The following is a 56,813-nucleotide window of genomic DNA, read 5'->3' on the forward strand; positions in this document are numbered from 1 at the left end:
TTCAGCGGTGTATTTGGCGATACGGGCCAGCGCGTCATCCAGGTCCACGGCTTGCTCGTCGACATAGCGAGTGGCCAGGCGGAAATCGATACGGCTTTGCTGGCATTCGATGTTCAGCGAGCAGGCACCGGCCAGGGTGGCGGCCAGAGGCTGTGCGCCGCCCATGCCGCCCAGACCTGCGGTCAGTACCCACTTGCCGACCAGGCTGCCGTTGTAGTGCTGGCGACCGGCTTCGACGAAGGTTTCGTAGGTGCCCTGGACGATGCCCTGGCTGCCGATGTAGATCCAGCTGCCGGCGGTCATCTGGCCGTACATGGCCAGGCCTTTGGCGTCGAGTTCGTTGAAGTGCTCCCACGTGGCCCAGTGCGGTACCAGGTTGGAGTTGGCGATCAGTACCCGTGGTGCATTGTTGTGGGTTTTGAACACGCCGACCGGCTTGCCCGACTGCACCAGCAGGGTTTCGTCATCGTTGAGGTTGGTCAGGCTTTCGACGATTTTGTCGTAGCACTCCCAGTTACGCGCTGCCCGGCCAATACCGCCATACACCACCAGCTCGGTCGGGTTCTCGGCCACTTGCGGGTCGAGGTTGTTCATCAACATCCGCAGCGGCGCTTCGGTCATCCAGCTTTTAGCAGTGAGCTGGGTGCCACGGGCGGCGCGGATTTCACCTTCACGGTGACGGGTGAACTCGGCAGGCGATTTTGGGGTAGTTGAAGTCACGGGTAACTCCTCAGCGATAGTCGGATGCGTCGGGTGTGAGAAGAGGATCGACGCACACTTATGTACTTGTACATACAAGCATATGCAAGTTAGCGGCCAATGTGTGAAATTCGCAAATGAAAAAGTTAGAGAGCCCGAAAACACAGGCTAAAAACCGTGCGCCAGGTTTTTGAGAAGAGGATGAATGATTCGCAGGAGTGTTACTGGAGGAGGTCTGTGCGCTGAGTTGGGGCGTTCGGTAACAGAGTGTGTAGCGTGTGTAGTCGCTGCTGCAGGCTGCGAAGCGGGACGTGGGACGTGGGACGTGGGACGCGGGACGTGGGACGCGGGAGCTCCAGGAAAACGGGTTGCTCCGCAACCCTTCGCAGCCTGCGGCAGCGACTACATGGTCAGTTAGACCGCGCTCAACTCAATCACACAGCACAGGCCTGTCACCGTCACTTCAAGCAACTCGCGATTGCCGCTCAGTTGCAAACAGTCGTAACGGCCCAGGTGTTCGTGGCAGGTGTTACCCAGGCCCACATGAACCTGTTCGCCTGCGCTGAAAACCACCAGGGTGTGCGCCGAAGTGAACACGCGCTGAGGGGTGGTCGCCTCCAGCCATTGCAACCGCGCGGTGTAGCGCTGCGGGGCATAGATCAGATTGAAGTCGCGAATCGGACCATCGATCAGGGTGCAGGCAACGGCGCTTTCACCCTTGAATGCAAAAGCATCGAACGGTAACAGTGCCCGCGTGCTCACCCCGTCGACCTGCAGGTTCATGCCCGCACCCTGCAGCACGCTGATGATTCGCTGGTAGCCGTCAAAACGTGAAAAGCCGCCCGACTCGCCGATATCGGCAATCGACAGGCGCCAGCCAAAGCCATCAAGGCCCTCGCCTGCGTCTCGGGTGATTTCTTCAGTGCTGCCGCCGCCGTTCTTCCACGGCATGCGCGGATAGTCGACGGCACGTAAAACTTCAGGCTGGATCATTTATTGAAACGTCCTTCAAGACGATGACGGGAACCGGGGTGGATCAGTCGGGCGGCGGTAACAGGCTGACGACCCGACCAGGTGCGGCGACGAATCAGCAGGCACGGCTCGCCAGGCTCGATTTGCAGTAATTTGCACTCTTTGGGGTCAGCCAAAATCGCTTCGACCACGTGCTCGCCCTCAGTCAGCGGGGCGACTTGAGACAAATAGGCGTAAGGCGTTTGCAGGGTGAAATCCTGCTTGAGGTAGTCCGGTGCCACCAGGGCATTGACGAAACGGTCCTCGATTTGCACGGCAATCCCGTTCTCGTAGTGCACGATCAGTGAGTGAAAGACCTTCTGCCCTTCACGCATGTCGAGCACGGCGGCACGTTCCGAGCCGGCCATTTCTTCACCCAGACTGATGACCTTGCAGGTGTGCTTGTGCCCGCGAGCAGCGATTTCATCGGCGATATTGTTGACTTCGAACAGCGCGGACTGGGTCTTGGGCTCGGCCACAAAGGTGCCAACGCCCTGCATGCGCACCAGCAAGCCGTCGGCGGTCATTTCACGCAGCGCACGGTTGATGGTCATGCGGCTGAACCCCAACTGGGTCACAAGCTCGCTCTCGGAAGGCACACGATAATGCGGCGGCCAGTTTCCGCTCTGGATCTGCGCAGTGATCATTTGCTTTACTCGAGCGTAAAGCGGGGCCGGGCTATCGCCCATGTGGGCGGCCAGCGGGGACACGACAGGCGGAGTCGACACAGGCAATCCTTGGTAATGAGTTAAGAGTCGTAGCTTGCCGGAGTTTACCGAGCAGGCAAACGTCTGTATATGTATATACAAATTACAAGCAATGGGGTACCGAACCGATGTCCGTCTTCTTTGCCGAGCGCGCGCTACTGCCTACAGGCTGGGCTACCAATGTCCGCATCGAGGTCGGTGCCGATGGCTACTTGACCCGAATCCAGGCCAATGCCGACGCGCACGGCGCCGAACGGCTGAACGGCCCACTGCTACCGGGCATGCCGAATCTGCACTCCCACGCATTCCAGCGGGCCATGGCCGGTTTGGCCGAAGTGGCGGGCAACCCCAACGACAGTTTCTGGACGTGGCGCGATTTAATGTATCGGCTCGTCGGAAAAATAAGCCCTGAACAGCTCGGCGTCATTGCCCGTCAGTTGTACATCGAAATGCTCAAGGCCGGTTACACCTCGGTGGCTGAATTCCATTACGTGCACCACGATCTTTCGGGCCAGCCCTATGCCAATCCAGCAGAACTGGCGCTGCGCATCAGCGAAGCGGCGCGCTCCACCGGCATTGGCCTGACCTTGCTGCCAGTGCTCTACAGCCACTCCGGCTTTGGCGGGCAGGCACCCAACGACGGTCAACGGCGTTTTATCAACAGCACCGAGCACTACCTGAAGCTGCAGCAACAGCTAAAGCCGCTGCTGGCTCAACAGCCTGCACAAACCCTGGGCTTGTGCTTTCACTCGCTGCGCGCCGTCACTCCCGAGCAAATCCACGAAGTTCTGCAGGCCGGCGACACGACCTGCCCGGTGCATATCCATATCGCAGAGCAACAAAAGGAAGTCGACGATTGCCTGAGCTGGAGCGGCAAACGTCCAATCCAGTGGCTGTATGACAACGTTGAGGTCGATCAACGCTGGTGCCTGGTGCATGCAACCCACGCCAACGCTGCCGAAGTCCAGCTGATGGCGCAGAGCCAGGCCGTGGCCGGGTTGTGCCTGACCACCGAAGCCAACCTGGGTGACGGCATTTTTCCGGCCGTGGATTTCCTTGCTCAAGGCGGGCGAATGGGCATTGGCTCGGACAGCCATGTGTCCCTGAGCGTGGTTGAAGAGCTGCGCTGGCTGGAATACGGCCAGCGCTTGCGCGATCAGCGCCGCAACCGGATGTATCGCAGCGACCAGCCGATGGTCGGCCGCACTCTGTATGACGCCGCACTGGTGGGCGGCGCCCAGGCGATGGGCCAGGCGGTTGCCGGATTAGCCGTTGGTCAGCGCGCCGACTGGCTGGTACTGGACGGTAATGACCCGTACCTGGCCACGGCACAGGACGACGCCATTCTTAACCGCTGGCTGTTTGCGGGCGGCGATCGTCAGGTACGAGACGTATTGGTCAACGGTCAGTGGGTGGTGCGCGACGGCCGTCATGCCGATGAAGAAGCCAGCTGCCGCGACTTCACCCGGGTGCTGCGCGAGTTGTTGGGGTAACAAAACTGCGGTCGCCCTCGCCGCCTGCGGCAGCGACTACCCGTTAACTCAGCCCTTTCACCGCCCAATCGCGGACCGCGGCATAGGGGTAGTTCTCCAATGCCGCAAAACCTGGAATGGCACGCGCTTTCATCTTGGTGAACATCGGCACGCTGATCCCGCATAAAAACCGGGTCAGGCGTTCTGCCGGGGGATAACTTCCCGTGAACTCCTGATGCCTGTGGATAAAAGCACCACACAGAGCTTCGAAGTTTTTATCCACAAGCGGCATCAGTGCGGGCGGCTCCGGCAAGTGAGCGACCTGCCCAGCACACACTGAACAATGGCCGCACTGCTGCGGCGCCTGCTCATCCCCAAAATACTGCGCCAGCCGGTAGCTCAAGCAGGTTTCACTGGCGAACAGCGCCAACATTGCGTGAATCCGCGTAATCTCGCCACGCTCGTGAGCCTTGAAGTAGGCATGCAGTTCCAGGCTCAGAGCCTGAGCATCAAAATCTTGAACCAACAGGCTGTAGACCTCGGTCATCTGCTTGCTTTCAAGTTCGATCCAGCCCTTCTCCTGAAAGTAATCCAGCGCTTTGACCACCCGGTTCCGATCAGCCTGATGCTGGCTGTACAGCCCGTCGAAATTCACCGTGGCCCAGGTTCTGGCTCGGCTGGAAGTCTGGATGATGGCCGAGACAAATTGCTGACGCTCGCCCTCAAACTTGGCCAGCAACACATCAGGTTCTATCAGGAATTTGAAACGATACTCGGCGAAATAGGCATAGCGAGGGGCAATCAGGCCACGCAGTTCCAACTGGACCAACAAAGTCTTGAGCGGTAACTGACGAATGTTGCTCTGATCGGACAGAGGCAGCAGCATGAACTCCCACTGCCCTTGCACAATTGCCTCACGCAACTCATCGAGTACATAGCGAATGCCCTGCAACTCCGGCGTGTCGCCGTACACAAAGTTTTCCAGCACATTGAGGCTGTCACGATTGGCCAGCACCAGGCACTCCGAGGGTGCACCATCACGCCCTGCGCGGCCGATTTCCTGGCTGTAGTTTTCGATCGACTTGGGCAAGTCGAAATGCACCACGTTACGGATGTCGCTCTTGTCGATGCCCATGCCAAAGGCAATGGTGGCAACGATGCAATTCAACTGCCCGCCCATGAACTGGCGCTGAATGCCCTCGCGCTGATCATGGGGCAAACCGGCGTGATAGGCGTTGGCGCTAATCCCGTTCTGGTTCAAGTGCTGGGCAATGTGCTCGGCGGTCTTTTGCAGCGTGACATACACAATGCTCGGCTGACCGAGACGCTCGCCCATCCACTGCACCAGGCGCTGACGCTTGGCGGCACCAGTGACTGGCTCGACCCACAGATTGAGATTGGCGCGATAGAAACCGGTGGTGATGACGTCCGACTCGGCAATCGCGAACTTGACCTGCATGTCTGCGATCACGTTAGGGGTCGCCGTCGCGGTCAGCAGCAGCGCTTGCGGGATATTGAACTGGCGCTGGTAGTCCGGAAGCTTCAGGTAGTCCGGACGGAAATTATGCCCCCACTCGGAAATACAGTGCGCTTCGTCCACCACCAGCAGGGAAATCGGCACTTGCTGCAAAAAGTTACGAAAGCGCTCGTTTTTCAGTCGCTCGACCGAAATCATCAGGATCTTCAACTCGCCCGCTTTCGCCCGGGCCATGACGGCGCTTGCCTCGTCGCGGCTTTGCGCCGAATCGATGCTGGCCGCTGCAATCCCGTGGCGCTGCAAAAAAGCCAATTGGTCCTGCATCAAGGCCAACAGCGGCGAAACCACTAGCGTCAGGTGAGGCAACAGCAGCGCCGGCAGTTGGTAGCACAGGGATTTGCCCGATCCCGTAGGGAAAATCGCCGCCGCTGAACGTCCAGCCAACACGGCACTGATCGCCGCTTCTTGCCCGGCACGAAACTGTGGATAACCAAAGACCTGTTCCAGGGTGTTGTGCATGACTGTCACTCCTTTGACCGTTGCAAAGCGCAAAACTCTACGCCAGGTTTGCAGCCGATCGAGAAAAGGCCGGGGGCAAATTGAGAGAGGATGATACAGGGTCGAGCCAGGATGCCTTGAATAACCCTTTGTCAGGAGAAAACGCAAAATTTGGCAACAACAGAATTTTGCCAGTAGTATTTATTGTGCATACGATAAATTGATGCAAATAACCTACGACATCACCAAACGCAACAAGACGCTAATCGAGCGAGGCCTTGATTTCGCTGACGCAAAAACCCTATTTGCAGGTCATCACTTCACATCTGAAGACTCACACCAGGATTACGGCGAAGTCCGACTAATCAGCATCGGCCTGTTACAGGAACGCATGATTGTTTTGGTCTGGACACCGCGCGGCGCGGACCGCCGTATTATTTCCATGAGGAAAGCCAATGAGCGCGAACAAGCACTCTACGCCCATCGACTGGGTTGACCCGGATGACGCGCCCGAACTGACAGAAGCCTTTTTTGAAGCTGCCGACGAGTTCAAAGGTCCGCTGCTGATTAAACGCGGCAGACCCAAAGCGAACAAAGTGCTCACACGAATCACCATCCGTCTTGCTCCCGAAGTCGTAGAGCAATTCAAGGCCTCCGGCCCCGGCTGGCAAACACGCATGAACGCAGCACTGGCTGACTGGTTGAAGAGTCATTCGCCAGGAGAGATACCTTGAAACTCTTTTCGGACTTTTGATAATGAAACTCGCCACCGACCTCCCGGACACCCCCATCCTGCGCGAGCTGATGCAGTTGCTGCATGAAGAAATCGGCCTGCCGGAACACAAAACCATCAGTCTCAAGACCGCGATCAACGCGGATCTTGGCTGCAATGGCAGCGATGCCCAGCATTTGATGGAAGCCCTCGAGGAACGTTTCGGGCTCGAGTTGGCGGACTATGATGCCTACCGCTACTTCCAGCCTGCGGGCAACGACCCGCACCTCAAGCGCAAGGCCAAGGGCCGCGAAGGCAAAGTACCCCTGACCATCGGCATGCTGTACGCGGCGATCAGCCGCGGCCATTGGGATACGCAAAACCTGGAAGCTTAGGTAAAAAGTTATGTGGTAGCAGTCTTGCTCGCGATTCGGGCAACGCGGTTTGCCAGAGTCACCCCGGCGATGCCATCGCGAGCAAGCCCGCTCCCACAGGATGCATCTGCTCAGGCACAAAAAAGCCGCCCTCTCAGGCGGCTTCTTTGTGGTTCAACACACTGACCGAATGCTTACGCCTTCGGACCCGCTGCCTTGATCGCGTCGCTGACGTCGAACTTCTTGAAGTTCTCTACGAACAGGCCAGCCAATGCCTTGGCAGCTTCGTCGTAGGCAGCTTTGTCTGCCCAGGTGTTGCGTGGATTGAGCAGAACAGTGTCAACGCCCGGTACGGCCAATGGCACGTCGAGGTTGATGGTGTCCAGGTGTTCGGTTTCTGCGCCGACCAGAGCACCGCTCTGGATCGCAGCAATCACGCCACGGGTGGTCGGGATGTTGAAGCGCTTGCCAACACCGTAGCCACCACCGGTCCAGCCGGTGTTGACCAGGTACACCTTGGAGCCGAAGCCGCGGATGCGTTTGATCAGCAGCTCTGCGTATTCGCCAGCCGGACGCGGGAAGAACGGTGCGCCGAAGCAGGTGGAGAAGGTGGACTTGATGCCGCTGCCCGAACCCATTTCAGTCGAGCCCACCAGTGCGGTGTAGCCGGACAGGAAGTGGTAGGCCGCTTGTTCTTCGCTGAGGATCGACACGGGCGGCAATACGCCGGTCAGGTCGCAGGTCAGGAAGATCACAGCGTTTGGCTCGCCGCCCAGGTTCTTCTCGGAACGCTTGGCAACGTGCTCCAGCGGGTAAGCTGCGCGGCTGTTCTGGGTCAGGCTGACATCGGCATAGTCAGGGTGCTTGGCATCGTCGAGAACAACGTTCTCCAACACGGCGCCGTGCTTGATGGCTTTCCAGATGACCGGCTCGTTCTTCTCGGAAAGGTCGATGCACTTGGCATAGCAACCGCCTTCGATGTTGAACACCACACCTTCGCCCCAACCGTGTTCGTCATCACCGATCAGGTAACGGCTTTCATCGGCGGACAGGGTGGTTTTACCGGTGCCGGACAGGCCGAAGAACAGGGTCACATCGCCTTCTTCGCCAATGTTGGCAGCGCAGTGCATCGGCAGCACGTCAGCAGCAGGCAACAGGAAGTTCTGTACCGAGAACATGGCTTTTTTCATTTCACCGGCGTAACGCATACCGGCGATCAGCACTTTTTTCTGGGCGAAGTTGAGGATCACGCAACCGTCAGAGTTGGTGCCATCACGCTCAGGTACGCACTCGAAGTTGGCCACGTTGAGCACTTGCCACTCTTCACGACCGGCCGGGTTGTACTGAGCCGGGTTGATGAACAGGCAACGGCCGAACAGGTTCTGCCAGGCAGTCTGGGTAGTCATTTTCACGGCCAGGTAGTGGTCTTCGGAAGCACCTACATGCACGTGGGAAACGAAATGCTCTTGCGCGTTGTTGAACGCCTCGACGCGGTCCCACAAGGCATCGAACTTGTCGGCCGGGAACTTGCGGTTGATCGGGCCCCAGGCAATGGATGCCTGAGTGGACGGTTCTTCAACAATGAAGCGGTCAGCCGGTGAACGGCCTGTACGGTGACCAGTTTCGACAACCAGTGCGCCATTGTCGGCAAGCACGCCTTCACCACGGCTCAGGGCTTCTTTGACCAGATCGTCGATGCTCAGATCGGTGTACACGGCGTTATTAGCTTGCGTCATGAGGTTCCCCGTCGGCCATTGGCCGAGTGCGCCAAACGTTTTGTAGTAGAAAAATTTGCACTACTACCGCGAAAAAAGTGGGCCGGATTATGCCAGAAAACCCCAAAAAGAGTAGGGCCCACCTGTCAGAACCGCGCAAGAACGGGGTTTGACAGGTGTTTTACCTAGGCTGAAACGTTTTAGTGATGAGTGCCAGAAGGGGATTCAACACCCGCGCCTGCGAACAATTGATCGACATCAGCCGCGTCAAACAGGTAGCGCTCGTTGCAAAACTGGCAGTCGATTTCGATATGACCGCCATGCTCGGTCACCAGAGTCAGCGCATCTTCGTGGCCGAGGCTGGTCAGGGCATTGCCCGAACGCTCACGGGAACAGCTGCACTTGAATTCGATGGCCTCGTTGTCAAACAGACGCACGGTTTCTTCGTGATAAAGGCGGTGCAGGATAGTCTCGTTGTCCAGCCCCAGCAGCTCTTCAGCCTTGAGGGTATCGCCCAGCATCAGCAGCCGGTCCCAGCTGTCCACACGCTCGTCTTCATCCTTGACCACGTCGGCAGGCAACTGCTGCAAGAACATGCCACGGGCGCGCTGGCCATCGGCAACCAGCCAGAAGCGGGTTGGCACTTGCTCGGACATCACGAAGTAGTTGGTGAAACAGTCGGCCAGGGTTTCGCCGTTCAGGTCCACAATCCCCTGGTAGCGTTTGCCAACCGTAGGATCAATGGTAATGGCCAGTACGCCATTGGGCAGCAGGTCGGCCAGAGTGGCATCAGGAGCAATGCGATCGGCGTCGAAACGTGCCAGGCCGCGTATCTCACGGTCGCTGGTGCATTCGATCATCAGCAGCGGCACCGGGCCTTCCGAACGGGCTTGCAAGCTCAGCAAACCATCAATTTTCTGGTTGCCCACCAGCAACGCAGCAGCAGCCATCAGCTCGCCCAGCAACTGCTGGACCGGCTGTGGATAAGCGTGCTTGGCCAACACGTCAGCGTAGCTATGCTCCAGCGATGCCAGTTCGCCACGGGCGTCGCTGGTATCGAACATAAAGCGTTGTGTGGCATCGTTTTTGAGTAAGTCGGACATAAGAATAGAGTTCTGAATTGGTGACAAAATGTGTACGGATCGTTGGATGTCGTGCAGGTCTAATGACCCTATATGGCGCCATACATGGATGATTACAAGTTATGCGCACACAGACTCGACGTACGGTTTGCGAGCTTCGGCCAGCTCACTCGGCCCCACTGGCATCATGGAACTGATGCAGTTGGCGTCGTTGTTTCTTGGTTGGTTTTCCTTCGGTGCTGATACCCATTGCACCGGATTTGCGCATGGCCGCTGCGTTTTCCCGCTTGGCAATGCTTTGCCCGGTTTCGGCGTACAGCAATTGAGCCTCGGGAGCGCCTCGACGCACCACTGACAGTGCTTTGACTTCCACAGTACGTTCTTCAAGGCCTACACGTATTTGCAGTTCATCGCCCACCCGTGGCTCTTTGCTCGGTTTGCAGCGCTCACCACGGCAATGCACCTTGCCGCTTTCGATCGCGGCTTTGGCCAATGCACGGGTTTTGTAAAAACGCGCTGCCCAGAGCCACTTGTCCAGGCGAACCTTGTCGTCCACTTCCTGTTTTTGTGCCACTGGAATCCCTCTTCATTTGAATAGTCAGAACTGTACTACTACTTGCGATGAACAACTGAAGCAATCAGCCCGATAGAATGCCTGCCTGCGGAATAGCGTACACGTAGATAACTGTCGCCATTTGCCGGATATTCTGCGTGAATACCCTTTCTACACAGCCAAATCGGGATCGCCGATTGTTTTACCTGCAGGGTTTCTCCTGCAGCCTGAATACGTTAATCGCTGGTTACTTATATTGAAGACTTTTGATCACTTGACCGTTGTCGGTCTGCGCGAATGGGTGGCGCTTCCCGATTTGGGAGTTGCCGGCCTGCGGGCGAAAATCGACACCGGTGCCAGTACCTCCAGCTTGCACGCCACCGAGATCGAGCCATTTGAGCGCGAGGGTGAAAAGTGGGTACGTTTCAATGCCCATTTGGGCACGTTGGTACAGCTGCGCCACCGCCGCTGTGAAGCCCCGTTAGTCGCCATAAAAACCATAAAAAGCTCCAATGGTCACACCCAGGTTCGCTATGTGATCCGTACCGGCCTGGCGCTGGGCGATCGGGTCTGGCAGGTCGAGTTCACCCTCGCCTGCCGCAAATCGATGCGTTACCGCTTATTACTGGGCTCGAAAGCCCTGATTGACGGCCAGCTGGTCGTCAATCCAGAACATAAATACGTTCAAGACAAGCCGGTGTTTCCGGTCACTACTACCTCTGCCACAGGTGTTGCATGAAGATCGCTGTGCTGTCGCGTAACCCGCGTCTGTATTCCACTCGTCGTCTGGTTGAAGCCGGTACCGAACGAGGCCATGAAATGGTAGTGATCGATACCCTGCGCGCCTATATGAACATTGCCAGTCATAAGCCGCAGATTCACTATCGCGGCAAGCCACTGGAAGGCTTCGACGCCGTAATCCCGCGTATTGGCGCCTCGGTCACGTTCTATGGCTGTGCAGTGTTGCGTCAGTTCGAAATGATGGGGGTGTTCCCGCTCAATGAGTCGGTAGCGATTGCCCGTTCACGGGACAAACTGCGCTCGTTGCAACTGCTGTCGCGTCGAGGCCTGGGTTTGCCTGTGACCGGTTTTGCCCACTCCCCTGACGACATTCCCGACCTGATCGAGATGGTCAATGGCGCGCCGCTGGTGATCAAGGTACTGGAAGGCACCCAGGGCATCGGCGTAGTGCTGTGCGAAACCGCCACTGCCGCTGAATCGGTGATTGAGGCCTTTATGGGGCTCAAGCAAAACATCATGGTGCAGGAATACATCAAGGAAGCGGGAGGCGCCGATATTCGCTGCTTCGTGGTCGGGGACAAGGTCATCGCGGCCATGAAGCGTCAGGCCAAACCTGGCGAGTTCCGCTCCAACCTGCACCGGGGCGGTAGCGCCAGCCTGATCAAGATCACCCCTGAGGAGCGCATGACCGCCATTCGTGCGGCCAAGGTCATGGGGTTGAGCGTGGCGGGGGTCGATATTTTGCGCTCCAACCACGGCCCATTGGTGCTGGAGGTCAATTCATCGCCGGGCCTGGAAGGTATTGAAACCACCACAGGCAAGGACGTGGCCGGGATCATCATTCAACATCTTGAAAAAAACAGCAGCCCGCACATGACACGGACCAAGGGCAAAGGCTAAACGCCCGTCAAACCCTGTGGGAGCGGGCTTGCCCGCGATGGCAGCACCGCAGTTTAACTGGCTGATCGCGCCGCCTGCATCGCGAGCAAGCCCGCTCCCACAGGGCCAGAGAAATCTACACCGCCCCTCTTGGCAACATAAGCCCCAGCGGCAGGCGTACACGGGCTTCCAGCCCACCGCCGCTACGGTTACGCAATTCAACATTGCCGCCATGCATGGAGGCAATCCGCTTCACGATAGCCAGGCCCAACCCTGTGCCTTTGCCACCACGGGCACGGTCACCGCGAATAAACGGATTGAAGATGTCTTCAAGTTCCGAAGGATCAATCCCCGCGCCCCGGTCCATTACGCTGAGCACCACGTACGGTGCACTGACGTCTCCGGACACATATGCAGCAACCTCAACGTCTTCGCCCGCATGGTGCAGGGCATTGCCGATCAGGTTGTTGAGCAGACGCTTCATCGACACCCGACGCAACGCAAACGGCTGGATCGGCTGCAAGCGCAAGCGCACCTGTTCACCGTTCTGGTTGTAGGGCGCCACCACTTCGCGGATCAGATCACACAGATCAACTTCTTCGACCGGCTCGTCACGCCCATCACGGATAAAGGCCAGGAACTGATCGAGAATCGCATCCATGTCCTCAATGTCACGCACCATATCGTCTGAAAGGTCGCTGTGGTTGCCCATCAGCTCCAGAGAAAGGCGCAAACGGGTCAGCGGTGTTCTCAGGTCATGGGACACACCGGCAAGCATCAGCTCACGCTCACGGCCTGCCTGCTCAACATCTTCAGCCATTTGATTGAAGGCGCTGTACACCTCGGTCATCTCGCTGGGGGTGTCGCTGATCGGCAAGCGCACGCTGCGCCCCTGCCCCAGTTGACGAGCCGCATACACCAGTCGCTTGAGCGGCTGATTGAGCTGGCTGACGAAAATCCACGCCGACGCAGTGGATAACAAGCCAATGGCCAGGAACCAGCCCAGGACATTCCAGATTTTCTGCCCACGAAGCGGATGCGGATACAGCGGCACTTTCAACCAGCCTTCACCCAGGCTAGGCGCACGCACCCACAGGGCGGGAGACGTGTGCATGCGCAAGCGAACTTCGGTGTCAGGGCCTAGCTCGTCCTGCATCTGACGTTGGTAGATTTCGCTGTAAGGCCAGTGCTGCTCACCCTCGGGCACACCACCACCCACGACGCGCACCAAATCAACGGCATCGATAATCTTGTTGCGGTTTTCCTCATCGGCCGCCCAATAGGCGCGCAAGGTCAGTGCCACACCGTGACTGTATTGGCGGTCGACCAACACGTCCTCGTTCATGAGCAGGTAAACCAGCGTCAGTGCCTTGGAAAACAGAACGACTATCAGGACGAGCCAGAGAGTGCGCGAGAAAAAACTTTGGGGAAACCAGAGAGGGGTTTTCATAGACAGCCGTTTTTACACTTTGCAGGAGCGAGCCCAAAAGCCCGCAAAAAAATGAATCGCGAGCCACTCAGGTACCTGAATGACTCGCTCCTACAAATGATCGGTCACTTGGTTGCGTTACCATCCGGCACGAACACATAACCTACGCCCCAGACAGTCTGGATATAGCGCGGTTTGGACGGATCAGGCTCGATCATGCGACGCAAACGGGAGATCTGGACGTCGATTGAACGCTCCAGTGCATCCCATTCGCGACCACGGGCCAGGTTCATCAGCTTGTCACGGGTCAATGGCTCGCGAGCATGCATGACCAAGGCCTTGAGGACCGCAAACTCACCCGTAGTGAGCATGTGAACTTCATCACCGCGCTTGAGTTCGCGGGTGGCCAGGGACAACTCGTAATCACCGAACGTCACGCTTTCGTCTTCGCTGCCCGGCGCACCCGGCACCGGTGCCGACTGGCGGCGCAATACAGCCCGCACCCGCGCCATCAGTTCATCGGGGTTGAACGGTTTGGCCAGGTAATCGTCGGCGCCCAGTTCCAGACCCTTGATGCGGCTCAGCTCGTCGCCCTTGGCAGTCAGCATGATGATCGGCACCCGATTGCCCGCTGCACGCAGGCGGCGGCAGGCAGACAAGCCGTCTTCACCGGGCAGCATCAAATCCAGTACCACCAGGTTAAATACCTCACGAGCCAGCAAACGATCCATTTGCTCGACGTTCGGCACAGCCCGGGCACGATAGCCCTTGCTGACGAAGAAACGTTCCAGCAGGCTGCTCAGTCCAGGATCGTCATCAACGATGAGAATTTTTTCGCCTTCAGCCGGTTGTGCAATGCTGCTCATTAGATGCTCCTGTGATCTCGGCGCGCATTATGGCTTAGCTGCTGTCATACGCATGGTGTGCATTGTTAGCAGATTTTTCCTCTACAAACAGCAGACCAATCAATGTGGCCACAGCCTGCAGTCCCCTGAATCCGGGAACGCTGGTTATAATGCGCCGCCTTTTGTGTCAGGCAACCTCGAATTTTCAATGGTTGTGGCAGGATTTATTTTTTCAACACCTGCCGTAATTTGCTGATTTCACGGGTCAACAGGCTGCCCTTTTGGCCCAGGTAGCGGCGCCCTCCGGGCCGCTCAACCAGCCTCGCAGGCCTTCAAGCCCGGGCCTGCGAGCCTGCATCACAATTTGTCAGGTGGTTTTATGGACAGCATCAACAGCCGCATCGCCGAAGAACTTGGCGTGCGCCCGCAGCAGGTCGAAGCGGCCGTCGCTCTTCTGGATGAAGGCTCCACCGTACCCTTCATTTCTCGCTACCGTAAGGAAGTGACCGGCAGCCTGGATGACACCCAGTTACGTCATCTGGAAGAACGCCTGCGCTATCTGCGTGAACTCGACGAACGGCGCGTGAGCATCCTCGCCAGCATCGAAGAACAAGGCAAATTGACACCCGAACTCGCCCGCGACATCAAACTCGCCGAGACCAAAACCCGCCTCGAAGACTTGTACCTGCCTTACAAGCAAAAACGCCGCACCAAGGGCCAGATCGCCCTGGAAGCAGGCCTTGGCGAGTTGGCAGATGGCCTGTTCAACGACCCGACACGCAACCCTGAAACCGAAGCTGCCCGTTTTATCGACGCAGAAAAAGGGGTGGCTGATACCAAGGCGGCCCTCGACGGCGCCAAGTACATCCTCATGGAGCGCTTCGCCGAAGACGCCAGCCTGCTGGATAAACTGCGCAGCTTCCTCAAGAACGAAGCCATTCTCAGTGCCCGCGTGATCGCTGGCAAAGAAGAAGAAGGCGCCAAGTTCCGCGACTACTTCGAACACGATGAGCCGCTCAAAAGCATGCCTTCTCACCGTGCGCTGGCGATTTTCCGTGGTCGCAACGAAGGTATTCTCAGCTCTTCACTCAAAGTGGGCGAAGAACTGCCTGGGTCGATGCATCCCGGCGAGATGATGATTGCCGAACGTTTCGGCCTGCAAAACCAGAACCGCCCGGCGGACAAGTGGCTTGGCGAAGTAGTGCGCTGGACCTGGAAGGTCAAGCTCTACACCCACCTTGAAACCGACTTGCTGGGTGAGTTGCGCGACGGTGCTGAAACCGAAGCGATCAACGTATTCGCCCACAACCTGCACGACCTGCTGCTGGCCGCACCTGCTGGCCCGCGCGCCACCCTGGGCCTGGACCCGGGCCTGCGCACCGGCTGCAAGATTGCCGTGGTCGATGCCACCGGCAAGCTGCTCGAATACGCCACCGTGTACCCCCACGTACCGCACAACAAATGGGATCAGACGATCTCGGTCATGGCCGCCCTGTGCGCCAAGCACTCGGTGGAGCTGATCGCCATCGGCAACGGCACTGCCAGCCGCGAAAGCGACAAGCTGGTCATCGACCTGATGAAAAAATACCCGGCCCTGAAAGTCACCAAGGTGATGGTCTCTGAAGCCGGTGCTTCGGTGTACTCGGCCTCGGAACTGGCGGCCAAGGAATTCCCGGACCTGGACGTATCAATCCGTGGTGCCGTGTCCATTGCCCGCCGCCTGCAAGACCCGCTGGCCGAACTGGTGAAGATCGATCCCAAGTCCATTGGTGTGGGTCAGTACCAGCACGACGTGTCCCAACTCAAACTGGCACGTGGCCTGGACGCTGTGGTTGAAGATTGCGTAAACGCCGTGGGCGTGGACGTGAACACCGCATCCGTGGCGCTCCTGGCACGCATCTCGGGCCTCAACGCCACGCTGGCACAAAACATCGTCAGTCATCGCGACGAAAACGGCGCGTTCAAAACCCGTGCGGCGCTGAAAAAAGTCAGCCGCCTGGGCGAAAAAACCTTCGAGCAAGCGGCAGGTTTCTTGCGCGTGATGAATGGCGACAACCCATTGGACAGCTCGGCGGTTCACCCCGAGGCCTACCCGCTGGTCAAGCGCATTGCTTCGGACACCGAGCGCGACATCCGCTCGCTGATCGGCGACGCGAGCTTCTTGAAGCGTCTGGACCCGAAGAAGTTCACCGACGAAACCTTCGGCCTGCCGACCGTGACCGACATTCTGCAAGAGCTGGAAAAACCGGGCCGCGACCCGCGTCCCGAGTTCAAGACGGCTGAGTTCCAGGAAGGCGTCGAAGACCTCAAGGACCTGCAACTGGGCATGATCCTGGAAGGCGTGGTGACCAACGTGACCAACTTCGGGGCTTTCGTCGATATCGGCGTGCATCAGGACGGCCTTGTGCACATCTCGGCATTGTCCGAGAAGTTCATCAAGGACCCGCGTGAAGCCGTGAAAGCCGGTGACGTGGTCAAGGTCAAGGTCATGGAAGTCGACATCCCGCGCAAACGCGTTGGCCTGTCGATGCGCATGAGCGACACCCCGGGCGAGAAGATCGACGGCGCCCGTGGTGCACGCCCGGGTTCCGCCCCGCGCCAGCAAAACACCGCACCCCGTAAAGAAACCGTTGCCGCCGCGCCAAGCAACAACGCGATGGCTTCGCTGTTTGCCAACGCCAAACAGTTGAAGAAACGCTAATGGCGCTCCCGGACGGCCTGACCCAAAGCGCTTTCAGCGAGTTGATCGGTTGCCGCGTGCAGTCGGTGGAAGACGGCGTGGCGCACGTAGCGCTAAGCCTGGAGCCGCAACTGCGCAACCGGGGTGGCAAGCTGCACGGTGGCGCGCTGTTCAGCCTGGTCGATATCAGCATGGGGCTGGCGTGTTCCAGCGCCCATGGATTCGATCAGCAGAGCGCGACCATCGAGTGCAAGATCAACTACATCCGCGCGGTGTCTGAAGGCGACGTGCTGTGCATCGCCAAAGTCATCCACCCCGGACGACGCACGCTGGTGGTCGAAGCCGATGTATTCCAGAGCGACAAACTGGTCGCAAAAGCACAAGGCACGTTCGCTGTCCTGTAGCCGCCACGGGGTCATTTGAGTTAATTTCGGTACTGCTGACGCGGTGCCGGAAGGCGCTTGGAGCGCTCAGGGGCCGAAACAGGGACGGGGCCAAAGCAGTATCAACAAAAGCCAGGCGACCACGCCGGTTTCAACTTCACCCTTGTAGACCGTCCTGACCACCCCCATATTGGGGCGACTGACGCGTGAAGGAATCCAACTTGAGCCAACTTCTCAACCGCCGCCTGGCTCTGCTCAGCGAGCGCGCTAACCTCACTCTGCTTGAGCAATGCCTGCACGGCATCGAGCGCGAATGCCTGCGCGTCACGCCTGACGCACGCCTGGCTCAGACCCCGCACCCTGAAGAATTGGGCTCGGCGCTGACCAACGATCAAATCACCACCGACTATTCCGAATCGCTGCTGGAGTTCATCACCCCGGCCCTGCCCGATCCGGCGCAGACGCTGGCCAGCCTCGACAAGATCCACCGCTTTGCCTACAGCAAGCTCGGCAACGAGTTCCTGTGGAGCCCTTCGATGCCGTGCCCGTTGCCGGCCGAAGAAGATATCCCGATTGCCTACTACGGCACGTCCAACATCGGGCAGCTCAAGTACGTGTACCGCAAGGGCCTGGCCCTGCGATACGGCAAGACCATGCAGTGCATCGCCGGTATCCATTACAACTTCTCCCTGCCCGAGGCTCTGTGGCCCGTGCTGATGCAGGCCGAAGGCTTTGTGGGTACCGAGCGCGACTATCAGTCGAACGCCTACATCGCCCTGATTCGCAACTTCCGTCGTTACAGCTGGCTGCTGATGTACCTGTTCGGTGCCTCCCCAGCGCTGGACGCCGGCTTTTTGCGCGGTCGTTCACACCAGCTGGAACAACTGGACCCCGACACGCTCTACCTGCCGTACGCCACCAGCCTGCGCATGAGCGACCTGGGTTACCAGAGCAACGCCCAGGCTGGCCTGACGCCGTGCTACAACAATCTGGACAGCTACACCGACAGCCTGCGCAAAGCAGTGGCCACACCTTACGCGCCTTATGTTGAAATCGGCACGCACAAGGATGGTGAATGGGTGCAGTTGAACACCAACATCCTGCAAATCGAAAACGAGTACTACTCCAACATCCGTCCCAAGCGTGTGACCTACACCGGCGAGCGGCCGATTCAGGCCCTGGTGTCCCGTGGCGTGCAGTACGTTGAAGTGCGTTTGCTGGATATCAACCCGTTCCTGCCGGTGGGCATTGACCTGCCAGAGGCACGTTTTCTGGACGCCTTCCTGCTGTATTGCGCGCTGCAAGACAGCCCGCAGTTCGACAGCACAGGGTGCGGCAGCTGCTCTTCGAACTTCCTGAGCGTAGTCATGGAGGGTCGCCGTCCGGGCCTGCAACTGCAGCGTGATGGTGCAGCCGTCGACATGAAGGAATGGGCGGCAGAACTGCTGGAAAAAATCGCGCCGCTGGCCGCCCTGCTCGACCAGAGCCACGGTGGCGATCACCACAGCAAAGCCGTCGACGAACAGTTGGCCAAGATCAAGGACGTGTCACTGACGCCGTCTGCCAGAGTGCTGGCCAGCATGAGTGAGCACAACGAAAGCTTCGCCCAGTTCTCGATGCGCCAAAGCCTGGCCCATGCCGAGTTCTTCCGTAGCGAACCGTTGAGCGCAGAAGATCAGGCCGCGTTTGAAGAGAAAGCACGCAAGTCATTGCTCGAACAGATCCAGACCGAACAAACAGAAGAAGGCGACTTCGACCTGTTTGTGGCCTCGTATCAGGCGAGTATTTTGGCGATCAGTAACTAGGCAGATCAAAAGCCCCTCAAAGCCTTTGCTGTAGTCGCTGACGAGGCACGAGGCTGCGATCGGCTGCGCAGCGGCCGTAAATCCATTCGCTGCGGTGTGTCAGATACACCACGCTCACCGGGTTTACGACCGCTTCGCGCTCGATCGCAGCCTCGCTCCGCTCCTCAGCGACTACAAAGTTTTGGAGGCTGCATAAGGTGAGGGAGCCACAGGCGCTTTACAGCGTTTTCTCGAAGATCTTGGAGTTACGCTGATAGTTGTACAGCGACGCTCGCGCCGCCGGCAGGCGCTCGACACCGCTAGGTTCAAACCCGCGTTCACGGAACCAGTGCGCAGTACGCGTGGTTAATACGAACAGGGTTTTCAACCCTTGTGCCCGGGCGCGGTTTTCGATGCGTTCCAGCAGCTCATCCCCACGGCGACCATGACGGTACTCCGGATTCACCGCCAGGCACGCCAGCTCCCCCGCATCCGAATCAGCAATCTGATACAGCGCCGCACAGGCGATAATCATCCCTTCGCGCTCAACCACGCTGAACTGTTCGATCTCACGCTCCAGCACTTCTCGCGAGCGACGCACCAGAATGCCCTGTTCTTCCAGCGGGCTGATCAGGTCCAGCAAACCGCCGACGTCTTCAATCGCTGCTTCACGGATCAGTTCGAATTGCTCCTGGGCCACCAACGTACCGCCACCATGACGGGTGAACAGCTCCGTCAGCAAGGCGCCATCTTCGGCATAGCTGACGATATGGCTACGAGCCACACCACCGCTGCAGGCCTCGGCCGCCGCTTCCAGCAGCTCGGCCTGGTAGTCGCTGCCCAAACGCTTCATGTGGGCAGGCACTTGCTGTGGGCGCAGCTCGCGCACCAAGCGCCCTTCTGCATCGAGCAAGCCGGACTCGGCGCCGAACAACAGCAGCTTGTCAGCCGCCAGGTCGATAGCGGCACGGGTGGCGACGTCTTCACACGCCAGGTTGAAAATCTCGCCGGTCGGCGAGTAGCCCAAGGGCGATAGCAACACAATCGAGCGCTCATCGAGCAGACGGTTGATGCCCTTGCGGTCGACACGACGGACTTCACCGGTGTGGTGGAAGTCCACGCCATCGAGCACCCCGATCGGCCGTGCCGTCACCAGGTTGCCGCTCGCGACCCGCAGGCGCGAGCCCTGCATCGGCGAAGATGCCATGTCCATCGACAAGCGCGCCTCAATCGCGATGCGCAACTGCCCCACGGCGTCGATCACGCATTCCAGGGTGGAGGCGTCGGTGACGCGCATGCCGTTGTGGTAGTACGGCACCAGACCACGGGCTTCAAGGCGGCTGTCGATTTGCGGACGCGAGCCGTGAACCAGCACCAGGCGCACGCCCAGGCTGTGCAACAGCACCAGGTCGTGGACGATATTGCCAAAATTGGGATGCGCCACACCGTCGCCGGGGAGCATGACGACAAAGGTGCAATCGCGGTGGGCATTGATGTAAGGAGACGCGTGACGCAACCAGTTAACGTAATCGTGCATAACCAAAGCCTGTAAAAAATAAATCGCCTAAAAAAGGGCTAAAACAGCAAACGCACATCGGGCTGATGGTTATCGTCGAAACAGGGTCGGCAACACGCGTGTTCTCCTTGTGTGAAAAGCAAAGGGGATCGCCACTATTTCAGGCAATAGTGTTCGACCAGTTGAGTCAGTAGACGCACGGTCGGCTGCAAACGTGACATTTCCAGGTATTCCCCCGGCTGATGCGCACAGGCGATGTCGCCCGGGCCCAGTACCAGCGTTTCGCAGCCAAGCTGCTGAAGATAAGGCGCTTCGGTGCCAAACGCCACTGCTTGCGCGCGATGGCCGGTGAGTCGTTCGGCCACCCGTACCAGCTCTGCATCGGCGTCCTGTTCGAATGGCGGCACTCCGGCTGCGATGGACGCGAAATCAATTTTCACCTGATGGCGCTCGGCCAAAGGTTGCAGCTTGCTGCGAATGATGGCCCGCAGCTCGTTGGGGTCCATGCCCGGTAACGGTCTCAGGTCAAATTCCAGCGAGCACTGCCCGCAAATCCGGTTCGGGTTATCGCCACCATGAATACAGCCAAAGTTCAGGGTCGGCTGCGGCACGCTGAACTGCGGGTTGCGGTATTCGTTGAGCCACTGCTGACGCAGGCCTTTGAGTTCGCTGATCGCATCGTGCATGGCTTCAAGGGCGCTGTGCCCCAGGCTTGGGTCGGATGAGTGGCCACTGCGCCCGAGAATCTCGATGCGCTCCATCATCACCCCCTTGTGCATGCGGATCGGCTTGAGTCCGGTCGGCTCGCCAATCACCGCGGCACGGCCCAGCGGCCTGCCGGCTTCGACCAGCGCCCTGGCGCCAGCCATCGATGTCTCTTCGTCGCACGTGGCCAGAATCAGCAGCGGCTGCTTGAACGGTTGATCGAGCAACGGGCGCACCGCTTCGATCACCAGCGCGAAAAAACCCTTCATGTCGCAACTGCCTAGGCCGACCCAGCGGTTATCCACTTCTGTCAGCTTGAGTGGATCGGTCTGCCACAGCGCTTCATCGTAGGGCACGGTGTCGCTGTGACCGGCCAACACCAGTCCTCCGGGACCGCTGCCGAAGGTGGCGAGCAAGTTGAACTTGCCGGGGCTGACCTGCTGGATATCGCAGCTAAAGCCCAGCTCGCTCAGCCAGGTGGCCAGCAAATCGATCACCCCGCGATTGGACTGATCCAGATAAGGCTGGGTGCAACTGACCGACGGTGTGGCGATCAAGGCAGCGAACTGCTCTTTCATGGAAGGTAAAGGCATGCGCTGACTTCCTGTTGGCGGGGCGAGGCCCATCATAGAGCCATCTGCTGCGCAGAATAAACCCGTTCGGCGCGCCGGGGCGGCTTGTCCTGTACACTGCACGGCCTTGGCAGCCACACTTTTCCCGGCTGCGCACCGATCCTGGATTTTCCGGCCATGCAGAAAGAAACCGAAATCAAACTCCGCGTCAGCCGCGAAACCCTCGCCGCCCTGCGCGAGCACCCCTTACTGAAAAAGCGCAACAAAAGTGGCTGGGAAAGCCGTGAGTTGTTGAACCAGTACTTCGACACGCCTGAGCGCGATCTGGCCAAGGCCAAGGTTGCCCTGCGCCTGCGCCGCGATGGCGAAGACGTGATTCAGACCCTCAAGACCCGCGGCCAAAGCATCGCCGGTTTGTCCGAGCGTAATGAGTACGACTGGAACCTGCCGAAAGCCAAGCTCGACATCAAGAAGCTCGACGGCGAATGCTGGCCAGAAGAGTTGGCCGAGCTGGACAAAAAAACCCTGAAGCCAATCTTCACCACTGATTTCGTACGTGAACGCGCTGAAATCTCCTGGGGCCGCGGCAAGGCCAAAGTGGTCATCGAAGCGGCCCTGGACCTGGGCCACGTGATTGCCGGCAAGCAGAAAGAAGAAATCTGCGAACTGGAACTCGAACTGCGCGAAGGCGAGCCATCTGCCCTGCTGGAACTGGCAGCAGAACTGGCCGAGAAGCTGGCCCTGATGCCTTGTGACATCAGCAAGGCCGAACGTGGCTATCGCCTGTTCGACGCCAACAGCTACAGCGTCAACCTGCCCGCCCCAGAGCTGACACCCGAGACGCCACTGGACGATGCCTTCGCCGCCCTGGCCTGGCACTTGCTGGGCAACAGCCAGCGTCTGGCCGAGCAGTACCGTTTCAATGGCCACTGGCGTTTGCTGCAGGACTGGGTTCAGCAATTGATTGACCTGCGCGCGCTGGTCAGCAGCCTGGGTCAAGCCGCTCCACGCCAGTCCACCAGCACCTTGCGTGCTGAGCTGGACGCCCTGCTTGAAGACTGGCGCCCGCTGGTTCAGATCGGCCAGGACGACGAAGACGTTCGTAAAGCCGCCCCTGAGCAGTTCCTTGAAGAGCTGGAAGACCCGCGCTGGGGCCAGTTCTCACTGAACACTTCGCGCTGGTTGATGGCGCGCAGCTGGACCGTTGATCGCGGCACCACCCGTGGCAACCGTCAAGGCGCCGCACAACTGCACAGCTGGCTGCCGCGCTTGTTGTCGGATGAGGCGATTGCCTTGCGCTTGAACCGCTACCAGCAGCAACCCGAAGATCTGGCCGAGCAACTGCCGCGCATCGAGCGCATTCAGGCCTGGTTGCGTCTGGCGCGTAACGTGCTGGAAATTCCGGAACTGGACCGTTTGTACGGCGAGATGAACAAGCTGCAGGAATTGGCCAACCTGCCAATCACTGACGACGCAGAGCACAACGACGAGTTGCTCAATGCCCGTAAGCAGCAAGCCATCGCCGTGTACCAGAACCGCGCATGGAAGACCCTGCTGCGCGCCTAAGCGCCCAGCCAACGCCCCTTGGTGCCAACTGAGGGGCGTTTTTGTTTATTGGGTGTCTTTGGGCATCTGTGCATCCGGCGTACGCCAGATCAAACGTGACGTGTCGTAGCCCTGCTGCTGAGCCTTGCTGAGCAATTCATCACGGGTTTGCTGATCAACCTGCGGTTTGCGCGACAACAACCACAAATAGCGGTGGTCGGGGTTGCCCACCAGCGCCGTGCTGTAGTCGTCCCCCAGGTACAACACCCAGTAGTCGCCCTTGGTGACACCCGGCAGAACTGTTGATACCCAATTGTCGAACTCGACCCACAGCTTGTCGGTTTTACCCTCCACCTGCGGCGTTGCCGTGCCCTTTGCCTCTTCCCACTTGCCCTCTGCTGTGCGGCAGCGGTTCAACACGGCTACGTTACCGTCAGGCTTCAAGCTGTAATGGGCTTCGGACTGCGCACAGTTGCGCTGGAAGAACATCGGCAAGCGCGCCAACTCATACCAAGTGCCCTGATAGCGTTTGAGATCGACGCTTGCAACGGTGTTGGGCGCCAGCGAATCGCTGCTGGAACCCGCGCACCCGGCCAGCAACAGCGCGGCCCCCAGGCTGACTAAAAGACGTTTCATCGCGAACGCTCCTGAGCGGTATTACTTCAGACCCTGCCCCGAAAAAATCAGCACTTTATCGCCCGCGTATTGCACGCTGATAAAGCTCTTCTGATCGCCCCAGGTGCAGCTCGACACCCCCAATGCACCCGAACAATCGGTCGGGCTGCCCAGCAGCTGTTCAACCTCAGCCTTGGTCATGCCTGCCGACAGTTTTGAGTAGTTTTGTTGATTGATCTTGCTGCACGCCGCCAGCAATACGCAGAACGACAACACCGCCAAAGTACGCAACTTCATGGAAAGCTCCTGCATGGAAAGGTCGGCATAGATGCCTGATGCAAGCTTAGAAGAGAAAAGTGCAGGGTGGTTCCCGCAGGTTGCAGGGATTTGTTTGGCGAGGGGCGTCAGTCAGGCAAAGACAATGATCTGAAACACCTGTGGGAGCGAGCTTGCTCGCGATGCATGCAACCCGGTTCAACTGATTGACCGTATCGATGCTATCGCGAGCAAGCCCGCTCCCACAGGAGGGGGCAGTGAGGCGTGCTTAGGCTTTGTGGTAATCGGTAATGCGCGCCACTTCTTCTTTCGAGCCCAGGTACACCGCTACACGCTGGTGCAGGCCTTCAGGCTGGATATCGAGGATGCGCTGATGGCCGTCAGTGGACGCACCGCCAGCCTGTTCAACCAGGAACGACATCGGATTGGCTTCGTACATCAAGCGCAGCTTGCCCGGCTTGGACGGCTCACGGCTGTCGCGCGGGTACATGAACAGGCCTCCGCGGGTCAGGATACGGTGTACGTCGGCAACCATCGCGGCCACCCAACGCATGTTGAAGTTCTTGTTCAACGGACCTTCTTCACCCGCCAGCAACTCGTCTACATAGCGTTGGACCGGAGCTTCCCAGTGACGCTGGTTGGACATGTTGATGGCAAATTCCTGGGTGGTTTCAGGAATGGTGATGTCTTCGTGGGTCAGAACGAAGCTGCCCATTTCGCGGTCCAGGGTGAAGCCTTTAACGCCGTCGCCCAGGGTCAATACCAGCATGGTCTGAGGACCGTAGATGGCATAGCCGGCAGCTACCTGCTGGGTGCCTGGCTGCAGGAAGGCCTTTTCGTTCAACGGCTCATTCTGGGTCAGGTATTCGTTCGGGCAACGCAGCACAGAGAAGATAGTGCCGACCGGAGCGTTGATATCAATGTTCGACGAACCGTCCAGTGGGTCGAATACCAGCAGGTAGGCGCCTTTCGGGTACTTGCCCGGGATCTGGTAGGCATTGTCCATTTCTTCGGACGCCATGCCGGCCAGGTGACCGCCCCATTCGTTGGCTTCGAGCAGGATCTCGTTGGAAATCACGTCGAGTTTCTTCTGCACTTCACCTTGTACGTTTTCGGTGCCCATGCTGCCCAGAACACCACCCAGGGCGCCTTTGGACACGGCGTGGCTGATCTCTTTGCAAGCACGCGCCACCACTTCGATGAGGAAACGCAAATCAGCAGGCGTGTTGTTGCTGCGGGTCTGCTCGATCAAATAGCGACTCAGGGTAACGCGGGACATGTAAGGCTCCGAACAATGGGGAGGGGGCGAAAAACCCGCGCAGTTTAGCGCGTGTTGCCGTGCAAATCTTCTAATCAGACTCAGAACCGACAGAGCGGGTTCTGCTGAACCCTTAAATCACCTGCAAAAAACCCTGTGGTCGCTGCCGCAGGCTGCGAAGGGTTGCAGAGCAACCCGTGCTCTCAAGGGCTAAATGCCCCCTTCGCAGCCTGCGGCAGCGACTACAGGTGCGTTACAGCGCTTTCCAGATGTCGGTGGCATACTCACGAATGGTGCGGTCCGATGAGAACCAGCCCATGCGCGCAGTGTTCAGCACCGCCTTGCGCCACCACTCGTCCTTGTCCTGCCACAGGTGTTCCACACGCATCTGCGCATCCCAATAAGCATCGAAATCCGCACACACCAGAAACCGGTCGTACTCAATAAGTGAGTCCACCAGCCCGGTGTAGCGCGCCGGGTCATCGTGTGAAAACACCCCGCCGCGAATCGCCTGCAGCACATCATTGAGCCGATGGGATGCGGCCACATCCGGCGCCGCGTGGAACTCGCCATTGCGTTTGCGCGCTTCAACCTGCTGCGAACTGAGCCCGAAGATAAACATGTTGTCCGCCCCGACCCGCTCGCACATCTCCACGTTGGCCCCATCCATCGTGCCGATGGTCAGTGCGCCGTTAAGGCCGAATTTCATGTTGCTGGTGCCCGATGCTTCGTAGCCTGCAGTGGATATCTGCTCGGACAGATCCGCCGCCGGAATGATGCTTTCGGCCAGGCTGACGTTGTAGTTGGGGATAAACACCACCTTGAGCAAACCACGCACGGTGGGGTCATTGTTGACGGTGCGGGCGATGTCGTTGGCCAGTTTGATGATGAGTTTGGCCTGTTCATAACTGGCCGCCGACTTGCCGGCAAAAATCTTCACCCGTGGCACCCAATGATTACCCGGCTCGGCACGAATGGCCTGGTACAGCGCCACGGTGTGCATCAGGTTGAGCAGCTGACGCTTGTACTCGTGAATCCGTTTGACCTGCACATCGAACATCGCTTCAGGGTTGACCACGATACCCAAACGCTCATAAATCAGCGCCGCCAGGGTGCATTTGCTTTGCAGGCGCTGATCGGCGAAACGTTTGCGAAAATCGGCACGCTCGGCAAAAGGCTCCAGCTTGATCAGCTTGTACTCGGTTTCATCAAGGACATCGGGCCCCAGTGCATCCACCAGCATCGAGGTCAACGGTGGGTTGGCCTGGAACAGCCAGCGGCGAAAGGTGACACCGTTGGTTTTGTTGTTGATCCGATCAGGGTAGAGCTTGTGCAGTTCGGCAAACACGGTGCTGCGCATCAACTGCGTGTGCAGCCCGGATACCCCGTTCACGCTGTGGGAGCCCAGGAAGGCCAGGTTGCCCATGCGCACTCGCCGCCCGTGGTCCTCTTCAATCAGCGAAACCGCACGCAGCACGTCAAAGTCGTGAATACCCTTGGCCCGCAACGCATCGATATGGTACGCGTTGATCAGATAAATAATCTGCATATGGCGCGGCAACAGGCGCTCCATCAAGCCAACGGGCCAGGTTTCGAGCGCCTCCGGAAGCAGCGTGTGGTTGGTGTACGACAGGGTATCGACCGTGACCTGCCACGCCGCGTGCCACTCGATGCCGTGTTCATCGACCAGAATGCGCATCAACTCGGCAACGGCAATCGAGGGATGGGTGTCATTGAGCTGGATCGAGACATGCTCGGCCAGGTTCAACAGCGTGTCATGCACATGCAGATGACGACGCAGCAGGTCCTGCAGCGAGGCCGAGACAAAGAAGAACTCCTGGCGCAGGCGCAGCTCTTGCCCCGCTTCGTTGCTGTCAGCCGGGTACAGCACGCGAGAGATGCTTTCAGCCCGCACCACTTCGGCCACTGCACCCAAATGGTCGCCCGCGTTGAACCGGCCCAGGTTCAAATCGTGCAGCGCCCTCGCCCGCCACAGGCGCAAGGTGTTGACGCTGGCCCCGCGCCAACCCACTACGGGGGTGTCATACGCAATGGCCCGTACGGTCTCGCCCGGCCACCAGATCTGGCGTAGCTGGCCCTGCTCATCCTGTTTGGTCTCGACCGAACCGCCAAAGCCGACCGAGTACAACACCTCGGCACGCTCGAACTCCCAGGGGTTGCCAAAGTCCAGCCAGTTCTCGGTCTGCTCCTGTTGCCAGCCGTCGACAATGCTCTGGCGAAACAGACCGTGCTCGTAGCGGATGCCGTAGCCGTGAGCCGCAATGCCCAGGGTCGACATGCTTTCCATAAAGCAGGCGGCCAACCGGCCCAGACCGCCGTTGCCCAGCGCCGCATCCGGCTCCAGCAGGCGGATACGCTCCAGGTCGACCCCAAGCTCGGTCAGTGCTTCGCGGGCCACCTCCAGCAACCCCAGATTGCTCAGGCTGTCATACAGCAAGCGGCCGATCAGAAATTCCAGCGACAGGTAGTACACCCGTTTCTGGTCCTTGCGATAAATCTGGCGCGTGTGGTCCATCCAGTGCTCGACCATATGGTCGCGGGCGGCCAGAGCAATAGCTTCAAACCAGTCATGGTCAAACGCGTGTTCCGGGTCCTTACCCACCGCGTAAGTCAGTTTGGCTACTACAGCGGCACGGAAAGCCGCCACCTGTGCGTCACGAACAAGCGGTTCCTGGGACATCGATACAACCTCAATCGAGATGGGCGATTTGAAGAACGAATGGTGTCAGCCTAGACGCTTGGACAGAAACAAAGTGACTTGGTTAAAGATTTTTTTGGGTGATTGTTTAAATAAAACTGACGACATGTGCGATGCCCCAAAACGAGGCAAATACGCCGTTGAATGCTTTAAAACATGGCCCTGATCGAAAAACCGGCAAATGGTTGTTCACACATTCATCAACACCGGTATGATCGCGCGCCCTGATGCACGCTGGAATACAAGCCTGATGAAGTCCAACCTGATCGCCGCCGCGGAAATCGACCGTCTCGATACCTGGGCCAAATACTCCGCGCCCATGTGCGGCTCCTGCATTTCCAGCTGCTGCACGTTGCCGGTCGAGGTCAAGATCAAAGACCTGATCCGCATCGGCATCGTCGATGAATTCGAGATGGGCGACCCACCGAAGAACATCGCCAAGCGCCTGCAAAAAGAAGGGATCGTGGAGCGCTTCAACCAGAAGTCCGGGATTTTCACGTTGCAGCGCATGAGCAACAACGACTGCCTGTATCTGGATCGCAAGTCACGGATGTGCACCATCTATGAAATCCGCCCGGACACCTGCCGCAACCACCCGCGAGTGGGCCCCCGCCCTGGTTATTGCGCCTACGTGCCTAAAGCCGTTGAGCGCAAGAACAGCAGCGAGAAGTTGATGGTTTTCTAAGGCATCACCTGTAGCCACTGCCGCCGGCTGCGGCTACAGGTAAACATCTAAAACCCGGACATAAAAAAACGCCCCCGACCGCAAGGTCGGGGGCGTTTTTTTACGGCTAACTAAATAACTTAGTTGTTACCGGATTTCTTCGCAGCGCGGGTACGCTCGCTTTCGCCCAGGATCTTCTTACGAAGACGGATGGACTTAGGCGTTACTTCGCACAGTTCATCTTCCTGTACGAATTCCAGAGCTTGCTCCAGAGTGAAGCGGATAGGCGGAACCAAAGCGATGGTTTCGTCTTTACCCGAAGCACGCATGTTGTCGAGCTTCTTGCCTTTGGTTGGGTTAACGCCCAGGTCGTTGTCGCGGCTGTTGATGCCGACGATTTGACCTTCGTACACGTCTTCACCGTGACCCAGGAACAGTTTGCCGCGAGCTTGCAGGGTTTCCAGCGAGTAAGTCAGAGCCTTACCGGTAGCAACCGAAACCAGAACGCCGTTCTGACGGCCGGACATGTCGCCCGACTTCATCACGTCGTAACGGTCGAAGATCGAGGTCAGGATGCCAGCGCCCGAAGTCAGAGTCAGGAACTCGTTACGGAAACCGATCAGGCCACGTGCAGGGATGTTGTATTCAAGACGAACACGACCCTTGCCATCCGGAACCATGTTGGTCAGATCGCCTTTACGGATACCGATCTGTTCCATGATTGAACCCTGGGATTCTTCTGGCAGGTCGATGGTTACGTTTTCGTACGGTTCGTGCTTAACGCCGTCAACCATGCGGATGATCACTTCCGGACGACCAACACCCATTTCGAAGCCTTCGCGACGCATGGTTTCGATCAGTACGGACAAGTGCAGCTCACCACGGCCAGACACTTTGAACTTGTCAGCGGTGTCGCCTTCTTCAACGCGCAGAGCAACGTTGTACAGCAGTTCTTTGTCCAGACGCTCTTTGATGTTACGGCTGGTTACGAACTTGCCTTCACGGCCGCAGAACGGCGAGTCGTTAACCTGGAAGGTCATCGAAACGGTAGGTTCGTCAACGGTCAGCGGCTTCATCGCTTCAACATTCAGTGGGTCGCACAGAGTGTCGGAGATGAACAGCTGGTCGAAGCCGCTGATGCAGACGATGTCGCCGGCAGCTGCTTCGTCAACGTCGATACGGTGCAGACCGTGGTGACCCATCAGCTTCAGGATACGACCGTTACGGCGCTTGCCGTCGGCATCGATAGCCACAACCTGGGTGTTTGGCTTGACGCGACCACGAGCGATACGGCCAACGCCGATAATGCCCAGGAAGCTGTTGTAGTCCAGTGCCGAGATTTGCATCTGGAATGGACCGTCACGGTCAACTTTTGGAGCCGGTACGTTGTCGACGATCGACTGGTACAGCGGGGTCATGTCTTCAGCCATGTCGGTGTGGTCAAGACCAGCAATACCGTTCAGGGCCGAGGCGTAAACTACTTTGAAGTCCAGCTGTTCTTCGGTAGCACCCAGGTTGTCGAACAGGTCGAAGATCTGATCCAGAACCCAGTCCGGACGCGCGCCTGGACGGTCAACCTTGTTGATCACCACGATTGGACGCAGGCCGGCTTCGAAAGCCTTCTTGGTCACGAAACGGGTTTGCGGCATAGGGCCGTCTTGAGCGTCAACCAGCAGCAGAACGGAGTCAACCATCGACATTACGCGTTCAACTTCGCCGCCGAAGTCGGCGTGGCCCGGGGTGTCCACGATGTTGATGTGGTAGCCGTTCCAGTTAATAGCGGTGTTCTTGGCAAGAATGGTAATGCCGCGCTCTTTTTCCTGGTCGTTGGAGTCCATCACGCGCTCGTCGTTGAGCTCGTTGCGCTCCAGAGTGCCGGATTGACGCAAGAGTTTGTCTACCAGGGTAGTTTTACCGTGGTCAACGTGAGCAATGATGGCGATGTTACGTAGATTTTCGATCACTTGTGTATCTCGATCAGAGGATTCGGTGTGCTGACTGAGTCCAGGCAGCGATTAACAGTAGAGTCCGTGCAAGCCGTTACAGCTTGACGGTGGCGTCGGGGGGCCGGTGACGCAGGCCACAGGCATACAGCCCCGGGCTCTTAGCTCGGTCGATAAACGCGCACATTGGCATGTCCCTCACTGAGCAAATGGTGAGCATGCAGGCGACTCATCACGCCTTTGTCGCAATACAACAGGTACTGACGAGTGTCATCCAGTTCCTTGAAGCGGCTGTTCAGTGCATAGAACGGCAACGCTTGTACTTCGATGCCAGCCAGTTCCAGCGGTTGATCTTCCTGAGCATCCGGGTGACGGATGTCGATCACGATCTGGCCCGCCAGCACTTCGCTGACTTCTTCGACTTGCAAGTCCTGGCCCAATTCCTCGATCACTCGATCAATCGGCACCATTTTGGCCCGCTCAAGCGCTCGCTCGAGCACGGCCATATCGAACTGTTGTTCTTCGTACTCCACGCGGTTGCGTTTGGCGTGGGTCTTGGGGTTGACCGAAATCACCCCGCAATATTCAGGCATGTGCTTGGCAAAATCGGCCGTACCGATTTCAACCGCCTGATCAATGATGTCCTGCTTGTGGCTCGCAATCAGCGGACGCAACACCAGTTTGTCGGTAGCCGAGTCAATCAGCGACAAGTTGGGCAGCGTCTGGCTCGACACCTGGGAAATCGCTTCACCCGTCACCAGCACTTCAATTTCGAGACGTTCGGCAATACGGGTCGCAGCGCGCAACATCATACGCTTCAAAATGACGCCCATATGACTGTTATCGACTTTGCCGAGAATTTCGCCCAAAACTTCTTCGAACGGAACGCTGACAAACAGCACACGCTGGGAGCTGCCGTACTTCTTCCATATAAAGTGCGCGACTTCCATCACGCCCAGTTCATGGGCACGTCCGCCCAGATTGAAGAAGCAGAAGTGGCTCATCAGGCCGCGACGCATGATCTGGTAGGCCGCGACGGTGGAATCGAAACCGCCGGACATCAACACCAGGGTCTGTTCCAGAGAGCCCAGCGGGAAGCCGCCTATGCTGTCGTGCTGGCTGTGAATCACAAACAACCGTTGGTCGCGAATTTCGAAGCGCACTTCAATTTCCGGCTTTTTCAGATCAATTCCGGCGGCACCGCACTCACGACGCAGCTTGCTGCCGACGTATTTCTCGATTTCCATCGAGGTAAATGGGTGCTTGCCACCGCGCTTGCAACGCACGGAAAAGATCTTGCCGGCCAGCGCATCGCCAAAGTGCAATTTGCACTTCTCAACGACGTCGTCGAAGTCGCCCAGCGGGTACTCGTCAACTTGCAGGAAATGCGCGATGCCCGGCATGCAGCTCAGGCGTTCGGTCATTTCTTTCAAGGCTTTAGGATCACTGACGCGCGTTTGCAGTTCGATGTTGTCCCACACGCCCGTCACCACCACAGCCGGGTCCAGATCGCGGAGCACAGCACGGATGTTTTTAGCCAATTGACGGACGAAACGCATCCGAACCGGACGGCTCTTGATAGTGATTTCGGGGAAGACTTTAACGATTAGTTTCATGAAAACAGCGCGCGAGCAGCCTGCCAAAAAAGGGGGGCGCGGATTATAGCGGAAATTGTTCAAGGTTTAACCAGTTATCGTACAAACGGTTTTCGGCGCACCAAAATGGGACGTAAATGCCTTTAATCGCTTCATTTGAGTGCGATAAGTGCGCCTAATCGGTAGTCTTCGTCTCTAACCTGCTTGAGATTGGGGCATTAAACCCAAGTCGGGGCACTGGCATGCAATTTGCTCCCTTGTGAGGCAGGTTGCCTTGGCAGAGTATTCGCGCCGGCATCAACCACTTATTAAGGGCATTCCACTACCCGCCCTAAGCCACCCCGGAGGACACTATGTCGAAGTCGGTTCAACTCATCAAAGATCATGACGTCAAGTGGATTGATCTGCGCTTCACTGATACCAAAGGCACTCAGCACCACGTGACCATGCCGGCCCGTGATGCGCTGGATGAAAACTTCTTCACCGACGGCAAAATGTTCGACGGCTCCTCCATTGCTGGCTGGAAAGGCATCGAAGCGTCCGACATGATCCTGCTGCCAGACGACAGCACTGCCGTTCTGGACCCGTTCACCGAACAGCCTACGCTGATCCTGGTGTGCGACATCATCGAACCTTCGACCATGCAAGGCTATGACCGCGACCCACGCGCCATCGCTACCCGTGCCGAGGAATACCTGAAGTCCACCGGTATCGGCGACACCGTTTTCGTCGGCCCGGAGCCAGAGTTCTTCATTTTCGACCAAGTGAAGTTCAAGTCCGATATCTCCGGTTCCATGTTCAAGATCTACTCCGAACAAGGTTCGTGGATGTCCGACCAGGACGTGGAAGGCGGCAACAAAGGCCACCGTCCAGGCGTCAAAGGTGGCTACTTCCCAGTTCCGCCGTTCGACCATGACCACGAAATCCGTACCTCCATGTGCAACGCCATGGAAGAAATGGGCCTGGTTATCGAAGTACACCACCACGAAGTGGCAACTGCCGGCCAGAACGAAATCGGCGTGCAGTTCAACACCCTGGTGAAAAAGGCTGACGAAGTTCAGACCCTGAAATACTGCGTACACAACGTGGCAGACGCCTACGGCCGTACCGCTACTTTCATGCCTAAGCCTCTGTACGGCGACAACGGCTCGGGTATGCACGTTCACATGTCCATCTCCAAAGATGGCAAGAACACCTTCGCAGGCGAAGGCTATGCCGGCCTGTCCGACACCGCTCTGTACTTCATCGGCGGCATCATCAAGCACGGTAAGGCACTGAACGGCTTCACCAACCCGGCTACCAACTCCTACAAGCGTCTGGTACCAGGTTTCGAAGCTCCGGTAATGCTGGCCTACTCGGCTCGCAACCGTTCCGCATCGATCCGTATTCCTTACGTGTCCAGCCCTAAAGCTCGCCGTATCGAAGCACGTTTCCCGGATCCAGCGGCCAACCCGTACCTGTGCTTCGCTGCACTGATGATGGCTGGCCTGGACGGTATCCAGAACAAGACTCACCCTGGCGACGCAGCTGACAAAAACCTGTATGACCTGCCGCCTGAAGAGGCCAAAGAGATTCCACAAGTTTGCGGCAGCCTGAAAGAAGCCCTGGAAGAGCTGGACAAAGGTCGTGCGTTCCTGACCAAAGGCGGCGTTTTCAGCGACGACTTCATCGACGCTTACATCGCCCTGAAAAGCGAAGAAGAAATCCAGGTTCGTACCTTCGTACACCCACTGGAATACGAGCTGTACTACAGCTGCTAATCCCGTGACGCCCGCGCAAGCGGCGTGATTCGAAAAAGCCTCCTACGGGAGGCTTTTTTGTGGGCGACGTCTTACGCGAGCACAGGATCAGGGCCTCTGGATTCATGCCAGCACCTGACAGCCACCTTGATGAGTGATCGGTAGCTTTAGGCCACTCAAACCAACGGAGACTGACATGCACCCTTTCATGGCCCTCAAACCCCTGTTCCTGACTTGCGCCTGCCTGGTACTGCTGGGTTGTAAAAACACCCCCACAGAGGTCAAGGTCGAGCAGTTGCTCAAGGCTGACAAGTCCTGGGATGGGGCGGCTTATAGCTATCCGGACGCCAAGCCGGAATTCACCGTGGTCAAGATCACGCTCCCGGCCAACACCACGCTGAAATGGCACAGCCACCCCATGCCTAACCTCGCCTATCTGGTGTCCGGCGAGCTGATGGTCGAAACCGAAGACGGCATCCACAAAACCACGCTCAAGCCTGGCCAGGTTCTGCCCGAGGTGGTCAACACCTCCCATCGAGGTATCAGCGGCAAGGCCCCCGTTGAACTGATCGTGTTCTATGCCGGTGCGCCTGGCATGGCACTGTCTCACTGACAACACCAAACCTGTAGCCGCTGGCCGCAGGACCTTGCGACGAACGCAGCCTTCGCCAGCGACGACACAATGACTGCCACAGACTCACCACCCTCAACGCGCCAATCAAGCATCCCCGGCTCATTTCAGAGCAACTGAATCCATTCATCAAAAATGCACTATATTGGTGCGACGATAGTTTGATTGTGCATTAGCCAGCCCAATTTGGTTCAAAAACACCTGCGCACCGCCCGGCTGCATTGCCTGAACGGGTTTCAGGCGCCTATTTCAGGCGTTTAATGCTTCTTTTCAGAGCCTTGGTTTGGTTTTTGCATTTTCATTGCACCAGCGCCTCACCCGCGCACGCAATCCGGGATCGGCCCATGACCATCAGTGACGCCCTGCACCGACTGTTACTCGACAACCTGACCACCGCCACGCTGTTACTGAATGCCGATCTGCGCCTTGAGTACATGAACCCGGCGGCAGAGATGCTGTTGGCAATCAGCGGTCAACGCAGTCACGGGCAATTCATCAGTGAGCTTTTTACAGAGTCCACCGAGGCCCTGCATTCGCTGCGCCAGGCAGTTGAGCAAGCGCATCCGTTTACCAAGCGCGAAGCCATGCTGACCTCGCTGACGGGCCAGACCCTCACGGTGGATTACGCCGTAACCCCCATCTTGAGCAATGGCGGCACGATGCTGCTGCTCGAAGTCCACCCCCGTGACCGCTTGCTGCGCATCACCAAAGAAGAAGCCCAGCTGTCCAAGCAGGAAACCAGCAAGATGCTGGTACGCGGCATGGCCCACGAGATCAAGAATCCCCTGGGCGGCATTCGTGGGGCTGCTCAGTTGCTGGCCCGTCAGTTACCGGACGAAAACCTGCGTGACTACACCAACGTGATCATCGAAGAAGCCGACCGCCTGCGTAACCTGGTCGACCGCATGCTGGGCTCCAACAAGCTGCCTTCGCTGTCCATGACCAATGTCCACGAAGTGCTGGAGCGGGTGTGCAGCCTGGTTGAGGCCGAAACACAGGGCAGCATCACATTGGTGCGCGACTATGACCCGAGCCTGCCCGACCTGCTGATCGACCGTGAACAAATGATCCAGGCCGTCCTCAACATCGTGCGCAACGCGATGCAAGCCATCGGCAGCCAAAACGAGCTGCGGCTGGGGCGTATCAGCCTGCGTACCCGCGCCATGCGCCAGTTCACCATTGGCCACGTGCGCCACCGACTGGTCACCAAAATCGAAATTATCGACAACGGGCCGGGCATTCCGGCCGAGCTGCAAGACACCCTGTTCTTCCCGATGGTCAGCGGGCGCCCAGACGGCACCGGGCTAGGCCTTTCCATCACGCAGAACATCATCAGTCAGCACCAGGGGTTGATCGAGTGTGAAAGCCACCCCGGCCACACACTCTTCTCGATCTTTCTACCACTGGAACAAGGAGCCGCATCGACATGAGCCGAAGTGAAACCGTGTGGATCGTCGACGACGACCGTTCTATCCGCTGGGTCCTGGAAAAAGCCTTGCAACAGGAAGGCATGACCACACAAAGTTTCGACAGCGCCGATGGGGTGATGAGCCGTCTGGCTCGCCAGCAGCCCGACGTCATTATTTCGGACATCCGCATGCCCGGCTCAAGCGGCCTGGACTTGCTGGCCAAGATTCGCGAACAGCACCCTCGCCTGCCCGTCATCATCATGACCGCTCATTCCGACCTGGACAGCGCAGTGGCCTCCTATCAAGGTGGCGCATTCGAATACCTGCCCAAGCCGTTTGACGTCGATGAAGCCGTGTCACTGGTCAAGCGTGCCAATCAGCACGCCCAGGAACAACAAGGCCTGGCCGCCCCCCCGGCACTGGCCAGAACACCTGAAATCATCGGCGAAGCGCCGGCGATGCAAGAGGTGTTTCGGGCCATTGGCCGCCTTAGCCATTCCAATATCACGGTTCTGATCAACGGCGAATCAGGCACAGGCAAGGAGCTGGTGGCCCACGCCCTGCACCGCCACAGCCCACGTGCCGCGTCGCCATTTATCGCGTTGAACATGGCCGCGATCCCCAAGGACCTGATGGAGTCCGAGCTCTTCGGCCACGAAAAAGGCGCCTTTACCGGAGCTGCAAACCTGCGCCGGGGTCGTTTTGAACAGGCCGATGGCGGGACTCTGTTCCTGGATGAAATCGGCGACATGCCTGCCGATACCCAAACCCGTCTGCTGCGGGTTCTGGCCGATGGCGAGTTCTACCGTGTTGGCGGACACACCCCGGTCAAGGTTGACGTGCGGATCATTGCCGCCACCCACCAGAACCTCGAAACCCTGGTCCAGGCCGGCAAGTTTCGCGAAGACCTGTTCCACCGCCTGAACGTGATTCGCATCCACATCCCGCGCCTGTCGGACCGTCGCGAAGACATCCCGACCCTGGCCCGCCACTTCCTGAGCAGCGCCGCGCAAGAGCTGTCGGTAGAACCCAAGCTGCTGAAGGCCGAGACCGAGCAGTACCTCAAGAACCTGCCGTGGCCAGGCAACGTTCGCCAGCTTGAAAACACCTGTCGCTGGATCACGGTGATGGCTTCGGGTCGCGAAGTGCACATCAGCGACTTGCCGCCGGAGCTGCTGAACCTGCAGCAAGACACCTCTCCAGTCACCAACTGGGAGCAGGCGCTACGCCAGTGGGCGGATCAGGCACTGGGCCGTGGTCAATCCAACTTGCTCGACAGTGCGGTGCCTACCTTTGAGCGGATCATGATCGAGACGGCACTCAAGCACACTGCGGGCCGTCGTCGGGACGCTGCCGTGCTGCTGGGCTGGGGCCGCAACACCTTGACCCGCAAGATCAAGGAACTGGGCATGAAGATCGATGGCGACGAGGATGATGGCGACGAGGCCTGAGGGGCACTCGATCTGACCGCACCACTCAAAAGCAACCCGCCCCAATATCGTGCACAGCTCTAGATCAATGCTTTCAGCCTAGCGAGAGCGTTATGCGCAAAAGCCCCGGATTCCGGGGCTTTTGCGTTTTCATAAGGCAATTTCTACAGAAAAACAAAAATTGGCACGCGCCCTGCAATACCTATTACAAGCAACACCGCTTTAGGGGACCTTGATACAGGCAGGTCAAGACTCCCCACTTTTACACCCGCAGCCTTGATGCCTGTTGCATCAACGCGCACACCGCTTTTGGGGAACCCGGTACAGGCAGGCTGGAATTCCCTCTTTTATTACTCGCGCAGGTTCACCTGCAAACGCCAGCGCCCATCCTGCGGCGCACCGGCCCAGTCGCCTTGCAAGGCACGGGCTGCCACCACCGTCAGCAGCAAACCTGCGTCCGTATCCCGCACCCGCCAGTTCACATTCTTGCCGTTGAGCATTAACTGGCCGTTTTGCGGCTTGCCCTTGGCATCGAACAACACCCCCAGGGTGCCATCGACCAGCTCACCATGCAGCTTGGGCTCATCGCTGAACCACACCACCAACCCGTTCGCCAGCACGTCCACCTGTTGCAGTTCTACCGGGGTTGGCGCAGTCAAACGACCGATCATCATCCCTACCATTACACCGACTATCGCCAAAGAACCTAAAACCCGTGGCCATAGTTTCGGTCGCGGGTCCTCTTCAGGCGTAGAATGCTGCCCATCTTTAAGTTCGGAGCCGTGCATGTTTCACGTCATCCTTTTTCAACCAGAAATTCCGCCGAATACCGGCAACATTATCAGGCTGTGCGCCAACAGCGGCTGCCACCTGCATTTGATCGAGCCTATCGGTTTTGAGCTGGACGACAAGCGCTTGCGCCGCGCCGGCCTCGACTACCACGAGTATGCGCCGCTCAAGCGTCATGCCGACCTGGCCAGTTGCCTTGAAAGCCTGGGTCATCCACGCCTGTTCGCCTTTACCACCAAAGGTTCGAAGCCCTTTCACGACGTGCAGTTTGCCGAGGGCGATGCCTTTGTGTTCGGCCCTGAAAGCCGTGGTTTGCCGCCAGAGGTGCTCGACGCGCTGGACGGCGATCACCGCCTGCGACTGCCGATGCGCGAAGGCTGCCGTAGCCTGAACCTGTCCAACACCGTGGCGGTTGCCGTGTACGAAGCCTGGCGCCAGCTGGGTTTCAAGTAAACACACCTCCCACACACAAAAAAAGCGCCCTCAGGCGCTTTTTTTTTGGCATCGGCTGTTTATTGAACAGTCGGGCTGCCTTCTTCCTGCATGCGCTGCAATTCTTGCGCGTACAGGGCATCGAAGTTCACCGGAGCCAGCATCAACGCAGGGAACGAGCCGCGAGTTACCAGGCTGTCCAGGGTTTCACGGGCATACGGGAACAGGATGTTCGGGCAAAACGCGCCAAGGGTGTGGTTCATCGACGCCGGATCAAGGTTTTTGATCAGGAAGATGCCAGCCTGTTGCACTTCAGCGATAAAGGCCACTTCGTCACCGTTTTTCACGGTAACCGACAAGGTCAGAACCACTTCGTGGAAGTCACCTTCCAGCGGCTTTTGACGGGTGTTCAGGTCCAGACCAACGCTCGGTTCCCACTGCTGACGGAAGATCGCCGGGCTTTTTGGGGCCTCGAACGACAGGTCGCGCACGTAGATGCGCTGCAGGGAGAATTGTGGAGCGGTGTCTTCATCGCTAACAGCAGCGGTGTTCTGTTGGTCAGTCATCACAGATCCTTGTTGATCTTGGGGCTTATAGAGAATGAGAGTCAGACGTTCAGCAGCGTATCCAATTTACCTGCGCGCTCCAAAGCAAACAGGTCATCGCATCCGCCAACATGCTTGTCACCAATCCAGATTTGCGGGACCGACGTACGACCCGCCTTCTGAGCCATCTCGGCACGTACCTGTGGCTTGCCATCGACCTTGATTTCTTCGAAGGCAACGCCCTTGTTCTCAAGCAGAGCCTTGGCTCGCATGCAGTAAGGGCAGTAGTCGCTGGAGTAAACGATGACCTTGGACATCTTTACTTCACCACTGGCAGGTTGTCAGCGCGCCAGCTGGAGATACCGCCAGACAGCTTGGCTGCGTTGTAACCGGCCTTGAGCAGCTCACGGGCGTGGGAGCCCGAGTGCTGACCGGCAGCGTCAACCAGAATAATGGTTTTGCCCTTGTGCTTGTCCAGCTCGGCAATGCGCGCCATCAGCTTGTCTTGCGGGATGTTCAGGGCTCCCACGATGTGGCCGGCGGCAAAGTCTTTAACCGGGCGAATATCAATCACCACACCTTCGTCGCGATTGACCAGGCCGGTCAGTTCGCCAGTGCTGATGCTGCGCCCGCCACGGCTGATTTCGTGAGCAATCAATAGCGCCAACAGGATGACAAACGCGCCTACAAGCAGGTAGTGAGCAGTGGCAAATGTAATCAGGTGATCAACCATCAGAAGGTTCCAGGGTCGTAAAATGTGGGCCAGTATACACAGCCACCTTGGTCGGCCAAACCCCGCCCGGCGGTGACGCCACATGAACTTCGCTTTAAACTGTGCGTCCTCTTCATACCTTCTTATAAACCAGCCACGAGTGGGATCTATGACTACCACGCCTAAACCTTTGGTCCTGATCATCCTGGATGGCTTCGGTCACAGTGAAAGTCACGAATACAACGCCGTTTATTCGGCCAAGAAACCGGTGCTGGATCGTCTTTGCGCGAGCATGCCGAACGGCCTGATCTCAGGTTCAGGCATGGATGTCGGTCTGCCAGACGGCCAGATGGGCAACTCCGAGGTCGGCCACATGAACCTGGGCGCCGGCCGCGTGGTGTATCAGGATTTCACCCGCGTCACCAAATCGATCCGTGACGGCGAGTTTTTTGAAAACCCGACCCTTTGCGCCGCCGTCGACAAGGCTGTGGCCGCAGGCAAGGCCGTGCATATTCTGGGTCTGTTGTCGGATGGCGGCGTTCACAGCCATCAGGACCACCTGATCGCGATGGCCGAGCTGGCGTTTAAACGCGGCGCCGAAAAAATCTACCTGCACGCCTTCCTCGATGGCCGCGACACACCGCCAAAAAGCGCTTCGTCGTCCATCGAGCTGCTGGACGAAGCCTTCAAGGATCTGGGTAAAGGCCGTATCGCCAGTCTGATTGGCCGTTACTTCGCCATGGACCGCGACAATCGCTGGGACCGCGTAGAGCAGGCCTACAACCTGATCGTCGACGGCAAGGGCGAGTTCAACGCCGCTACCGCCCAGGAAGGTCTGGACGCCGCTTACGCCCGCGGTGAAAGCGACGAGTTCGTCAAAGCCACCACCCTCGGCGAGCCGGTGAAGGTTGAAGACGGCGACGCCGTGGTCTTCATGAATTTCCGTGCCGACCGCGCCCGGGAACTGACCCGCGTATTCGTTGAAGACGACTTCAACGCGTTCGAGCGCACCCGCCAGCCAAAACTGGCCGGCTTTGTGATGCTGACCCAATACGCGGCCAGCATCCCGGCGCCAAGCGCATTTGCCCCCGGCAGCCTGGAAAACGTACTCGGCGATTACCTGGCCAAAAACGGCAAAACCCAGCTGCGCATTGCCGAAACCGAAAAATACGCCCACGTCACTTTCTTCTTTTCGGGCGGGCGTGAAGAGCCGTTCCCGGGTGAAGAGCGGATTCTGGTGCCATCCCCAAAAGTCGCCACCTACGACCTGCAGCCTGAAATGAGCGCTCCCGAAGTCACCGACCACATCGTCGATGCCATCGAGAACCAGCGTTATGACGTGATCGTAGTCAACTACGCCAACGGCGACATGGTCGGCCACAGCGGTGTCTTCGACGCAGCCGTCAAAGCGGTTGAGTGCCTGGATGCCTGCGTGGGCCGGATTGTCCAGGCCCTGGACAAAGTCGGCGGTGAAGCCCTGATCACGGCTGACCACGGCAACGTGGAGCAGATGTCAGATGACACCACCGGCCAGGCTCACACCGCACACACCTGCGAGCCTGTCCCGTTCATCTACGTCGGCAAGCGCGCGCTCAAGGTTCGCGAAGGCGGCGTGCTGGCCGACGTGGCGCCAACCATGCTCAAACTGCTGGGCCTGCCACAGCCTGAAGAGATGACCGGCAAATCGATTCTGGTCGACTAATGTAAACCCTGTAGTCGCTGCCGCAGGCTGCGATAAAGGCTGAGGCCCTATGAAGGGATAGCGTGAGCTTTGTTAAAACGGGCTGCTACGCACCCCTTCGCAGCCTTCGGTAGCGACTACAACAATTTCACCTTCATCCATTTCTTATAGGTGACGAGGGCGGGCATACTAGGCCGTCCCGTTCCCCAGGTGTCGCCCGCCCCATGCTTCGCGCCCTTATAGCCCTGACCCTCGCATGCCTGCTCCAACCGGCGTTTGCCGACGAGCGCGCGCAAACCCAACAGCAGCTTGACGCCACGCGTCAGGATATCAGCGAGCTGAAAAAGCTCCTGGGCAAGCTCCAGGAAGAAAAATCCGGCGTGCAGAAAGACCTGCGCGGCACCGAAACCGAAATCGGCAAGCTGGAGAAGCAGGTAGAAACCCTGCAACAAGAACTAAAAAAGAGTGAAGGCGAGCTGCTGCGCCTAGATAGCGAGAAAAAAAAACTCCACAGCGCAAAACTTGAACAGCAACGCCTGATCGCCATTCAGGCCCGCGCCGCCTATCAGGGCGGGCGTCAGGAATACCTGAAAATGCTGCTCAACCAGCAAAACCCCGAGAAGTTCGCCCGAACCCTCACCTATTACGATTACCTGAGCCAGGCCCGCCTGGAGCAGCTCAAGGGTTTCAACGAAACCCTGCGCCAACTGGCCAATGTCGAAGCCGATATCAATCTGCAACAGGCTCAGTTGCTGACTCAGAAAAGCAGCCTGGACACCCAGCGTGCCGAACTCGACAAAGTCCGCGCAGAGCGCCAGCAAGTTCTGGCCAAGCTCAATACCGACGTAAAGGACCGCGATCAAAAACTGCAGGCACGCGAGCAGGATCAGGCCGATCTGGCTAAAGTCCTCAAGACCATCGAGGAAACCCTCGCCCGTCAGGCCCGCGAAGCCGAACAGGCGCGACAAAAAGCCTTGATCGCCCAGCAGGAAGCCGAGAAGAAACGCCAGCGCGAGGCTGAATCGGTGGTCACCGACGCCCCGCGCAAACCGGTCCAGTCAACACCGGGCGCATTGGTGTCCAGTGCCGGTGCTTCCTACGGCGGTGTTTTTTCTCAGGCCCGGGGCAAACTTCCATGGCCAGTTGATGGTCGATTGCTGGCACGCTTCGGTGAAACCCGTGGCGATGATTCGCGCACCAAGTGGGACGGTGTGATGATCAGCGCCAATGCCGGCAGCCAGGTACACGCGGTACACGGTGGTCGCGTGGTGTTTGCCGACTGGCTGCGCGGCGCAGGCCAGCTGGTCATTCTGGACCACGGTAATGGTTACTTAAGCCTGTACGGCCACAATCAGACGCTGCTCAAGTCTGCCGGAGACATCGTTAAAGCTGGCGAAGTGATCTCCACCGTGGGCAACAGCGGCGGGCAAGCCACACCAGCACTGTATTTCGCTATTCGTCAGCAGGGCCGCCCAAGCGACCCTGCACAATGGTGTCGCACTCAGGGATGAGTCCATCACCTTTAATACGTAGGAGTTCGCTCAACATGCCGCATTTGTCCCGCCTCAACTCGCTGGCCCTGACGATCGCTCTGGTGATCGGCTCGCCAATGGCATTTGCTGCCGAGCCAACCATCGCGCCAGCCGGCGCCGCTGCCAGCGCCAAGGCGCCTCTGCCTCTGGAGGAGCTGCGTACATTTGCCGAGGTCATGGATCGGATCAAGGCTGCATATGTTGAGCCGGTGGACGACAAAACCCTGCTGGAGAATGCCATCAAAGGCATGCTCAGCAACCTTGACCCGCACTCTGCGTACCTTGGCCCCGAAGATTTCGCCGAACTGCAGGAAAGCACCAGCGGCGAATTCGGCGGGCTGGGCATCGAAGTCGGCACCGAAGACGGCAACATCAAGATCGTCTCTCCGATCGACGACACCCCTGCCAGCAAGGCCGGCATTCAGGCGGGCGACTTTATCGTCAAGATCAATGGCCAGCCCACACGCGGCCTGAGCATGACCGAAGCCGTTGATAAAATGCGCGGCAAGATCGGTCAGAAAATCACCCTGACCCTGGTGCGCAATGGCGGCACGCCGTTTGACGTGACCCTGACCCGGGCCAATATCCAGGTCAAGAGCGTCAAGGCCCAACTGCTGGAAGACGGTTACGGCTACATCCGTATCACCCAGTTCCAGGTCAAGACCGGCGAAGAAGTGGCCTCGGCGCTGTCCAAACTGCGCAGGGAAAACGGCAACAAGCGACTCAAGGGCATCATCCTCGACCTGCGCAACAACCCGGGTGGCGTGCTGCAATCGGCGGTTGAAGTGGTCGATCATTTCATCACCAAAGGCCTGATCGTCTATACCAAGGGCCGCATCGCGAACTCGGAGCTGCGCTTCTCGGCCACCGGCAAGGACCTGAGCGAAGGCGTTCCATTGGTGGTGTTGATCAACGGCGGCAGCGCTTCGGCATCGGAAATCGTCGCCGGCGCCCTGCAAGATCAGAAACGCGGCGTGGTCATGGGCACCACCAGCTTCGGTAAAGGCTCGGTGCAAACCGTACTGCCACTGAACAACGACCGCGCGCTGAAAATCACCACGGCGCTGTACTTCACCCCGAACGGACGCTCGATCCAGGCCCAGGGCATTGTCCCGGACATTGAAGTCAGCCGCGCCAAGATCACTCGTGAACAAGACACCGAGTACTACAAGGAAGCCGACCTGCAAGGTCACCTTGGCAATGGCAATGGCGGCGCCGACAAACCGTCCGGCTCCAACCCCAAAGCCAAGCCAATGCCGCAGGATGATGACTTCCAGCTGAGCCAGGCTCTGAGCCTGCTCAAGGGCTTGAGCATTACACGCGGCAATTGAGGTGCGTCTTTCTCTAGCCTTCGCCCTGCTCTGCTGCCTGGCCGGCGTCGCCCATGGGACACCGGCCAGCCAGCAAGCCGCGCCGCACAAGGCTTACCTGAGCCTGATCATCGATGACCTGGGGCAAAACCTGCCACGTGATCGCCGCGTGCTGGCCTTGCCCGGCCCGGTCACTGCGGCCGTGATGCCTGACACCCCCCATGCAGCAGAATTTGCCCGCGAGGCCTACAAGGCCGGCAAGATCGTCATTTTGCACATGCCAATGGACCCGGCCACCGGGCCCTTTGCCTGGCACCCGGACCTGCCTGTCGACGAACTTGAAAGACGCCTCAACGCCGCGTTCAAGGCCGTGCCCTACACCAGTGGCATCAACAACCACATGGGCAGCCGCATGACCTCACAGCCGCAAGCGATGGCCTGGCTGATGGGCAACTTGCAGCAACGCCACAAATTCTTTGTCGACAGTCGCACCAGCGCGCAGACCGTTGCGGCAGCCGAGGCGCAGAAAATCGGGCTGGCCAGCGTGTCCCGTGATGTTTTTCTCGATGATGTACGTACCGAGCAAGCCATCACCACGCAACTGGAAACCGCCATCAAACTGGCCCACAAACAAGGCTCGGCGGTGATGATCGGCCACCCTTATCCGCAAACCCTTGCCGTGCTTGAACGTGAACTGCCCAAGCTCAAGGCCCAGGGAATTGACTGGATCGACATCCGGCAAATGATCGGCGTACGCAGCAACAAGGCCATGGACGGGCACGGGAAGGACGGGGTTTATCGCTGAAGCTTGCTCCCACAGTGATGGGGATCTTCGTTACAGGTAGTTGGCGCGGATCTTCTCAACCACGCCTTCAGCCCTTAACTCATCCAGCGCCTTCTGCAGCTTGCTCACCACCTCGTCCGGCACATCTTTGTTCAACGCCAGAAACAGCTCGGCCTGATTGAAGCGCAACACCGTCTTGAACCCTGAAATGCCTACCTGACGCGCCAGGAATTGCCCTGCCGGAGCACCTGTGGCCCACAGGTCGATTTGCCCGGCCTGCAGCTTTTTGGCGTTGTCCTGATCGCGCAACACAATCACCGGCGCCAACCCCTGCTTCTCAAGGGACAAGGCAATGGCGTCACCTTTGTAAGCACCCACTCTGTACTGGCGAGCCTGCTCAAGCGAGGTCAGGGTAATCGGGCTGTCCCCTCGCGCCAGCAACACCCAGTCATCCGGGCCAAGCGGGCCGACCCACTTGAAGAGCTGTTCACGCTCGGGCACGCGGGCTGCGACAAACACGCCGTATCCGGGGTTTTCGAGGGCAAGGTGGTAGATACGCTCCCAAGGGAAACGCAGGGTCATGCTGTAGGGGATACCGGCACGTTTGAAGGTTTCACGCAGAATATCGACGGCGATGCCTTCAATATTTTCGTTTTGCGCAAAGTTTTTGCCGTTTTTTGCCATGTTGTACGGTGGGAAGTTTTCAGTCAGCAGCACGATCGAAGAATGCGACGCATCAACCGCAGAAGCGGTACTCGCCAGCCACAGGGTGGAACCGGCGAGAACGAGCAAAAAGCGTTTAAACATGACTGGCGACCTAAATCCATGGCGTGCTCAAGAGTGCCGTGGGCACGCCATGCTGTCCAGTAGCCTTTGGGTTTAGCGAACCACGATCCCGCGCTCGGCCATGTATGCCTTGGCCTCTGGCACCGTGTATTCACCAAAGTGGAAAATACTCGCCGCCAGCACCGCACTGGCGTGACCTTCAAGGATGCCGTCGGCCAGATGCTGCAGGTTGCCAACGCCGCCCGAGGCGATCACCGGAATACCCAGCGCATCACTGATGGCACGTGTCACGCCCAGGTCAAAACCGTTTTTCATGCCGTCCTGGTCCATGCTGGTCAGCAGGATCTCGCCAGCGCCCAGGCCTTCCATCTTTATGGCCCATTCGACTGCATCGAGCCCGGTAGGCTTGCGCCCGCCATGGGTGAAGATTTCCCAGCGCGGGGTTTCGCCCGGCTGAGAGACTTTCTTCGCATCAATCGCGACCACAATGCATTGCGAACCAAAATGCTGCGCCGCTTCGCCCACAAACTCCGGGTTGAACACCGCAGCGGTATTGATCGAGACTTTGTCCGCACCGGCATTGAGCAGGTTGCGAATGTCCTGGATGCAGCGCACGCCACCGCCCACGGTCAGCGGAATGAACACCTGGCTGGCCATGCGCTCAACGGTATGCAGCGTGGTGTCGCGGCCATCGACGCTGGCGGTGATGTCGAGAAAGGTAATCTCGTCAGCACCCTGCTCGTCGTAGCGACGGGCGATTTCTACCGGGTCGCCAGCATCGCGAATGTTCTCGAACTTGACGCCCTTTACAACCCGGCCGTTATCCACGTCCAGGCAAGGGATGATGCGTTTGGCCAGCGCCATGGGTCTCTCCTCAGGCCTTGTAGCTGTCGCAGAAGGCTTGCGCCTCAGCCACATCCAGCGTGCCTTCATAGATTGCACGACCCGTAATGGCGCCCACGATGCCCGGAGCCTTGGCATCCATCAGGGCCTTGATATCACCCAGATTGTGAATACCACCCGAGGCGATGACCGGGATGCTGGTAGCAGCGGCCAATGCAGCGGTGTAGCTGACGTTACAGCCCTGCATCATGCCGTCTTTGGCGATGTCGGTATAAACGATGGCCGACACGCCGTCCGCTTCGAAACGCTTGGCCAGGTCGATGACCTGCACGGTGCTGACTTCAGCCCAGCCGTCGGTGGCCACGAAGCCGTCTTTGGCATCCATGCCGACAATGATCTTGCCCGGGAACGCACGGCACGCCTCGGCCACGAACTCAGGGTTCTTGACTGCCTTGGTGCCCAGAATCACGTAGCTCACGCCTGCCTTGACGTAGTGCTCGATGGTTTCCAGGGAGCGAATGCCGCCGCCGATCTGGATCGGCAACTGCGGGTACAAGCGGGCAATGGCCGTCACCACGTCACCGTTGACCGGCTGGCCTTCGAACGCACCGTTCAGGTCGACCAGGTGCAGACGGCGGCAACCGCCTTCTACCCATTTGGCGGCCATGGCCACCGGGTCATCAGAGAACACAGTGGAATCTTCCATACGGCCCTGACGCAGGCGTACACAAGCACCGTCTTTAAGATCGATAGCGGGAATAATCAGCATGTGGCAAACCTTCAAATTCGGGAGTCTGAGACTCGGAAATCAGTTCTTCTCGAGCGCCCACACGTCGCTTTCGATGCTCTCGAACCTCTCTTTGAGGTGCGTTTGCACATCGAAAATCGCGCGATTGTAGTAATGCGGCGCGATTTCGCGGGTGAACAGCTCAAGGATTTCAGCCGCTTCGAACGAACCCAGGTCCAGCTCGAAGCGGTCTTCCATAAAGCGTTTGATCTTGCTGTTGGCTTCGTTCTCTTGCTCGGGGGTGAGCGTGAGAATCGGCGGCTTTTTGCGAGGCGCCATTACCAGCGACCATCCCAGGCCGCGAAGTTTTCCAGCAGCTGCAAGCCGTGGGTATGGCTTTTTTCCGGGTGGAACTGCACCGCGAAGCGCGAGCCCTCAGCCAGCGCTGCGGCGAAATCGACGCCGTAATGCCCGCCACCGACTACCTGGCGGGGATTGCCCGCCGCAATGTAGTAGCTGTGTACAAAGTAAAAACGCGCCAGGTCGGGGATGCCGTGCCACAGCGGGTGATCCACTTTTTGTTGCACCTCGTTCCAGCCCATGTGCGGCACCTTGAGGTGCTCGCCGTCTTCGTGCAGGTCCTTGCCGAAGAACTTCACGGCACCCGGGAACAGGCCAATGCAGTCAACGCCGCCGTTCTCTTCACTGCTGTCGAGCAAGGCTTGCATGCCCACGCAAATGCCGAGGAACGGACGATCCTGGCTGACTTCACGCACCAGCGAGTCAAAACCCAGGCGACGGATTTCCGCCATGCAGTCGCGAATTGCGCCCACACCCGGAAATACCACGCGGTCGGCTTCGCGAATCACGCTGGCGTCGCTGGTAATCAGCACTCGACCGGCGCCCACATGCTCCAGCGCCTTGGCCACCGAGTGCAAGTTACCCATGCCGTAATCGATAACCGCCACTGTCTGCATCAGAGCACGCCCTTGGTAGAAGGCATTTGCCCGGCCATGCGCTCATCCAGCGCAACGGCCATGCGCAACGCGCGGCCAAAAGCCTTGAACACCGTTTCGATCTGGTGGTGGGTGTTGGTGCCGCGCAGGTTGTCGATGTGCAGGCTAACGTTGGCGTGGTTCACGAAGCCCTGAAAGAACTCCTGGAACAGGTCAACGTCGAAGCCGCCGACGGTGGCGCGGGTGTAAGGAACATGCATTTGCAGGCCGGGACGACCGGAAAAGTCGATGACCACACGTGACAGCGCTTCATCCAGCGGGACATAAGCGTGACCGTAGCGAGTCATGCCTTTTTTATCGCCGACTGCTTCGCTGAAGGCTTTACCCAGGGTAATGCCAACATCCTCGACGGTATGGTGATCGTCGATATGCAGGTCGCCTTTGCACTCGATGTCCAGGTCGATCAACCCATGTCGGGCGATCTGGTCGAGCATGTGCTCAAGAAAAGGAACGCCGATATCAAATCGGGCCTTACCGGTACCATCCAAGTTGATCGAGGCTTTAATCTGGGTTTCCAGAGTATCGCGCTCGACTGACGCCTTACGTTCGGCCATCACCAGCTCCGCAAAATCATTGGGCGAAAAAGGTGGCCATTATAGGCACGGGTCTGGCAAACAAAAACATTAAGGGTGATGCGGGGTGACGGAGTGACGGCTACTGCCGATTTTGTAGTCGCTGCCGGAGGCTGCGATCGGGCCCGCAGGGCTCGCGCTTGCAAGCTTGCAGGAAGGCCCTTCGGGCCTTATCGCAGCCTTCGGCAGCGACTACAAAGGCGCCGCTGGATCAGTTAAACAACACCGCCGTCTTCTGCACCGTCACCCAAACACCCCACAACAAAGGAATGCCCACGGCCAGCCAGGCCGCGATAACCAATGGCTGGCTACCCGGTGCCGCCTTCCACTCAAGCGAAGTGCTGGCATCCGCACCCTTGTCATGGCCCAGCGCCTGCTCAGCAGCCAGTTCAGCGTCGGTCATGAAGTATTTGTCTGCCACCGGACGCACCAGCAAGTTGCAGATAAAGCCCAGCACCAGCAGCCCTGCGAGGATGTACAGGGTGATGTCATACGCTGCCGCACGCTCAACCCCGATGCTCAGCTGATACTCGCGCAGGTAGTTGACCAACACCGGCCCCAGCACGCCCGCGGCCGCCCAGGCCGTCAGCAGGCGTCCGTGGATCGCGCCGACCATTTGCGTGCCGAACAGGTCTGCCAGATACGCCGGTACCGTGGCAAAACCGCCGCCGTACATCGACAAGATGATGCAGAACGCTGCCACAAACAGCGAAACGTTACCCAGATGACCGAGGTTCGGGATCATCGCGTACAGCGCAAACCCCAGTGCGAAGAACACAAAGTAGGTGTTTTTGCGCCCCAGGTAATCCGAGAACGAGGCCCAGAAGAATCGCCCGCCAATGTTGAACAGGCTCAACAAACCGGTGAAGCCCGCCGCAATCGCCGCAATTTGCGCCAACTGCCCAGCATCCAGCTGGCTGAATGTCAGGTCATTGCCCAACAACTTGCCTGCGAATACTTCCTGCAACAATGGCGAAGCCATGCCCAGGATACCGATACCGGCCGAGACGTTCAGGCACAGCACCAGCCACACCAGGGCGAACTGCGGTGTTTTCCAGGCCACGCTGACGTGCACATGGCGCTGGGTGATCATCGCGTTGGACGCCTTTTTGGCGGGAGCTTTCCAGCCCTCAGGCTTCCAGCCGGTGGGCGGAACGCGGTACGACAAGGCACCGCCGATCATGAACACGAAGTAGATCGCCGCCATTGCCACGAAGCTCTGCCACACGCCCACGCCGTCAGGCCCGGCAAAATGGTTCATCAGCGCTGCCGCCAGGGGAGCGCCCACCATTGCACCGCCCCCAAACCCCATAATCGCCATGCCCGTGGCCATGCCACGCTTGTCCGGAAACCACTTGATCAGCGTCGACACCGGCGAGATATAGCCCAACCCCAGGCCGATACCGCCAATGACCCCCGAACCCAGCCACATCAGCCAGATCTGGTGGGTATAAATCCCCAGCGCGGAAATCAGCAAGCCACCACACCAGCACAGCGCCGACACCACACCGGCCTTGCGCGGCCCGGCATGCTCAAGCCAGCCACCCCATACGGCTGCCGAGCAACCGAGGAAGATGAAAAACAGGGTGTAGATCCAGCCGAGCATCGAAATCGGCCAGTCGCATTGCGACGAAAACACTTGTGCGATAAAACTCATGTCCGGTGCACACGCCACAGGCGCAGTCACGCCCAGGGCTTTGGACAGCGGCAACCAGAACACCGAAAAGCCATAGGCCATGCCGATGCACAAGTGGATGGCCAATGCGGCTGGCGGCACCAGCCAGCGGTTGAAGCCGGGTTTGGCGATGATGCGCTCCTTGGACAGGAACGCAGGCTGTGGAGCAGGACTGCCCGCAGCGATGCTGGTATTCATGGATTTTCCCCCAGGTAATGAAGTGGTTTTCCAGACACGCTCAACCCCCTGACTTTGGCGCCTTGCGGCACACAGTCGCTTTTATCGGGTCAAGTTCGAGGCGCGACAATGCGCCGCAGAAATACTGGAAAACAGGCGAAGATTAACATTTGAATGCAGGAAAAGGCCCAACCTGATGTGGTCTTTAGTCACCTACCAGATACGTCACTATCCACCCCCAGTCGGCCGGCGCGTGGCGTTATACTCTGCGGCTGAATTTAAAACTTACTCTCACACAGACTTACAAGGACTCGCCCATGAAAGCGTTCGGCAAAATCCTGGGTCTGGTGCTTCTCGGATTGTTGCTGATCATCGTGGCCCTGGGCTTTGCCCTCAGCCATCTGTTCGATCCCAACGACTATAAAGACGAGATCCGCCAGATAGCCCGTGACAAAGCCCACATTGAGCTAACCCTCAATGGCGACATCGGCTGGAGCCTCTTCCCCTGGCTTGGTCTGGAGCTGCACGACGCCACCGTGGCAACCCTGGCTGCGCCTGCCCAACCTTTCGCCGATCTGCAAATGCTCGGTTTGTCCGTGCGTGTGCTGCCGCTGTTGCGCAAAGAAGTGCAAATGAGCGATGTGCGTGTCGAAGGCCTGAACCTGCGCCTGACCCGCAACAAGGACGGTCACGGCAACTGGCAGGATATCGGCAAGCCAGCAACGCCCCCTGAAACCGCCGCAACCGCCAGCACTGAGCCCGCCCCGGCCAGCAAGCCCGAGAGCGTCAGCCAGCCGCTCAAGCTCGATATCGACAGCCTGACCGTGAACAATGCACGGGTTGAGTACAACGACGAGCAAAGCGGTAAACAATTCAGCGCTGAGAGCATCCAGCTCAGCACCGGCCCGGTTCACGAAGCCACCAGCATCCCGGTCAAACTGACCGCCTTCCTGGGCACCAACCAGCCCGTGATGCGGGTCAAGACCGAAGTCGACGGCAAGTTGCGTTTTGACCGCGTACTCAAGCGCTATCAGTTTGAAGACATGAAAGTCACGGGCGAAGCCTCCGGTGAGCCGCTGCAAGGCAAAACCATGACGTTCGCCGCGCAAGGGCAAATTCTGGTTGATCTGGCGGCGAACGTCGCCGAATGGAGCAGCCTGAAGCTATCCGCCAACCAACTTCGGGCTTTGGGTGAACTCAAGGCCAACAACCTGAGCGACAACCCGCAAATCAGCGGCGGCCTGTCCATCGCCCAGCTTGACCTAGCCAGATTCCTCGACAGCATCGGGCACCCGCTGCCTGCGATGGCTCCCGAAAGCCTGAGCAAAGTCGAACTGGTCAGCCGCCTGTCAGGCACGCCGACCAGCGTGACCTTTGACGAACTCAACCTGAAAGTCGATGACAGCACCTTCACCGGGCTCATCGCCATTGAGGACTTCGCCAAACAGGCCGTTCGCATCCAGCTCAAAGGCGACACGTTCGACGCTGATCGCTACATGCCGCCACCCTCAGCCGAAGCCAATAGCGCCAGTGTCGCCCGCAAGACTGAAGTACAGGGCGGCGAAGCCAACGCACTGGCCGCATCGGGCGATACACCCCTGCCGGACGCGCCGACCAAAAGCGGTTGGAGCACGACCAAAATCATTCCAGTGGCTCGCCTCAAGACCCTGGACCTCAATGCCGACATCAGTTTTGGCCAACTGACCCTCAGCAAACTGCCCATCCAGAATGCCGCGCTCAAGGCCAACAGCAAGGCTGGCGTGCTGACCCTCGAAAACCTGAGCGGCAATCTCTACAAAGGCAGCTTTGCAGCCAACGGCAGCCTGGACGTACAACCGATACTGCCGGTGATCAAACTGCAGACCCGCATCACCAATGTCCCGGTTGAAAAAATCCTGCAGAGCCAGGGTCAAAAACCACCTGTGACCGGCCTGCTGACCCTCAACAGCAACGTCACGGGCAGCGGCAACAGCCAGAGCGCGCTGATTTCGAGCCTCAACGGCACGGCCAACTTTGTGCTCAATGACGGCGTACTGCTCAATGCCAACCTCGAACAGCAATTGTGCAAAGGCATCTCCACCCTGAATCGCAAAACCCTGAGTGGCGCACCGCTAGGCAAAGACACGCCGTTCAAGGAGCTCAAGGGCAGCCTGGTGTTCCGTAACGGCGTAGCCAGCAATCCGGACATGGTCGTGCGCATGCCCGGCCTGAGCGTAAAAGGCGATGGCGACATTGACCTGCGCGTTCTGGGCATGGACTACCGCATCGGCATCATCATCGAAGGCGACACCCGCGCCATGCCGGACCCGGCCTGCCAGGTCGGCAAGAACTTTGTCGGCATCGAGCTGCCATTGCGCTGCCGTGGCCCGCTGGAACTGGGCGCCAAGGCTTGCCGCCTGGATAAAGAAGGCCTGGGCAAGGTCGCGGCCAAAGTGGCGGGTAACAAACTCAGCGAAAAGCTTGAAGAAAAACTCGGTGACAGAGTCAGCCCTGAACTCAAAAACGCCCTCAAGGGGCTGTTCAACCGATGAGAAACGAGCAATTTTCAACGGCGGTACTGGACTGGTATGACCACCACGGCCGCCATGACCTGCCCTGGCAACAGGGCATCACGCCGTATCGGGTGTGGGTCTCGGAAATCATGTTGCAGCAAACCCAGGTCAGCACCGTGCTGAACTACTTCGACCGCTTCATGGCCTCATTGCCAACGGTCCAGGCACTGGCTGCAGCCCCGGAAGACGAAGTGCTGCACCTGTGGACCGGCCTTGGCTATTACACCCGTGCGCGCAACTTGCAAAAGACCGCCAAAATCGTTGTCGCCGAACATGGCGGCGAATTCCCCCGCGACGTTGAAAAGCTGGTTGAACTGCCCGGCATCGGCTTGTCCACCGCCGGAGCGATTGCCAGCCTGAGCATGGGCCTGCGGGCGCCGATCCTCGACGGCAACGTCAAGCGGGTGCTTGCGCGCTATACGGCGCAAGAGGGCTACCCCGGCGAGCCCAAGGTCGCCAAACAGCTGTGGGCCACCGCCGAGCGTTTTACCCCCCACGATCGCGTGAACGCCTACACCCAGGCCATGATGGACATGGGCGCCACACTCTGCACCCGCAGCAAACCGAGTTGCTTGCTGTGCCCGCTCGAAAGCGGCTGCCAAGCGCACTTGCTGGGGCTTGAGACGCGCTACCCGATCCCCAAGCCGCGCAAAACCGTTCCGCTGAAGCGCACCTTGATGCCGATGCTGGCGAACGCCGAAGGGGCGATCCTGCTTTATCGTCGCCCGTCGAGCGGTTTGTGGGGGGGACTGTGGAGCCTGCCCGAACTCGATGACCTTCAAGATATCGAGCATTTGGCACTGCAACACTCACTGACCCTGGGCGCACAGCACCCACTGGCGGGCCTTACCCATACCTTTAGCCATTTTCAACTGGCCATCGAACCCTGGCTGATCCACGTCAAGGAGTCCGACCATCACGTGGCCGAGGCCGACTGGCTCTGGTATAACCTCGCCACCCCGCCGCGCCTGGGCCTTGCTGCCCCGGTCAAGAAGCTGCTCAAACGCGCAGCCGACCTATTGAACGCTGGAGAGTCCTCATGACCCGCACCATCATCTGCCGCAAGTACAAAGAAGAACTGCCTGCCCTTGAGCGCGCTCCGTTTCCGGGCGCCAAAGGCCAGGACATTTTTGATCATGTTTCGGCCAAGGCCTGGGCTGACTGGCAAAAACACCAGACTTTGCTGATCAACGAAAAGCGCTTGAACATGATGAACGCTGAAGATCGAAAATATTTGCAGGGCGAAATGGATAAATTCTTCAGCGGTGAAGAATACGCACAAGCTGAAGGCTACGTTCCGCCGACCGAATAACCCCCGGTTTTACGGGGCTCGGTCCGTAAGCGACGGTAATAATTAAATATTTTTCAAAAAATGTTTGACGGGTTATCGAAAAAGGCTTCTAATGCGCCCCGTTGCCCAGATAGCTCAGTCGGTAGAGCAGGGGATTGAAAATCCCCGTGTCGGCGGTTCGATTCCGTCTCTGGGCACCACATTCAGTTTTGATGTGGTGTTTACATCACTTCAAAACAAAGAAAACCCGCCTGGTGCGGGTTTTTTTTTGGCCGCGATTTAGCTACGCGCCCGGGTTCGTTCACCCATGACTGCGTCTTTGCCTTGACCCCGGTGCCTCATTACTGAGGCTTCCCGGCGGGTCGGATCGAGTCCCATTCGGTCACGTAGGCCACTTTGGACTGTTTGTTGAAGAGGCAAAGCTCAGTACCACGCTGGCCTTTCATGTGTTTCTGCGGGTATTGACCCTGCAGCAGAATCGCGGTGTAGCCCACCCGATCATCAAACTGCGCAGGAGCGCCGATGGGGGTCGCCTTTTTCAGGGTGCTTGCATGGGTACAACGGGCGAGTACGTCCTTGTCGTAGGTCGCCCACGCATCGGAGCTTGAAGCGTGCGCTTGAACGGCAAAAGCGGTCAGACACAGGAAGGTCAGCGAGGTGATTTTCATGATTCGGTGCATTCCACACGTTCGGCTTGTTGTCTGACATGTGAGCGAACCGGGTGAGATAGGTTCCCGGCTGGCCCGGTTTCACATCCGATAATTGGCTCAATCCATGATCCTCGCTTGGTGATCCCCAAAACCTGAGGTTCAATACCCCCTTAGCCCGTAAAGGACACACGTTCATGGCAACGCCAAAGAAACAGCAAAAGCACGCGCAGCGGGCCAAGACCAAAGCCAAGCAGAACCGCATCGGCAAGCCGGGCAAAGCTTCGGCTGGCACACTGATCGACAATCCGTTCGATGACGTAAAAATCGACCTCAGCACGTTCAACTTCCAGGACATCCTCGACAACGGCTTTGACCCCGCCGATTACGACGATTTGTTCCAGGCCATGAAAGCCGCCGAGGCCACCAGCCTGCAAACGATGTGCACCGTGTTCCTGCAATACCCGGTACTGGAACTGGTGATCTCGGAAGAGGAAGAAGAACCTGCCACTGACTTCCTGATGGGCCTGCTGATCGAGTACCGCATTGCCGTCTATGGCGATGACGAAGACAGCGCCGTGGCCTGGATCGAAACGCCAGCATTCCAGAAAGCCTACGTCGAAGCCTCGCGCCTGCTGACCGAGCGCAACGCCCGGAGCGCGCACTGACAGCAGCCCTGCTCGAACCTGTCTGCCGGGCGTTTACCGAGCCTGCTGCTGACGGTTACCTGCTGGGCGGTTTCGAGTGGCGCCAACCCACACCAGACACCTCACGCGCAGTGGTGATCATCAACGCCGCCACCTCGGTGCGCTGCCTGTACTACTCGCGGTTTGCCCACTACCTGTTCAGCCACGACCTGGACGTGATGCTGTTCGACTATCGCGGCATTGGCGCCTCGCGCAGCGGATCGTTGCGCGGTTTTGAAGCCACGTGGTCGGACTGGGGCGCGCTGGACGCTGAAGCCCTCCTCAAGCGTGCACAGCGCGAATACCCCGGCCAGCCGATCGATGTTGTCGGCCACAGCTTTGGCGGCTGTGCAGCGGGCCTGATGGCTTCTGGGCAGGCTATTCGCCATCTGGTGACC

General features: G+C 58.5%; 53 protein-coding genes, 1 tRNA gene and 1 pseudogene (1 of these 55 running past the window's edge). 26 read left to right on the plus strand and 29 right to left on the minus strand.

Going from position 1 to position 56,813, the window contains the following annotated elements:
- From KO536_RS17365 to hutC, 3 genes and pseudogenes are all read right to left on the minus strand, one after another.
- Positions 1-720, minus strand: a pseudogene (locus KO536_RS17365) (urocanate hydratase); the annotation flags it as partial.
- A 393-nt stretch (positions 721-1,113) separates the two neighbouring features.
- A complete protein-coding gene (locus KO536_RS17370; protein WP_133079153.1) occupies positions 1,114-1,692 on the minus strand; it encodes a HutD family protein in 579 nt (192 codons plus the stop codon).
- A complete protein-coding gene (hutC, locus tag KO536_RS17375; RefSeq protein ID WP_219262600.1) occupies positions 1,689-2,399 on the minus strand; it encodes a histidine utilization repressor in 711 nt (236 codons plus the stop codon). Before hutC ends, KO536_RS17370 begins: the two co-directional genes overlap by 4 nt.
- Positions 2,400-2,545: 146 nt before the next feature.
- Here hutC and KO536_RS17380 point away from each other — a divergent pair, with 146 nt between their 5' ends.
- Positions 2,546-3,910, plus strand: a complete 1,365-nt coding sequence (locus tag KO536_RS17380; protein ID WP_219262540.1) for a formimidoylglutamate deiminase — start codon at positions 2,546-2,548, stop codon at positions 3,908-3,910.
- A 43-nt stretch (positions 3,911-3,953) separates the two neighbouring features.
- Here the strand turns inward: KO536_RS17380 and KO536_RS17385 are convergent, their stop codons facing one another.
- Complete coding sequence (locus KO536_RS17385) at positions 3,954-5,885, minus strand: ATP-dependent DNA helicase RecQ (RefSeq protein ID WP_219262541.1); 1,932 nt, start codon at positions 5,883-5,885, stop codon at positions 3,954-3,956.
- A 202-nt stretch (positions 5,886-6,087) separates the two neighbouring features.
- Here KO536_RS17385 and KO536_RS17390 point away from each other — a divergent pair, with 202 nt between their 5' ends.
- Genes KO536_RS17390 through KO536_RS17400 form a run of 3 tightly spaced genes read left to right on the plus strand, consistent with a single transcriptional unit; the run spans position 6,088 to position 6,971 of the window.
- Entirely contained in the window at positions 6,088-6,360 is a 273-nt protein-coding gene (locus tag KO536_RS17390; protein ID WP_219262542.1) for a BrnT family toxin, read from the plus strand.
- Positions 6,320-6,598 (plus strand): BrnA antitoxin family protein, encoded by a 279-nt coding sequence (locus KO536_RS17395; protein ID WP_133079148.1) that lies wholly within the window; start codon positions 6,320-6,322, stop codon positions 6,596-6,598. The genes KO536_RS17390 and KO536_RS17395 overlap by 41 nt, the downstream gene beginning before the upstream one ends.
- Before the next feature lie 22 nt (positions 6,599-6,620).
- A complete protein-coding gene (locus KO536_RS17400) occupies positions 6,621-6,971 on the plus strand; it encodes a DUF1493 family protein (RefSeq protein WP_219262543.1) in 351 nt (116 codons plus the stop codon).
- Between the two features lie 173 nt (positions 6,972-7,144).
- Here KO536_RS17400 and KO536_RS17405 read toward each other — a convergent pair whose 3' ends face one another.
- From KO536_RS17405 to KO536_RS17415, 3 genes are all read right to left on the minus strand, one after another.
- Positions 7,145-8,686, minus strand: coding sequence for a phosphoenolpyruvate carboxykinase (locus tag KO536_RS17405; RefSeq protein ID WP_133079146.1), 1,542 nt, complete (start codon positions 8,684-8,686; stop codon positions 7,145-7,147).
- A 179-nt stretch (positions 8,687-8,865) separates the two neighbouring features.
- Positions 8,866-9,768 carry an Hsp33 family molecular chaperone HslO gene (hslO, locus tag KO536_RS17410; protein WP_133079145.1) on the minus strand — a complete coding sequence of 301 codons (903 nt, stop codon included), beginning with the start codon at positions 9,766-9,768 and terminating at the stop codon, positions 8,866-8,868.
- A gap of 145 nt (positions 9,769-9,913) precedes the next feature.
- Positions 9,914-10,321: a S4 domain-containing protein gene (locus KO536_RS17415; protein WP_133079144.1), complete on the minus strand. Its 408-nt coding sequence runs from the start codon at positions 10,319-10,321 to the stop codon at positions 9,914-9,916.
- 268 nt (positions 10,322-10,589) lie between these two features.
- Here KO536_RS17415 and KO536_RS17420 point away from each other — a divergent pair, with 268 nt between their 5' ends.
- Together KO536_RS17420 and rimK are read left to right on the plus strand one after the other, a co-directional pair.
- A complete protein-coding gene (locus KO536_RS17420) occupies positions 10,590-11,039 on the plus strand; it encodes an ATP-dependent zinc protease (RefSeq protein WP_173667409.1) in 450 nt (149 codons plus the stop codon).
- Positions 11,036-11,941 carry a 30S ribosomal protein S6--L-glutamate ligase gene (gene rimK / locus KO536_RS17425; RefSeq protein WP_016783140.1) on the plus strand — a complete coding sequence of 302 codons (906 nt, stop codon included), beginning with the start codon at positions 11,036-11,038 and terminating at the stop codon, positions 11,939-11,941. Before KO536_RS17420 ends, rimK begins: the two co-directional genes overlap by 4 nt.
- Positions 11,942-12,056: 115 nt before the next feature.
- On the opposite strand, the gene KO536_RS17430 is transcribed toward rimK, so the two are convergent.
- Both KO536_RS17430 and ompR read right to left on the minus strand, forming a co-directional pair.
- A complete protein-coding gene (locus KO536_RS17430; RefSeq protein ID WP_019821770.1) occupies positions 12,057-13,370 on the minus strand; it encodes an ATP-binding protein in 1,314 nt (437 codons plus the stop codon).
- 104 nt (positions 13,371-13,474) lie between these two features.
- Positions 13,475-14,215: a two-component system response regulator OmpR gene (ompR, locus tag KO536_RS17435; protein ID WP_048386441.1), complete on the minus strand. Its 741-nt coding sequence runs from the start codon at positions 14,213-14,215 to the stop codon at positions 13,475-13,477.
- 358 nt (positions 14,216-14,573) lie between these two features.
- Between ompR and KO536_RS17440 the strand changes: the two genes are divergently transcribed.
- The 3 genes from KO536_RS17440 to gshA all read left to right on the plus strand — a co-directional run bounded on the left by KO536_RS17440 (position 14,574) and on the right by gshA (position 19,062).
- Positions 14,574-16,895, plus strand: coding sequence for a Tex family protein (locus tag KO536_RS17440; RefSeq protein ID WP_219262544.1), 2,322 nt, complete (start codon positions 14,574-14,576; stop codon positions 16,893-16,895).
- On the plus strand, positions 16,895-17,278 hold the full coding sequence (locus tag KO536_RS17445; protein WP_219262545.1) for a PaaI family thioesterase: 384 nt from the start codon (positions 16,895-16,897) through the stop codon (positions 17,276-17,278). The genes KO536_RS17440 and KO536_RS17445 overlap by 1 nt, the downstream gene beginning before the upstream one ends.
- Before the next feature lie 200 nt (positions 17,279-17,478).
- Positions 17,479-19,062 carry a glutamate--cysteine ligase gene (gene gshA / locus KO536_RS17450; protein WP_133079141.1) on the plus strand — a complete coding sequence of 528 codons (1,584 nt, stop codon included), beginning with the start codon at positions 17,479-17,481 and terminating at the stop codon, positions 19,060-19,062.
- A 217-nt stretch (positions 19,063-19,279) separates the two neighbouring features.
- Here gshA and argA read toward each other — a convergent pair whose 3' ends face one another.
- Both argA and argE read right to left on the minus strand, forming a co-directional pair.
- Positions 19,280-20,578: an amino-acid N-acetyltransferase gene (gene argA / locus KO536_RS17455; RefSeq protein WP_133079140.1), complete on the minus strand. Its 1,299-nt coding sequence runs from the start codon at positions 20,576-20,578 to the stop codon at positions 19,280-19,282.
- Between the two features lie 134 nt (positions 20,579-20,712).
- Entirely contained in the window at positions 20,713-21,855 is a 1,143-nt protein-coding gene (gene argE / locus KO536_RS17460) for an acetylornithine deacetylase (RefSeq protein ID WP_133079139.1), read from the minus strand.
- 156 nt (positions 21,856-22,011) lie between these two features.
- Between argE and KO536_RS17465 the strand changes: the two genes are divergently transcribed.
- Entirely contained in the window at positions 22,012-23,400 is a 1,389-nt protein-coding gene (locus KO536_RS17465; protein ID WP_133079138.1) for an inorganic triphosphatase, read from the plus strand.
- 45 nt (positions 23,401-23,445) lie between these two features.
- Here the strand turns inward: KO536_RS17465 and KO536_RS17470 are convergent, their stop codons facing one another.
- The 4 genes from KO536_RS17470 to KO536_RS17485 all read right to left on the minus strand — a co-directional run bounded on the left by KO536_RS17470 (position 23,446) and on the right by KO536_RS17485 (position 28,229).
- Positions 23,446-24,015, minus strand: coding sequence for a lipocalin family protein (locus KO536_RS17470; protein WP_219262546.1), 570 nt, complete (start codon positions 24,013-24,015; stop codon positions 23,446-23,448).
- Between the two features lie 21 nt (positions 24,016-24,036).
- Positions 24,037-24,291 carry an outer membrane protein assembly factor BamE gene (gene bamE, locus KO536_RS17475; RefSeq protein ID WP_133079136.1) on the minus strand — a complete coding sequence of 85 codons (255 nt, stop codon included), beginning with the start codon at positions 24,289-24,291 and terminating at the stop codon, positions 24,037-24,039.
- Positions 24,292-24,538: 247 nt separating this feature from the next.
- The gene (locus KO536_RS17480; protein ID WP_019821792.1) at positions 24,539-25,549 is read right to left on the minus strand and encodes a class 1 fructose-bisphosphatase; all 1,011 of its coding nucleotides are present in this window, start codon (positions 25,547-25,549) and stop codon (positions 24,539-24,541) included.
- A gap of 232 nt (positions 25,550-25,781) precedes the next feature.
- Positions 25,782-28,229 (minus strand): glycogen/starch/alpha-glucan phosphorylase, encoded by a 2,448-nt coding sequence (locus KO536_RS17485; protein ID WP_219262547.1) that lies wholly within the window; start codon positions 28,227-28,229, stop codon positions 25,782-25,784.
- Between the two features lie 265 nt (positions 28,230-28,494).
- On the opposite strand from KO536_RS17485, the gene KO536_RS17490 reads away from it, so the two are divergent.
- A complete protein-coding gene (locus KO536_RS17490) occupies positions 28,495-28,932 on the plus strand; it encodes a YkgJ family cysteine cluster protein (protein ID WP_037031547.1) in 438 nt (145 codons plus the stop codon).
- Between the two features lie 119 nt (positions 28,933-29,051).
- Here the strand turns inward: KO536_RS17490 and typA are convergent, their stop codons facing one another.
- Positions 29,052-30,875 (minus strand): translational GTPase TypA, encoded by a 1,824-nt coding sequence (gene typA / locus KO536_RS17495; protein WP_133079134.1) that lies wholly within the window; start codon positions 30,873-30,875, stop codon positions 29,052-29,054.
- A 140-nt stretch (positions 30,876-31,015) separates the two neighbouring features.
- Positions 31,016-32,470 carry a tRNA uracil 4-sulfurtransferase ThiI gene (gene thiI, locus KO536_RS17500; protein ID WP_133079133.1) on the minus strand — a complete coding sequence of 485 codons (1,455 nt, stop codon included), beginning with the start codon at positions 32,468-32,470 and terminating at the stop codon, positions 31,016-31,018.
- 332 nt (positions 32,471-32,802) lie between these two features.
- Here thiI and glnA point away from each other — a divergent pair, with 332 nt between their 5' ends.
- The 4 genes from glnA to ntrC all read left to right on the plus strand — a co-directional run bounded on the left by glnA (position 32,803) and on the right by ntrC (position 37,679).
- Positions 32,803-34,209, plus strand: a complete 1,407-nt coding sequence (glnA, locus tag KO536_RS17505) for a glutamate--ammonia ligase (RefSeq protein WP_095035246.1) — start codon at positions 32,803-32,805, stop codon at positions 34,207-34,209.
- A 175-nt stretch (positions 34,210-34,384) separates the two neighbouring features.
- Positions 34,385-34,801: a cupin domain-containing protein gene (locus KO536_RS17510; RefSeq protein WP_219262548.1), complete on the plus strand. Its 417-nt coding sequence runs from the start codon at positions 34,385-34,387 to the stop codon at positions 34,799-34,801.
- 362 nt (positions 34,802-35,163) lie between these two features.
- Positions 35,164-36,249 carry a nitrogen regulation protein NR(II) gene (gene glnL, locus KO536_RS17515; protein ID WP_133079131.1) on the plus strand — a complete coding sequence of 362 codons (1,086 nt, stop codon included), beginning with the start codon at positions 35,164-35,166 and terminating at the stop codon, positions 36,247-36,249.
- On the plus strand, positions 36,246-37,679 hold the full coding sequence (gene ntrC, locus KO536_RS17520; RefSeq protein WP_133079130.1) for a nitrogen regulation protein NR(I): 1,434 nt from the start codon (positions 36,246-36,248) through the stop codon (positions 37,677-37,679). The genes glnL and ntrC overlap by 4 nt, the downstream gene beginning before the upstream one ends.
- A gap of 329 nt (positions 37,680-38,008) precedes the next feature.
- On the opposite strand, the gene KO536_RS17525 is transcribed toward ntrC, so the two are convergent.
- Positions 38,009-38,446, minus strand: a complete 438-nt coding sequence (locus KO536_RS17525; RefSeq protein ID WP_133079129.1) for a hypothetical protein — start codon at positions 38,444-38,446, stop codon at positions 38,009-38,011.
- Here KO536_RS17525 and trmL point away from each other — a divergent pair.
- Complete coding sequence (gene trmL / locus KO536_RS17530) at positions 38,445-38,900, plus strand: tRNA (uridine(34)/cytosine(34)/5-carboxymethylaminomethyluridine(34)-2'-O)-methyltransferase TrmL (protein ID WP_133079128.1); 456 nt, start codon at positions 38,445-38,447, stop codon at positions 38,898-38,900. The genes KO536_RS17525 and trmL overlap by 2 nt on opposite strands.
- 59 nt (positions 38,901-38,959) lie before the next feature.
- On the opposite strand, the gene secB is transcribed toward trmL, so the two are convergent.
- The 3 genes from secB to KO536_RS17545 are packed head-to-tail and all read right to left on the minus strand — an operon-like array spanning position 38,960 to position 40,157.
- Complete coding sequence (secB, locus tag KO536_RS17535; RefSeq protein WP_003438592.1) at positions 38,960-39,445, minus strand: protein-export chaperone SecB; 486 nt, start codon at positions 39,443-39,445, stop codon at positions 38,960-38,962.
- Positions 39,446-39,486: 41 nt separating this feature from the next.
- Entirely contained in the window at positions 39,487-39,741 is a 255-nt protein-coding gene (gene grxC, locus KO536_RS17540) for a glutaredoxin 3 (protein ID WP_133079127.1), read from the minus strand.
- Between the two features lie 2 nt (positions 39,742-39,743).
- Entirely contained in the window at positions 39,744-40,157 is a 414-nt protein-coding gene (locus KO536_RS17545) for a rhodanese-like domain-containing protein (protein ID WP_133079126.1), read from the minus strand.
- A gap of 148 nt (positions 40,158-40,305) precedes the next feature.
- Between KO536_RS17545 and gpmI the strand changes: the two genes are divergently transcribed.
- The 4 genes from gpmI (at position 40,306) to KO536_RS17565 (ending at position 45,464) form a co-directional block, all read left to right on the plus strand.
- Positions 40,306-41,838 carry a 2,3-bisphosphoglycerate-independent phosphoglycerate mutase gene (gene gpmI / locus KO536_RS17550; RefSeq protein WP_133079125.1) on the plus strand — a complete coding sequence of 511 codons (1,533 nt, stop codon included), beginning with the start codon at positions 40,306-40,308 and terminating at the stop codon, positions 41,836-41,838.
- A 203-nt stretch (positions 41,839-42,041) separates the two neighbouring features.
- Positions 42,042-43,328 (plus strand): murein hydrolase activator EnvC, encoded by a 1,287-nt coding sequence (locus KO536_RS17555; protein ID WP_133079124.1) that lies wholly within the window; start codon positions 42,042-42,044, stop codon positions 43,326-43,328.
- A gap of 35 nt (positions 43,329-43,363) precedes the next feature.
- The gene (locus tag KO536_RS17560; protein WP_219262549.1) at positions 43,364-44,680 is read left to right on the plus strand and encodes a S41 family peptidase; all 1,317 of its coding nucleotides are present in this window, start codon (positions 43,364-43,366) and stop codon (positions 44,678-44,680) included.
- Position 44,681: 1 nt separating this feature from the next.
- Complete coding sequence (locus KO536_RS17565) at positions 44,682-45,464, plus strand: divergent polysaccharide deacetylase family protein (RefSeq protein ID WP_219262550.1); 783 nt, start codon at positions 44,682-44,684, stop codon at positions 45,462-45,464.
- 30 nt (positions 45,465-45,494) lie between these two features.
- On the opposite strand, the gene KO536_RS17570 is transcribed toward KO536_RS17565, so the two are convergent.
- The 7 genes from KO536_RS17570 to KO536_RS17600 form a co-directional block, all read right to left on the minus strand.
- Positions 45,495-46,250: an ABC transporter substrate-binding protein gene (locus tag KO536_RS17570; RefSeq protein ID WP_219262551.1), complete on the minus strand. Its 756-nt coding sequence runs from the start codon at positions 46,248-46,250 to the stop codon at positions 45,495-45,497.
- A 72-nt stretch (positions 46,251-46,322) separates the two neighbouring features.
- Positions 46,323-47,093: an imidazole glycerol phosphate synthase subunit HisF gene (hisF, locus tag KO536_RS17575; protein ID WP_219262552.1), complete on the minus strand. Its 771-nt coding sequence runs from the start codon at positions 47,091-47,093 to the stop codon at positions 46,323-46,325.
- 10 nt (positions 47,094-47,103) lie between these two features.
- Positions 47,104-47,841 (minus strand): 1-(5-phosphoribosyl)-5-[(5-phosphoribosylamino)methylideneamino]imidazole-4-carboxamide isomerase, encoded by a 738-nt coding sequence (gene hisA, locus KO536_RS17580; RefSeq protein ID WP_133079119.1) that lies wholly within the window; start codon positions 47,839-47,841, stop codon positions 47,104-47,106.
- A 39-nt stretch (positions 47,842-47,880) separates the two neighbouring features.
- Entirely contained in the window at positions 47,881-48,138 is a 258-nt protein-coding gene (locus tag KO536_RS17585) for a DUF2164 domain-containing protein (RefSeq protein WP_219262553.1), read from the minus strand.
- Positions 48,138-48,776: an imidazole glycerol phosphate synthase subunit HisH gene (hisH, locus tag KO536_RS17590; RefSeq protein WP_016783109.1), complete on the minus strand. Its 639-nt coding sequence runs from the start codon at positions 48,774-48,776 to the stop codon at positions 48,138-48,140. Before hisH ends, KO536_RS17585 begins: the two co-directional genes overlap by 1 nt.
- Positions 48,776-49,369, minus strand: a complete 594-nt coding sequence (gene hisB, locus KO536_RS17595) for an imidazoleglycerol-phosphate dehydratase HisB (protein WP_016783108.1) — start codon at positions 49,367-49,369, stop codon at positions 48,776-48,778. Before hisB ends, hisH begins: the two co-directional genes overlap by 1 nt.
- Before the next feature lie 229 nt (positions 49,370-49,598).
- Positions 49,599-51,260, minus strand: a complete 1,662-nt coding sequence (locus KO536_RS17600; RefSeq protein ID WP_219262554.1) for an OFA family MFS transporter — start codon at positions 51,258-51,260, stop codon at positions 49,599-49,601.
- Positions 51,261-51,556: 296 nt separating this feature from the next.
- Between KO536_RS17600 and KO536_RS17605 the strand changes: the two genes are divergently transcribed.
- The 4 genes from KO536_RS17605 (at position 51,557) to KO536_RS17620 (ending at position 55,282) form a co-directional block, all read left to right on the plus strand.
- Entirely contained in the window at positions 51,557-53,770 is a 2,214-nt protein-coding gene (locus KO536_RS17605; RefSeq protein WP_219262555.1) for an AsmA family protein, read from the plus strand.
- Positions 53,767-54,834, plus strand: coding sequence for an A/G-specific adenine glycosylase (gene mutY, locus KO536_RS17610; RefSeq protein ID WP_133079115.1), 1,068 nt, complete (start codon positions 53,767-53,769; stop codon positions 54,832-54,834). Before KO536_RS17605 ends, mutY begins: the two co-directional genes overlap by 4 nt.
- The gene (locus KO536_RS17615) at positions 54,831-55,103 is read left to right on the plus strand and encodes an oxidative damage protection protein (protein WP_003438557.1); all 273 of its coding nucleotides are present in this window, start codon (positions 54,831-54,833) and stop codon (positions 55,101-55,103) included. Before mutY ends, KO536_RS17615 begins: the two co-directional genes overlap by 4 nt.
- A 103-nt stretch (positions 55,104-55,206) precedes the next feature.
- Positions 55,207-55,282: transfer RNA gene (locus KO536_RS17620), tRNA-Phe, on the plus strand.
- Between the two features lie 141 nt (positions 55,283-55,423).
- Here KO536_RS17620 and KO536_RS17625 read toward each other — a convergent pair.
- Positions 55,424-55,750 (minus strand): hypothetical protein, encoded by a 327-nt coding sequence (locus KO536_RS17625; RefSeq protein ID WP_133079114.1) that lies wholly within the window; start codon positions 55,748-55,750, stop codon positions 55,424-55,426.
- A gap of 176 nt (positions 55,751-55,926) precedes the next feature.
- Here KO536_RS17625 and KO536_RS17630 point away from each other — a divergent pair, with 176 nt between their 5' ends.
- Together KO536_RS17630 and KO536_RS17635 are read left to right on the plus strand one after the other, a co-directional pair.
- The gene (locus tag KO536_RS17630) at positions 55,927-56,397 is read left to right on the plus strand and encodes a hypothetical protein (RefSeq protein ID WP_133079113.1); all 471 of its coding nucleotides are present in this window, start codon (positions 55,927-55,929) and stop codon (positions 56,395-56,397) included.
- A gap of 59 nt (positions 56,398-56,456) precedes the next feature.
- Positions 56,457-56,813, plus strand: partial view of an alpha/beta fold hydrolase gene (locus KO536_RS17635; protein ID WP_219262601.1) — the beginning only. 504 nt of this gene lie beyond the right edge of the window; the window shows 357 of its 861 coding nt (coding positions 1-357); it begins with the start codon at positions 56,457-56,459; the stop codon falls past the right edge of the window.

The organism is Pseudomonas sp. NKUCC02_KPG, assembly GCF_019345465.1.
Classification (GTDB): Bacteria; Pseudomonadota; Gammaproteobacteria; order Pseudomonadales; family Pseudomonadaceae; genus Aquipseudomonas.

Bases quoted from the DNA above. Each gene is read 5' to 3' on its own strand.
- KO536_RS17470 (WP_219262546.1), bottom strand. From the start codon at position 24,015: ATGAAACGTCTTTTAGTCAGCCTGGGGGCCGCGCTGTTGCTGGCCGGG.
- thiI (WP_133079133.1), bottom strand. From the start codon at position 32,470: ATGAAACTAATCGTTAAAGTCTTCCCCGAAATCACTATCAAGAGCCGT.
- KO536_RS17390 (WP_219262542.1), top strand. From the start codon at position 6,088: ATGCAAATAACCTACGACATCACCAAACGCAACAAGACGCTAATCGAG.
- KO536_RS17600 (WP_219262554.1), bottom strand. From the start codon at position 51,260: ATGAATACCAGCATCGCTGCGGGCAGTCCTGCTCCACAGCCTGCGTTC.
- KO536_RS17395 (WP_133079148.1), top strand. From the start codon at position 6,320: ATGAGCGCGAACAAGCACTCTACGCCCATCGACTGGGTTGACCCGGAT.
- KO536_RS17625 (WP_133079114.1), bottom strand. From the start codon at position 55,750: ATGAAAATCACCTCGCTGACCTTCCTGTGTCTGACCGCTTTTGCCGTT.
- mutY (WP_133079115.1), top strand. From the start codon at position 53,767: ATGAGAAACGAGCAATTTTCAACGGCGGTACTGGACTGGTATGACCAC.
- KO536_RS17385 (WP_219262541.1), bottom strand. From the start codon at position 5,885: ATGCACAACACCCTGGAACAGGTCTTTGGTTATCCACAGTTTCGTGCC.
- ompR (WP_048386441.1), bottom strand. From the start codon at position 14,215: ATGAGCAGCATTGCACAACCGGCTGAAGGCGAAAAAATTCTCATCGTT.
- KO536_RS17380 (WP_219262540.1), top strand. From the start codon at position 2,546: ATGTCCGTCTTCTTTGCCGAGCGCGCGCTACTGCCTACAGGCTGGGCT.
- KO536_RS17545 (WP_133079126.1), bottom strand. From the start codon at position 40,157: ATGGTTGATCACCTGATTACATTTGCCACTGCTCACTACCTGCTTGTA.
- rimK (WP_016783140.1), top strand. From the start codon at position 11,036: ATGAAGATCGCTGTGCTGTCGCGTAACCCGCGTCTGTATTCCACTCGT.
- KO536_RS17480 (WP_019821792.1), bottom strand. From the start codon at position 25,549: ATGTCCCGCGTTACCCTGAGTCGCTATTTGATCGAGCAGACCCGCAGC.
- bamE (WP_133079136.1), bottom strand. From the start codon at position 24,291: ATGAAGTTGCGTACTTTGGCGGTGTTGTCGTTCTGCGTATTGCTGGCG.
- KO536_RS17525 (WP_133079129.1), bottom strand. From the start codon at position 38,446: ATGCACGGCTCCGAACTTAAAGATGGGCAGCATTCTACGCCTGAAGAG.
- KO536_RS17615 (WP_003438557.1), top strand. From the start codon at position 54,831: ATGACCCGCACCATCATCTGCCGCAAGTACAAAGAAGAACTGCCTGCC.
- hisA (WP_133079119.1), bottom strand. From the start codon at position 47,841: ATGCTGATTATTCCCGCTATCGATCTTAAAGACGGTGCTTGTGTACGC.
- trmL (WP_133079128.1), top strand. From the start codon at position 38,445: ATGTTTCACGTCATCCTTTTTCAACCAGAAATTCCGCCGAATACCGGC.
- KO536_RS17510 (WP_219262548.1), top strand. From the start codon at position 34,385: ATGCACCCTTTCATGGCCCTCAAACCCCTGTTCCTGACTTGCGCCTGC.
- KO536_RS17430 (WP_019821770.1), bottom strand. From the start codon at position 13,370: ATGAAAACCCCTCTCTGGTTTCCCCAAAGTTTTTTCTCGCGCACTCTC.
- hisH (WP_016783109.1), bottom strand. From the start codon at position 48,776: ATGCAGACAGTGGCGGTTATCGATTACGGCATGGGTAACTTGCACTCG.
- KO536_RS17630 (WP_133079113.1), top strand. From the start codon at position 55,927: ATGGCAACGCCAAAGAAACAGCAAAAGCACGCGCAGCGGGCCAAGACC.
- hutC (WP_219262600.1), bottom strand. From the start codon at position 2,399: ATGGGCGATAGCCCGGCCCCGCTTTACGCTCGAGTAAAGCAAATGATC.
- ntrC (WP_133079130.1), top strand. From the start codon at position 36,246: ATGAGCCGAAGTGAAACCGTGTGGATCGTCGACGACGACCGTTCTATC.
- KO536_RS17485 (WP_219262547.1), bottom strand. From the start codon at position 28,229: ATGTCCCAGGAACCGCTTGTTCGTGACGCACAGGTGGCGGCTTTCCGT.
- glnA (WP_095035246.1), top strand. From the start codon at position 32,803: ATGTCGAAGTCGGTTCAACTCATCAAAGATCATGACGTCAAGTGGATT.
- argE (WP_133079139.1), bottom strand. From the start codon at position 21,855: ATGCCTTTACCTTCCATGAAAGAGCAGTTCGCTGCCTTGATCGCCACA.
- KO536_RS17445 (WP_219262545.1), top strand. From the start codon at position 16,895: ATGGCGCTCCCGGACGGCCTGACCCAAAGCGCTTTCAGCGAGTTGATC.
- grxC (WP_133079127.1), bottom strand. From the start codon at position 39,741: ATGTCCAAGGTCATCGTTTACTCCAGCGACTACTGCCCTTACTGCATG.
- gpmI (WP_133079125.1), top strand. From the start codon at position 40,306: ATGACTACCACGCCTAAACCTTTGGTCCTGATCATCCTGGATGGCTTC.
- hisF (WP_219262552.1), bottom strand. From the start codon at position 47,093: ATGGCGCTGGCCAAACGCATCATCCCTTGCCTGGACGTGGATAACGGC.
- KO536_RS17440 (WP_219262544.1), top strand. From the start codon at position 14,574: ATGGACAGCATCAACAGCCGCATCGCCGAAGAACTTGGCGTGCGCCCG.
- KO536_RS17465 (WP_133079138.1), top strand. From the start codon at position 22,012: ATGCAGAAAGAAACCGAAATCAAACTCCGCGTCAGCCGCGAAACCCTC.
- argA (WP_133079140.1), bottom strand. From the start codon at position 20,578: ATGCACGATTACGTTAACTGGTTGCGTCACGCGTCTCCTTACATCAAT.
- KO536_RS17560 (WP_219262549.1), top strand. From the start codon at position 43,364: ATGCCGCATTTGTCCCGCCTCAACTCGCTGGCCCTGACGATCGCTCTG.
- hisB (WP_016783108.1), bottom strand. From the start codon at position 49,369: ATGGCCGAACGTAAGGCGTCAGTCGAGCGCGATACTCTGGAAACCCAG.
- hslO (WP_133079145.1), bottom strand. From the start codon at position 9,768: ATGTCCGACTTACTCAAAAACGATGCCACACAACGCTTTATGTTCGAT.
- secB (WP_003438592.1), bottom strand. From the start codon at position 39,445: ATGACTGACCAACAGAACACCGCTGCTGTTAGCGATGAAGACACCGCT.
- glnL (WP_133079131.1), top strand. From the start codon at position 35,164: ATGACCATCAGTGACGCCCTGCACCGACTGTTACTCGACAACCTGACC.
- KO536_RS17370 (WP_133079153.1), bottom strand. From the start codon at position 1,692: ATGATCCAGCCTGAAGTTTTACGTGCCGTCGACTATCCGCGCATGCCG.
- KO536_RS17400 (WP_219262543.1), top strand. From the start codon at position 6,621: ATGAAACTCGCCACCGACCTCCCGGACACCCCCATCCTGCGCGAGCTG.
- KO536_RS17555 (WP_133079124.1), top strand. From the start codon at position 42,042: ATGCTTCGCGCCCTTATAGCCCTGACCCTCGCATGCCTGCTCCAACCG.
- KO536_RS17570 (WP_219262551.1), bottom strand. From the start codon at position 46,250: ATGTTTAAACGCTTTTTGCTCGTTCTCGCCGGTTCCACCCTGTGGCTG.
- KO536_RS17405 (WP_133079146.1), bottom strand. From the start codon at position 8,686: ATGACGCAAGCTAATAACGCCGTGTACACCGATCTGAGCATCGACGAT.
- KO536_RS17605 (WP_219262555.1), top strand. From the start codon at position 51,557: ATGAAAGCGTTCGGCAAAATCCTGGGTCTGGTGCTTCTCGGATTGTTG.
- KO536_RS17585 (WP_219262553.1), bottom strand. From the start codon at position 48,138: ATGGCGCCTCGCAAAAAGCCGCCGATTCTCACGCTCACCCCCGAGCAA.